Origin of the sequence: Novipirellula galeiformis, from assembly GCF_007860095.1 — a bacterium.
GTDB lineage: Bacteria > Planctomycetota > Planctomycetia > Pirellulales > Pirellulaceae > Novipirellula > Novipirellula galeiformis.
Window position 1 is genome coordinate 1,065,281 of the sequence record NZ_SJPT01000001.1, and the last position, 57,671, is coordinate 1,122,951.

The 57,671-nt window shown below is 56.2% G+C and carries 42 protein-coding genes (2 of these 42 running past the window's edge); 21 read left to right on the forward strand and 21 right to left on the reverse strand.

Going from position 1 to position 57,671, the window contains the following annotated elements:
* The 5 genes from Pla52o_RS03835 to Pla52o_RS03855 form a co-directional block, all read right to left on the reverse strand.
* Positions 1–459 carry the beginning of a GMC family oxidoreductase N-terminal domain-containing protein gene (locus tag Pla52o_RS03835; RefSeq protein WP_146593220.1) on the reverse strand. The gene continues 1,872 nt to the left of window position 1, outside the view, so only the first 459 of its 2,331 coding nucleotides appear in the window; the start codon lies at positions 457–459; the stop codon falls past the left edge of the window.
* Between the two features lie 173 nt (positions 460–632).
* Entirely contained in the window at positions 633–4,262 is a 3,630-nt protein-coding gene (locus Pla52o_RS03840) for a YhaN family protein (protein WP_146593221.1), read from the reverse strand.
* Entirely contained in the window at positions 4,262–5,539 is a 1,278-nt protein-coding gene (locus Pla52o_RS03845) for a metallophosphoesterase family protein (protein WP_146593222.1), read from the reverse strand. Before Pla52o_RS03845 ends, Pla52o_RS03840 begins: the two co-directional genes overlap by 1 nt.
* A complete protein-coding gene (locus tag Pla52o_RS03850) occupies positions 5,536–8,190 on the reverse strand; it encodes a UvrD-helicase domain-containing protein (protein ID WP_146593223.1) in 2,655 nt (884 codons plus the stop codon). Before Pla52o_RS03850 ends, Pla52o_RS03845 begins: the two co-directional genes overlap by 4 nt.
* 43 nt (positions 8,191–8,233) lie before the next feature.
* Positions 8,234–11,128, reverse strand: a complete 2,895-nt coding sequence (locus Pla52o_RS03855; protein ID WP_197168978.1) for a PD-(D/E)XK nuclease family protein — start codon at positions 11,126–11,128, stop codon at positions 8,234–8,236.
* A 296-nt stretch (positions 11,129–11,424) separates the two neighbouring features.
* Between Pla52o_RS03855 and Pla52o_RS03860 the strand changes: the two genes are divergently transcribed.
* Complete coding sequence (locus Pla52o_RS03860; protein ID WP_146593225.1) at positions 11,425–12,282, forward strand: TIGR03546 family protein; 858 nt, start codon at positions 11,425–11,427, stop codon at positions 12,280–12,282.
* Positions 12,279–14,039 carry a TIGR03545 family protein gene (locus tag Pla52o_RS03865; RefSeq protein ID WP_146593226.1) on the forward strand — a complete coding sequence of 587 codons (1,761 nt, stop codon included), beginning with the start codon at positions 12,279–12,281 and terminating at the stop codon, positions 14,037–14,039. Before Pla52o_RS03860 ends, Pla52o_RS03865 begins: the two co-directional genes overlap by 4 nt.
* A gap of 269 nt (positions 14,040–14,308) precedes the next feature.
* Here the strand turns inward: Pla52o_RS03865 and trpE are convergent, their stop codons facing one another.
* Positions 14,309–15,811: an anthranilate synthase component I gene (gene trpE / locus Pla52o_RS03870; RefSeq protein ID WP_146593227.1), complete on the reverse strand. Its 1,503-nt coding sequence runs from the start codon at positions 15,809–15,811 to the stop codon at positions 14,309–14,311.
* 195 nt (positions 15,812–16,006) lie between these two features.
* Between trpE and Pla52o_RS03875 the strand changes: the two genes are divergently transcribed.
* The 5 genes from Pla52o_RS03875 to Pla52o_RS03900 all read left to right on the forward strand — a co-directional run bounded on the left by Pla52o_RS03875 (position 16,007) and on the right by Pla52o_RS03900 (position 21,159).
* Positions 16,007–16,579 carry a UvrB/UvrC motif-containing protein gene (locus Pla52o_RS03875; protein ID WP_146593228.1) on the forward strand — a complete coding sequence of 191 codons (573 nt, stop codon included), beginning with the start codon at positions 16,007–16,009 and terminating at the stop codon, positions 16,577–16,579.
* Complete coding sequence (locus Pla52o_RS03880; protein ID WP_146593229.1) at positions 16,576–17,664, forward strand: protein arginine kinase; 1,089 nt, start codon at positions 16,576–16,578, stop codon at positions 17,662–17,664. Before Pla52o_RS03875 ends, Pla52o_RS03880 begins: the two co-directional genes overlap by 4 nt.
* A 608-nt stretch (positions 17,665–18,272) precedes the next feature.
* A complete protein-coding gene (locus Pla52o_RS03885) occupies positions 18,273–18,845 on the forward strand; it encodes an RNA polymerase sigma factor (RefSeq protein WP_146593230.1) in 573 nt (190 codons plus the stop codon).
* Positions 18,846–19,652: 807 nt separating this feature from the next.
* The gene (locus Pla52o_RS03895; RefSeq protein WP_146593548.1) at positions 19,653–20,180 is read left to right on the forward strand and encodes a hypothetical protein; all 528 of its coding nucleotides are present in this window, start codon (positions 19,653–19,655) and stop codon (positions 20,178–20,180) included.
* A gap of 22 nt (positions 20,181–20,202) precedes the next feature.
* Complete coding sequence (locus Pla52o_RS03900) at positions 20,203–21,159, forward strand: hypothetical protein (protein WP_146593232.1); 957 nt, start codon at positions 20,203–20,205, stop codon at positions 21,157–21,159.
* A gap of 7 nt (positions 21,160–21,166) precedes the next feature.
* Here the strand turns inward: Pla52o_RS03900 and Pla52o_RS03905 are convergent, their stop codons facing one another.
* The 8 genes from Pla52o_RS03905 to Pla52o_RS03940 form a co-directional block, all read right to left on the reverse strand.
* Entirely contained in the window at positions 21,167–22,108 is a 942-nt protein-coding gene (locus Pla52o_RS03905) for a GHMP family kinase ATP-binding protein (RefSeq protein ID WP_197168979.1), read from the reverse strand.
* A gap of 79 nt (positions 22,109–22,187) precedes the next feature.
* On the reverse strand, positions 22,188–22,808 hold the full coding sequence (locus tag Pla52o_RS03910; protein WP_146593234.1) for a DUF447 domain-containing protein: 621 nt from the start codon (positions 22,806–22,808) through the stop codon (positions 22,188–22,190).
* Entirely contained in the window at positions 22,805–23,395 is a 591-nt protein-coding gene (locus Pla52o_RS03915) for an anthranilate synthase component II (protein WP_146593235.1), read from the reverse strand. Before Pla52o_RS03915 ends, Pla52o_RS03910 begins: the two co-directional genes overlap by 4 nt.
* A 148-nt stretch (positions 23,396–23,543) precedes the next feature.
* Positions 23,544–24,017, reverse strand: a complete 474-nt coding sequence (locus tag Pla52o_RS03920) for an ExbD/TolR family protein (RefSeq protein ID WP_146593236.1) — start codon at positions 24,015–24,017, stop codon at positions 23,544–23,546.
* Positions 24,014–24,451 carry an ExbD/TolR family protein gene (locus tag Pla52o_RS03925; RefSeq protein WP_146593237.1) on the reverse strand — a complete coding sequence of 146 codons (438 nt, stop codon included), beginning with the start codon at positions 24,449–24,451 and terminating at the stop codon, positions 24,014–24,016. Before Pla52o_RS03925 ends, Pla52o_RS03920 begins: the two co-directional genes overlap by 4 nt.
* On the reverse strand, positions 24,452–25,303 hold the full coding sequence (locus Pla52o_RS03930) for a MotA/TolQ/ExbB proton channel family protein (protein ID WP_231612062.1): 852 nt from the start codon (positions 25,301–25,303) through the stop codon (positions 24,452–24,454).
* Positions 25,304–25,844: 541 nt separating this feature from the next.
* Complete coding sequence (locus Pla52o_RS03935; protein WP_146593238.1) at positions 25,845–26,876, reverse strand: tetratricopeptide repeat protein; 1,032 nt, start codon at positions 26,874–26,876, stop codon at positions 25,845–25,847.
* A gap of 193 nt (positions 26,877–27,069) precedes the next feature.
* Positions 27,070–30,153, reverse strand: coding sequence for a hypothetical protein (locus Pla52o_RS03940; RefSeq protein WP_146593239.1), 3,084 nt, complete (start codon positions 30,151–30,153; stop codon positions 27,070–27,072).
* A gap of 197 nt (positions 30,154–30,350) precedes the next feature.
* Between Pla52o_RS03940 and Pla52o_RS03945 the strand changes: the two genes are divergently transcribed.
* From Pla52o_RS03945 to Pla52o_RS03990, 10 genes are all read left to right on the forward strand, one after another.
* Complete coding sequence (locus Pla52o_RS03945; protein WP_146593240.1) at positions 30,351–31,826, forward strand: hypothetical protein; 1,476 nt, start codon at positions 30,351–30,353, stop codon at positions 31,824–31,826.
* Positions 31,827–31,855: 29 nt separating this feature from the next.
* The gene (locus tag Pla52o_RS03950; protein WP_146593241.1) at positions 31,856–33,223 is read left to right on the forward strand and encodes a hypothetical protein; all 1,368 of its coding nucleotides are present in this window, start codon (positions 31,856–31,858) and stop codon (positions 33,221–33,223) included.
* 207 nt (positions 33,224–33,430) lie between these two features.
* On the forward strand, positions 33,431–34,378 hold the full coding sequence (gene mdh, locus Pla52o_RS03955) for a malate dehydrogenase (protein ID WP_146593242.1): 948 nt from the start codon (positions 33,431–33,433) through the stop codon (positions 34,376–34,378).
* 216 nt (positions 34,379–34,594) lie between these two features.
* Entirely contained in the window at positions 34,595–35,530 is a 936-nt protein-coding gene (locus tag Pla52o_RS03960; RefSeq protein WP_146593243.1) for an alpha/beta hydrolase, read from the forward strand.
* 276 nt (positions 35,531–35,806) lie between these two features.
* Complete coding sequence (locus Pla52o_RS03965; protein WP_146593244.1) at positions 35,807–36,262, forward strand: response regulator transcription factor; 456 nt, start codon at positions 35,807–35,809, stop codon at positions 36,260–36,262.
* On the forward strand, positions 36,259–36,681 hold the full coding sequence (locus tag Pla52o_RS03970; protein ID WP_146593245.1) for a DUF423 domain-containing protein: 423 nt from the start codon (positions 36,259–36,261) through the stop codon (positions 36,679–36,681). Before Pla52o_RS03965 ends, Pla52o_RS03970 begins: the two co-directional genes overlap by 4 nt.
* A gap of 183 nt (positions 36,682–36,864) precedes the next feature.
* Positions 36,865–37,866: an aspartate carbamoyltransferase catalytic subunit gene (locus Pla52o_RS03975; RefSeq protein ID WP_146593550.1), complete on the forward strand. Its 1,002-nt coding sequence runs from the start codon at positions 36,865–36,867 to the stop codon at positions 37,864–37,866.
* Entirely contained in the window at positions 37,859–39,142 is a 1,284-nt protein-coding gene (locus tag Pla52o_RS03980) for a dihydroorotase (protein WP_146593246.1), read from the forward strand. The genes Pla52o_RS03975 and Pla52o_RS03980 overlap by 8 nt, the downstream gene beginning before the upstream one ends.
* Before the next feature lie 99 nt (positions 39,143–39,241).
* Positions 39,242–40,099 carry a fumarylacetoacetate hydrolase family protein gene (locus tag Pla52o_RS03985; RefSeq protein WP_146593247.1) on the forward strand — a complete coding sequence of 286 codons (858 nt, stop codon included), beginning with the start codon at positions 39,242–39,244 and terminating at the stop codon, positions 40,097–40,099.
* 149 nt (positions 40,100–40,248) lie between these two features.
* Positions 40,249–41,841, forward strand: coding sequence for an aldehyde dehydrogenase (NADP(+)) (locus Pla52o_RS03990; RefSeq protein ID WP_146593248.1), 1,593 nt, complete (start codon positions 40,249–40,251; stop codon positions 41,839–41,841).
* A 157-nt stretch (positions 41,842–41,998) separates the two neighbouring features.
* Here the strand turns inward: Pla52o_RS03990 and Pla52o_RS03995 are convergent, their stop codons facing one another.
* The 3 genes from Pla52o_RS03995 to Pla52o_RS04005 all read right to left on the reverse strand — a co-directional run bounded on the left by Pla52o_RS03995 (position 41,999) and on the right by Pla52o_RS04005 (position 47,179).
* A complete protein-coding gene (locus tag Pla52o_RS03995; RefSeq protein WP_146593249.1) occupies positions 41,999–42,961 on the reverse strand; it encodes an RluA family pseudouridine synthase in 963 nt (320 codons plus the stop codon).
* A gap of 7 nt (positions 42,962–42,968) precedes the next feature.
* Positions 42,969–44,327: a transcription termination factor Rho gene (rho, locus tag Pla52o_RS04000; RefSeq protein WP_146593250.1), complete on the reverse strand. Its 1,359-nt coding sequence runs from the start codon at positions 44,325–44,327 to the stop codon at positions 42,969–42,971.
* 1,025 nt (positions 44,328–45,352) lie between these two features.
* Complete coding sequence (locus Pla52o_RS04005) at positions 45,353–47,179, reverse strand: GGDEF domain-containing protein (RefSeq protein WP_197168980.1); 1,827 nt, start codon at positions 47,177–47,179, stop codon at positions 45,353–45,355.
* A gap of 614 nt (positions 47,180–47,793) precedes the next feature.
* Here Pla52o_RS04005 and Pla52o_RS04010 point away from each other — a divergent pair.
* Positions 47,794–48,018: a BON domain-containing protein gene (locus tag Pla52o_RS04010; protein WP_146593252.1), complete on the forward strand. Its 225-nt coding sequence runs from the start codon at positions 47,794–47,796 to the stop codon at positions 48,016–48,018.
* A 312-nt stretch (positions 48,019–48,330) separates the two neighbouring features.
* Here the strand turns inward: Pla52o_RS04010 and Pla52o_RS04015 are convergent, their stop codons facing one another.
* From Pla52o_RS04015 to Pla52o_RS04025, 3 genes are all read right to left on the reverse strand, one after another.
* Positions 48,331–49,593, reverse strand: a complete 1,263-nt coding sequence (locus tag Pla52o_RS04015) for a DEAD/DEAH box helicase (protein WP_146593253.1) — start codon at positions 49,591–49,593, stop codon at positions 48,331–48,333.
* 43 nt (positions 49,594–49,636) lie between these two features.
* Positions 49,637–50,965, reverse strand: a complete 1,329-nt coding sequence (locus Pla52o_RS04020) for an ABC transporter permease (RefSeq protein ID WP_146593254.1) — start codon at positions 50,963–50,965, stop codon at positions 49,637–49,639.
* Positions 50,966–51,117: 152 nt separating this feature from the next.
* The gene (locus Pla52o_RS04025; RefSeq protein ID WP_146593255.1) at positions 51,118–52,704 is read right to left on the reverse strand and encodes a sugar ABC transporter ATP-binding protein; all 1,587 of its coding nucleotides are present in this window, start codon (positions 52,702–52,704) and stop codon (positions 51,118–51,120) included.
* Between the two features lie 352 nt (positions 52,705–53,056).
* Here Pla52o_RS04025 and Pla52o_RS04030 point away from each other — a divergent pair, with 352 nt between their 5' ends.
* Complete coding sequence (locus Pla52o_RS04030) at positions 53,057–54,547, forward strand: sensor histidine kinase (RefSeq protein WP_146593256.1); 1,491 nt, start codon at positions 53,057–53,059, stop codon at positions 54,545–54,547.
* A 236-nt stretch (positions 54,548–54,783) separates the two neighbouring features.
* Here the strand turns inward: Pla52o_RS04030 and Pla52o_RS04035 are convergent, their stop codons facing one another.
* Positions 54,784–56,259 (reverse strand): hypothetical protein, encoded by a 1,476-nt coding sequence (locus Pla52o_RS04035; RefSeq protein ID WP_146593257.1) that lies wholly within the window; start codon positions 56,257–56,259, stop codon positions 54,784–54,786.
* A 362-nt stretch (positions 56,260–56,621) separates the two neighbouring features.
* On the opposite strand from Pla52o_RS04035, the gene Pla52o_RS04040 reads away from it, so the two are divergent.
* Together Pla52o_RS04040 and Pla52o_RS04045 are read left to right on the forward strand one after the other, a co-directional pair.
* Positions 56,622–57,092 carry a type II secretion system protein GspG gene (locus Pla52o_RS04040; protein ID WP_146593258.1) on the forward strand — a complete coding sequence of 157 codons (471 nt, stop codon included), beginning with the start codon at positions 56,622–56,624 and terminating at the stop codon, positions 57,090–57,092.
* A 16-nt stretch (positions 57,093–57,108) separates the two neighbouring features.
* A protein-coding gene (locus Pla52o_RS04045) for a prepilin-type cleavage/methylation domain-containing protein (protein WP_146593259.1) crosses the window boundary here: on the forward strand, positions 57,109–57,671 show its 5' portion. It continues 73 nt past the right edge of the window; the window shows 563 of its 636 coding nt (coding positions 1–563); it begins with the start codon at positions 57,109–57,111; the stop codon falls past the right edge of the window.

Genomic DNA, 57,671 nt, shown 5'->3' on the forward strand with positions numbered 1-57,671 from the left:
GCCGCCGATAGCGGTATGCAGCAGATGGTCGTCGGTCCACTCGATGCGAGGTGGGCCGTGTTTATCGCACGGGGTTTCCCCTTGATTGAGCAATCGGCGAAGTTGGTGAGGGCAAAGTTTGTGCAGTTGACGGCCGGTGTGCTTGACGCTGTATAGGTTCAACCACAAAAGGGCAACGTTCAGTCCGAGTTGCAAACGCGGGGGCAGATGTTCGGCATAGATCAACACTTCACGAGCGACTTGACAGGCGTCATCGCCTTGATGTCCGCACCACAGCGAATCAATTTGCGCATGGATGATCGCAACGAGCGCAGGAAAACGTTTCTCGCGAATCGTTTGGATTGGACAATCGGGATGATTATTATTCCCGCCCAGGCCAAACGGTAGAAAACCCGCAGCCAAAGAACCCTTGAGAATATCTCGGCGCGAAAACGCGTCCAATGAAGAAAAATCTAGCATCCTTGCCAGTCTCGTCAGCGATCAAGAGGAGTAGTGAATTGTTCAACCGGAACAACCCAATCCTTGGCATCGGCAAGATGCAAGTCTCATTGATCGTGAAAAGCATGGCGAATGTGTGAGGATTCACAAATTCGATTTCTCGTGTCGAATATGACGGTAAATCGGACCCACGATCAGGCTAAACATTCCGCATCCAAGCGGTGAACATGAAACTCGCCCGTCTTGAGCGTTTTTTCGGCCAAGTCCACCAAATGCTCGTGATGGGTAAACATGATCACTTGCGTGCGTGCGGATAATTCGGACAAGGCCGTGATTGCGGCGCACGCTCGGTCATCATCAAGTTGCACCAAGCAGTCGTCGACTACCAACGGCAACGCGGTACCGCGAGTCAATTGATGATCGATCGAAGCCAATCGCAGAGCCAAGTACAACGCGTCGGCTGTCCCCGTACTCATGGCGTTGGCTGGCACATCGGGTTCGCCGCTACGCGTGCGAGTTCCGAACAACATCACCTTTCCGCGTGAGTCAAAGTCGACTTTTAACGAGTCATATTCGTCTCGTGTCAGTTGTTGAAAGATCGTCGAAGCAAGTTGCAGTACCGGCCCTTGGTTCTCTTGTCGGTAATGCTCGATTGCTTGTCGCAGCATCATCGCGGCAACCTTCACGCGAGCGAACTCTTCGATTGCGTTCTCCATTTTCCCCGTCAGGAATTGAATCGATTGCGAAAGTTCCGAAGCTCGATCGCTGCCATCGATTTGTTTCAGCCGCAGTCGCAACGCACCGACCGTTTGCTGGGCTTCAGAGAGCGAGTCTTGATTATCGGCAAGATCTGCTTCGACCTTTTCAATTTCAATTTGTACCAATTCAGGCTGGTGCTCGGCGACCTCTTCGGCGAACGCTTCGAGCTCGACAGTACCCGAAAGCATCCGCAATTGTTCTTCGATCGCTTGCTTGGATTGCTCGAACTGTTGTCGCTGTTTGGAACGCTGCTCGACTTCGACTAAGTGTTCCGCCGCGTCGCAGCCAGCTTCTTCGCACAGCTTTTGAATCGCGACTTCGGCCTCGGTCACCTGTTGCTCGGCAGTTTCAAGTTGCTTTTCTGTGGAAGCAAGTTGCGTGGCCAAAACACCGCGTTGTTGTGACGCGGCACGCTCGTTTTGTAATCGATTGTATAGCTGCTTGACGGTGCTGAAGGCGTCGCTGACGTCCCCTTCCTTTTCCTCGATCTTGACGCCCAATTCGGCGGCCAGGCGTGCGACGTCTTTTTGGTAGGTCTTGTCGTCTTCGAGCATCGATCGAATGCGGTGGGCCAAAATATCGCGTTCGCGTTTCTGAGCACACAAAGCGTCGATTTGCGTGATCTTTTCCAAAACCACCGCCGGCGTGCGGTCCACCGACTCGGCCAGTGCCGACGTGGCGGTGGTCCAATCGGTATGCCATGTGTCGTAGTCGCGTTGACGCGATTCGAGTTGCGTTTGCAATCTCGGCAACTCTTCGCGCATCATGTCATGTTGTTTCAATTGTTCGTCGTAACGTTTTCGAGCATGATGCAGCGTCGTGCGAAGATTCACCGCGTCATCGTACAGCGACGAAAAATCATTCGCATCGATCTGATCAAACAGGCTCGGTTCGTCATGGCCGACCAACACAGGTTTGTCGACGACGGCCGATTCGATCGCGTGATTGAGTCGTTTGCACGAGGCGGCAATGCGTTCCTCGAGTTGCCCCACACGTTCTTGGGCTTCGTCAAGCCGGACGGTGGTTTCAACCAATTGGGCATGCTCGGTGATCCAGCGATACATCCGGTCAGGCGTGGTGGGGGTGACGCCCGAGGCTTCCCACAATGATTGCCATTGTTGCTGGGCCTCTTGGAACGCGGCTTTCGCTGCCTCGCCGTTTGTTTGGCAAAGCGTTTTTTGGTCGGCAACCTTTTTTAGCTCTTCTTCGATCGAGCTCTGCAGATGCAGTTGTTCGTGATGAGATCGCATCGCATCGACCAACGTATCTGCTTTGCGGATTTCCGCTTGCAGCTGCGTCAGCGTTTTGGTGTCGAGGGTCCCCGCTTGGTTCGCGGCGATCACGTCGCAGAAAATCGCATCGCGACGTTCACGAGCCTCGCCCAATTGTTCCTCGCTCGGCAGCATCGTGACAGACTGGACTGCGTCGAGTCGTTGTTGCGATTCTCGCTCGGTCGTGTCGAGTTGCTTCCACTGCTGTGTTACGGCGGCAAGTTGCTTTTCTCGTTTTTCAAGATTTTGGACGGCCGATTCGATTGCCGATTCGACTGGCAATCGCAACTTTGCGGTGTCATGCAACGAATCTGCAAACGAAGCCGCAGTGGTGTCGCCGGACGACACGATCGGGCTGCAGAACGTGTCCAATTTTCGAGCGAGTTGTTCACAGCGATTGTGAAGTTGTTTGACGTCCGATTTCTGCTGAGCCAAATTCGACAGCACCGAATCGGGAGAACCCACCGACTCGATCAATTGGCTGATCGAGTAGGGATCGTCCGGAACGATCGTCTCTTTTTCTTGTTCATCGGCTTCAGCAAGCCGTTTGGTAAGCGAACGGAGGCTTTCATCGGCGTCGTCCCGCTGTTTGGCAATCACCGCGTATTGCTGTGCCAGATCGTTGAGCTTGGTTCGCACCGAATCGACAAACCGCAGTTTCTTTAGCGACGAATCGATTTCATCGGTAACCGCCTGCTCTTCTTGCGAGACGATTTCGACCGAAAGCTCTTGTAACGCTTCGACCATGCGGCGATCGAGGTTTTTGCGAGTGCGTTGCAGATTCGTACGCTGAGTCCGTGCCTCTTCACGTGCACCGAGACGCTGAAACAGCGAATCGATTTGGGCTTCGTGAACCAAAATCGCCGAGTCGTCTCCGAGGCTTTTCAGCTGCTTGCTCAATTCATCCACGCGGGTGCTGAGCGAACGCGTTTGCCGCAGCGAGATTTCGTGATGAGTGTCGACGGTGCGGCGTCGTTCGCTAAAGGCATCGTCAAGCCGCGGCGCATCGGCAAGTTCGTCCAGCTTCTGAAGCAACGAATGCCACTGTGGGATCAACGGCAATGCGCTTTTGACGGCTCGCAGTTTCGACAATGCGACCGCCGCTTCTTTGACACCGTTCTGCAACTCGTCAACGCGTTGGCACTCTCGATCCAATTCGTCTTTGAGATCGTTGAAGTCGCTCGGAGGGATTTTCGCTAGCTCTAACTCTTTTCGTTTTTCAGCGATTTCGCGAGACAATTGATTGATCGCCCCTCGCGTGCCGCCCGCGACAAACAGCTTGCCCGCCAAGTCATCGAGTTGAGATTGCACGGTTTTTAGTTGGCTCACCCCTGCTCCGGCGGCGAACAGAATTTCACCTAGGTCTCCTTCGCCCTCGAGGATGGCTTGTCCGCCGCGAACGAGTTCCTCGTGCGACAAACCAAAGCGATGTTCAAACGCCTCGCGATCGACGCCACCGAGCATCGCGTCGAGAACCGCATCGTCGATCGTTTCATTGTCGTCGGCATCGCGCAGCGTCGCCTTGTTGCCGCGTCGTCGCAGGCACTCCAGCACGTTGCCGTTACCATCGGACAACTTGCCACCGACACGGATTTTGCCTGTCGGATGGATGTAATTGTCCTCGGCACGTTTGGACATGCCATACAACAGTGATGTGATCGCCCGCAGACTCGTCGATTTTCCCGACTCGTTGGGGCCGTAGATGATGTGCAACCGCCGCGGACCGTCGGGCAATTGGATCGAGGTATCGGTGAAACGTCCAAACGCTTTTAAATCGAGTCGTTCAATGATCATCAGTTCGCGTCCTCGCTTCCTTGCAAACGGCCGAGCAATTCCGCGGCAGCGGATTCAATCAGTTCGTCGACCCATTGGGCGTTGTCGGCGGAAAAGTTTTCTTCTTGTTCGGGCACTTTCTTGATCAATGCCGCGAATTCATTGGCAATCAATTTGCCACGCTCGGGTGAGTTGCGTAGGTCGTCAAAAATTTTGGAAACACTCGCCAGTGGTCCTTCCAAATCGCCCATGTCCAATTCGTGATTTGGCGTCGACGTTCGCAAGCGAAACTTTTCCATCCACGCTTGTCCAGCACCGTGCGTGATCGCGGTGGCGCGAAGCGACGCTTCTAAACGACGACGACTTTGATGCAGGGCATTGTGGATCGGTGTTTCTCCGACAATCGAAACGCGAGAAACCAGCAGCCGATCCTCGATCGTTTTGACCGTCTGTTGCAGCCACTGTTCGTATTCTTCGATGATGTCATCGACATGCTCGATCTTCGCGGCATTGATTTCGAACGATTCCCAGCGAACGACATCCAGCGGATGAAACGTTCGTGTGCATTTGCCGCGGGAATTGATGTCGATGATCACGCAGCCCTTTTCGCCAGATTCGCGAATATGGCGGCCTTGGATATTGCCGCTGAACACGATCGGAGCTCCATCCTCGGTTCCGTGCTCGCCGCGGATGTGGATGTGCCCGAGCGCCCAATAGTCGTATTCCTTGGCGGTCAATTCAGCCGGTTTACACGGTGAATAATTATCGTGCCCCTCGGCCCCCGTCAAACTGGTGTGCAGCAGTCCGAGGTTGAACATTCCTGAGAGCGGTTTGGGGTACGTTTTCGACAGATCGTCGGTTTCCGCTTTCTTGCGAAACGAGCGACCGTGCACGGCCACGCCGATCGATTCGAAGATGCGGCAATCGACTTTTTCGGCAGCCAACATGATCTCGCTGCCGTCGGGATTCTTGGGCAGCGGTAACGACGAGGTCATGATGTTTTGTGCATCATGGTTGCCGCGGATGACCACCAACGGAATGCCCGCACGCGTCAATTTGGCCGCCTGAGCGACAAAGAACAGCCCCGTATTTTGATCTCGCCAATCGCCATCGTAGAGATCGCCCGCGATCACGACCAAGTCGACTTCTTCGTCGATCGCCAACCGCACCAAATTCTCCAGCGCGCGACGCGAGGCGCCACGGATTTGGTCGACCGGAGCATCTTCGTACGATTCCAAGTTTTGCAGCGGGCTGTCCAGATGGATGTCCGCGGCATGTAAGATTCTTCGTTTACTCAATGCTGTCTCAATGAAGGTTGGCGGTTTGCACTTTGACGCGACGACGACGACGCGTGGGCAAAGCGGATCTCGACGTGCTTGACGGGCTCGCTTTCAGCGACGATCCGTTTTGCAGGCCCCTTGTCATTTTTGTACCAATCAGGGTTTCCCGAACAATACAGCGATTCATTGTCGGCTGTAGGGTCCGCGTCACAACCCAGCGCGTGATAGATCAGCGACGCGGCGGTTTTGACTTGAAAGTCCTTTTTCTTGCTCGGCTGAACGATGATGTACAGCGACTGCTTGGCTCGCGTAATGGCAACATACAACAAACAGAGCGCCTCGGTCATCGAGCTTGCTCCTTGCCCCCCAAACGCGAGTTGCCAGCGGCGATCCAGGAAATGCCAATGCGTTTGTCCAATATAACGCGTGATTCCGCTGGGCGGTTCGCTCAGCGATTTCATATCCGCAACGCAATTGCCGCTGCTGCGTGTGAGCGGCCCGTCCAACTGCGGCAACACCACAACATCGAACTCGAGTCCCTTGGATTGATGCACCGTCATCACTCGCACCGGAGCACGCTGAGGCCGTTCGACCCGCTTCTCGCGGACCAAACGCACGAAGTCTCGCAGTCGCGGGCCAGGATTGTTCTCGTAGGCGATGGCCAGCCGCGTTAATTGTTTCAGCCGCAGCGTGTCGCGGGCGTTGCAGTTCGCAGCAAGTTTGCCAGCGAGATACTCGACCGTTTGGGCAATCCCATCGCGTTCGACTCGCATCCGAATCGTGTTTTCATTGAGCGACGGATCGACCACCATCAACGTTTGTTCGACGTGGAATCGCCAACGCCCATCGCCGGGATGCTCGGCCATCATCAGGGCCGACAACACCGTTTCGACGGCGGCGGAATCGGTCAGCGGATTGCCCCCTTCTTGGCTGACTTCGATATCGAGTGCCTCCAACCGCATGATCAATTGAGCCACCGCGCCGTTGGTTCGCGTCAGCACCCCGATTGATTTGTGCGGCGATTGCTTGTGGATTTCGGCGATTCGTTTTGCGGCGTCATTGAAACTGGCGTCATCGTTAGCCGCTTTGTCGCCGTCTTTGACCGTGTGGCTGGTTTCGATTTGCACGTAACCAGCAAGCGACTTGTTATTGGCTGCATGCGGTGGGAACTGTTTCGCAAACTTGCGAATCGACTCGGCCTCGTGAGCCGATTTGTCCGCCGGGTTTTTCACGTCGCCTTCGGTTGCCATCGGATGACGAACGAGGTTGGAGAACAACGTGTTGACGAACTCGATGATGTCGGGACTGCTACGAAAGCTGACGTTTTGTTCGGATTCGGTGATGCCCGCGATCTCGTCGGTCACGGCATCAAAGATTTCGGCCACGCCGCCGCGCCATCCGTAGATCGCTTGTTTGGTATCACCGACACAGAAAAACGATCGGGCGGTCTGCCATGACGATCCATCACGCTCCGCGGCGGCGGTGTCGCAAGCGTGCATCGCCAACGGACGCAGTACTTGCCACTGGGCAGGCGAAGTGTCTTGGAATTCGTCGAGCAAAACATGATCGATCGCGCCGTCCATGCGGTTGGTCAACGAGGCATGGTCGACCTTGGCAAACAGGTTGGCCAACCGGACCGCGACGTCTTCGAACCCCAGCACGCGAGTGGCTTGTTTGAGTTGATTGACGTGGAAATCGTAGGCCGCCAACACCTTGCCCGTGGCCTCGTTCTGGGCGCTCAGCAAACTGAGTACCTCGGTTCGCACGGCTGCGTAAACGACGTCCAGTGCCTCGTCGAGTCCATCGGGTAACACGCTGCGTCCGAACTTGACATCCTCGCCGGTCCGGCGTGCCTTGGCGATATTCACGATCAACGTTTCATCGGTCAACGTCTTGAAGTCGCCCGTTTCAGTGACGTCCGCCAACTTTTGCAGCTTGGCTTTCACTGTCTTTTGTTTCGCTTCGGCCTGGCGAAGCTCGCCAGCGACGCGCGTTAAATCTTTTTGCTCGGGACGTTTCGGAACGACAAGCTTGTGCCATACCTCTTGTTCGCTGCGACGCTGGATACTGTACGCGGTATCGATGACTTGCATCAATTCACGCTGAATCGAACGCTTGATTTCGCCCTTGCCAAGCATCGTCAGGATTGTGGTCATTTCGCTCGGATTCAGCATCGAAACCACGTTGCTGATCGCTTGTTCTTGGATCCACATCTCTTGGATCTCGTCGGTCAATTGCCACGCGGGAGGCAGGTTCAGTTCAAACGGGAACGAACGGGCCAATTGCGTGAACAGACTGTCGAGCGTGCAGATCCGCAGGCGATGGATGTTACGCAGGATCTTGTGCAGCAATTGACGGCACGTTTGGTGGTTCAGCGTCGGCACACCGACTTGATCTCGCAATTGCTGTAGTGCATCGTCATCGTTGTCATCGCCCGCTTTGGAAAGGACCAACAGCACACGGTCCAGGATTTCACCGGCCGCTTTACGAGTAAACGTCGTCGCCAGGATCGTCTCGGGCGGCGAGTCTTGCAGCAGAATTCGCAACAACCGAGCGGTCAATTGGTACGTTTTTCCCGTCCCTGCCGACGCGCGGACGAGCGTCGGGCGAAGTGCGTTGGTTTGTGTCGAGGCGTTCAAGGTGATTTCGTGGGGGTTGGGGAGAGACATCAACAATCAGTAGCACGGCAACATCGAAGCAGAACGACGCCGCCTATTCGGAATCATCCATTCCGCCGGCGACGGACATCACGCCGGTTTGCATGATCATGTCGTAGTCGTCGTATTGGATCGGATCGGTGCTCGGCGCAAAGTCTTCGTCACGGATGCGGCGAACGCAGTCGAGGATCAATTGACGAGCTTGATCCATCAGCGGTTCGTCAAATTCGGCGATGTTGATCTTCGTTTCCTCGTCCTTGTCGCTGATGTTGAAGTAACCGAGTTGCACTTCGGTTGGATTGGCTTCGATGCCGAGATACGGAATCATCATGCGGTAGAGCGGCAATTGCAGGTCAATCCACTTGAATCCCTCGTCGGTCTTTTTGAGGTGCTTTTTCTCAGGTTTGTGCCCGTGCGTTTTGTAATCCAAAATCGCCCAGCGTCCTGAATCGGGATGGTAGTCGATGCGATCGAGTCGGCCGCGAAGTCCCATTTTAAAGCCGTCGACTTCAATACAGGCTCCGTCCCGTTTGTCATCCACGGACGCTTCGGATTCTTTGATCACCCAGCCTTCGCTGATGCGTTTTGCTTGTTCGATCGCCACTTTGCGAAGACGTCTTTCCGCTTGCCGGATTTGCAAAGCCACCGCGGTGGAGGCGGAATCGCCGTATCGCAAGCTCGCGTAGCGGTGCAAATGATGAAGCAGGATTTTTTCGATCTTGTCCGCGTCGGCTTCATCGCGATCGTCGGAATCGCCAAACGTTTCTAACGCACCGTGAATCAAATCGCCAAATTGGTTCGCCGCTAATTCCGCGGACATGTCGTCCAGCGGTTTCAGTTTCAGCACATGACGCAGATAGAAGCGATACGGACATGCCAAGTAATCGTGAAACGCGGTCACGCTCATGGCCTTGACTGGACAGGTGCCGGTCGAAGGGGGCAGCTTGGGGATCGGCAGCGATGATTCGACGTTCGCAGTGTCCCAGCCGTGCTGGACCACGACTCGCGGTCGGCTTTTTTCGAGTAACAAGCGGATTCGACGAGCCACGTCCTCGTCCGATGCCGCCGCCAACAATCGGCTGGGCGGTGTCGGAGTTCCATCGGCCGAATTGCGGCCGACGATAAAACGAACCGATTGGCGAGTCGACAGCAATAGTTGCATGTTGTAAACGTCGCGGGCAAAGCGGCGATCGTTGTCGGCCATCCGCAATTGGGTTCGCAGCGTGCCTGGCAAAAACGCGTCGTTGGTGACTGCGGTGGGGACAAACGGATGGTTCAGCCCCAGCACCACCAACGCCTGAGCATCATCCAAGGCAAGGTCCAGCCAACCGAGGATTTCAATGTCGTCGGGTTTCATCGCATCGACCACACGCAGGTCACCGACGCGATTGGCGATCATTTGCATCGCACTCGCCCCGTCAATTTCGAGATCCAATTCCGCGTTGACCTCGGCAAACCGCGTTAGCAACCCGCGAACCGAATGCAACGCCATCGCCGTTCGGTCTTGCGGCCCGCTGTCTTCAAGAGCATGGTCTTTCGAAACGCTGCTCGCTTCGAAAGCGAACAGCGGCAGAGACTCGTCGGCAAGTTCTTCGGGATCAACCTCTTCGGAATCGAGTTGCTCTGAATAGAGCGTCGTTAACCACTGCGAGATCGCGCCGCACCATTGCCCCAACGTGCGGTTCGCTCCTTGCAGCGGCGCCATCCATTTTTCAATTCGTTTGGCGACCTGGATCGCCGTGGGATAGTTTTTCTTTGCCTCCTCGGGCAACGGGTTCGCCAGTTGGATAGGAAAGTGGTTGGCGAGTAGTTGGTCCAACTGCGTTAACCAGGACTTGGCCGCGTCGGGATCCTGTTTACAGATCCAATCGTGAACATCCGCGTGCCGAACCAGGGTCGCGAGCGATTGCCACGAGCGGGTTTTTAAATAGGACGCGGTTAAATTCAGCAGCCGCCCGATCGCCGTCCGGTCGATGCTCCAGCCCAGGTTTCGGAACGTATCGACACCGCAGCTTCGCATTTCAAACTCGATCGGGCCGACTTGGGATTCGTCGGTGACGCCGATCGTGACTTCGTCGACCGGATATTGTTGTGCGAACTCCGCAATCACTTCGGCAACGGTGGTCGCTTGGTCGGCGATATCGCCGGCCGGAATCAATTGGTCATCTTCGATCGGCAAGCGGTAATCGGCCCACCTGTTCGTTTCGATACAGCCGAGATCGTCAAATCGCGACGCTTCGTTTTCAGGGGCGGCGACCATCGCGATGATTTCGCCCTGCATCGCTCGCAGCATCGCAATCTGCAGATGACTCAAGTCGCTCGTCCCAATCATCACGATCGTCGAGTCGGTTTTACAGGCGTTGTTGGCCAGCGCATATCGACGTTCGTGGTGCGGGTCGGCCAATCCCGCAGAGGCGAGTCGTTTTAAATACGATTCAAACAACGTCGCAAGCAGTGTCCATCGTCGCTGGTCGTTTTCGGCTTCGGTTGCGGCAGCCACATCGGCAAACGAAAGTTGGTTCGAGGCCAAATCTTCGTGCAGTCCCCGAATCGTCGCCGCCAACTCCATCCAAGTATCCGCTTCATCGGACGTCGGTAAGGTGGGGACAAGCGGTTTCAGCGTCTCGGGATTGGTCGCTGCAAGGACTTGGGACCAAGCAAGCGTCTGCTCAAAGTCGATCGCCAGTTTGGCGCGGGGCGAATAAAGTTGTTCGGGAAGCCGACCGAGCGTCAGGATTCGGGGCAGACTCAAACGCAGATCTGCATTGGCGGCCGCTTCCTTCAATAGCGTCTCGAAACGATAGGAACTTTGCGACGTGGGCAGAACGCAGATCAGTCCCGACAGATCAAATTGATTCGCCGACGCAAATTTCGTTTTCAGCGATTCCACAGCACGCGGCAGCAGCGGGGCATCCCAGCCAAGAAATTGGGTCGTGATTTGTGGATTCATAGATTCGGTGACAAAAAAGGTCATGCGACCGGAGGCGGAAATACAGTAGTGTCGCGATCGGAGTGACACGTCTGGTCAAAACCGAGTGGTTTTTAGGGAAATCGGTTTATTTACTCGGGTAGAGACGGTCACTAAACCTCCCTGTTTACCTATCTGCTCGAGTTCCGTTCAGAAAGAATAAAAGGACTTGGGGAAATTTACCGTCTGTAGTGAATGTTCGGGTGCTTGGTTGCCGATACTTCTAAACAAATGGAGTCCCAGGGAAGCCACTACCGTGCGCATGGAGGCGCACCGCGATGATCATCTGGTCCATCAAAATATTGAGCAACATTCGTCATGCCATTGCAGGACGCAAATATCCGCACCAGCTTGCTGGGGCGGTTGCGATCGGTGCATTGTTAGGGATCATTCCGCACGGAAACGTGTTAGCGCTGTTGGTGCTGATCGTTTTGTTGTCGCTGAAGATCAACCACTCGATGGCGGCATTGACCACGATCGGGACGACCTTCGCGGCGACCAAGCTCGATCCGTATTCGCATGATGTTGGCAGCTATATTCTGACGCATCCGACGCTCGGTCCCAAGATGGCCAGTTTCTGGAAGTTGCCTTTGGCGCCGTGGACTGACCTGAACAACACCGTGGTGATGGGAAGTTTTGTGATCGGAGTTGCGGCCTTGCTGCCGATTTTTCTGATCACTTACCCCGTCTTTCGATTCTTCAAGCCCCAGGAAGACGAGTTGGCCGAGGGGCATCGACGTGACTTGGTTTCCGACGAAGCTCTCAATGCCGAAGAGGACGCCGTGGTGCTTGTCGACCCCCTTCATCCTGCGGTCACAAAACCACGTCGCGCCGAGCAGTTATCACCAGGGGAGACATCGGTTGCCGATGCGGCGTTGTCGACGGCCCTTCGGATCGATGAGTCGCATCACGACTCGGAGATGTCGGAATCCCGTGAAGCGACGTCACCCAATGTCACGGTCGAGACGCGAATCGATGTGATTCGAATGAAAGACCATGTCGAGTCGGGTGATCCAATATCAACAATGTCCTCGGCTGACTTAGACGAGGAATCGACCGATCAGCAGCCGATGGACGAGGCGCTCCGTTACTTGCTTCGTCAATTGCGCACCTCTCAGCAAAAGGATGCAGCATGATTCGCTGGAGTTTTGTACTGACCCGCATGGTCATCGTGGTTGCCATCATCATGTTGCTGCGTTGGGGACTCGGTCCCGTCGCTAGCTACGTAACGAGCAAAGGGATCCAAACCGCCACCGGCGCCAAGGTTGAAATCGGCAGCGCCCAAGTGGGGTTGTTCCCGCCCCGGGTCACGTATACCGATTTTCACGTTGCGGATCCTCGTAGCGGCAAGGACATGAAAGATGCGTTTAGTGCCGAAACGATCGAGTTGGTGCTCGATGGAGACGCCTTCTTGCATCGTCGTTGGGTTGCCCGCGATGGCAGGATTACCGGTTTGCAGATTGGTGGCGAGCGCGAAACGTCGGGGCATTTGCCGGAAGAGCAAGAGGATGCCGCACCCTCGCCCTCGGATGAGCCTTCGTTTTTGACACGGATGATTGCCGCGACCACCGATTCGCTGGGCGACGAGGCTACAATGTTGGCCGAGAATCTGGAAACCGTCCGCCGCAGTCGGCAAATCCGTGAGCGATGGGAGACCGAGTACGAAACGTTAGTCGTGCGAGCTCGCGACTTAGAGAAACAAATTCGCACCATTCGTGACGAAGCGCGTGGGATCGATAATCCGCTGCGAGATTGGCCGCAATTGCAACGCACGCTGGAACAGGCTCGGCAAGCGCGAAACGAGTTGATGGCGGTGCGGCAAGCAATCGATTCGTTGCCAGAACAAGTGCAGACGGATTTGGCATCGCTTGATGAAGCCAAACAGATCGATATGCAAAAGGTCGCAAAGTTCATTCCGGGTGACTTGCAGAACGGAGATGACTTTGGCATCGACATGTTGAAGTTTGCAGTGCAAAAGCAGATCGACCAAATTCGCGGTTACCTCGATGGGGGACGCACGATTGCCAACTACACTGTGGTGGCGCCCGAGGGCGAGCGGATTCGCGGTGAAGACTTTGATCTCTGGGGATCGGACCGCTTAGCACAAGTTTTGGTTCGTCGCTGCGAACTCAGCGGCGTGATGCGTGCCAACGGCGAAGTCTATTCGCTCAAAGGCATCGTCGAAAACTTGACGCCAACGCCGGAAATGTTGCAAGAGCCGACTCTGGCGAAGTTCCAATTGGATGGGCCTGAAGTGGTGCGTGTTGAGTACGCTCGGGATCGCCGTCGTGGAGCCGATGTGGATCTGTTGACACTCCATTGGCCTCAGATGGAAGCCAAAACACTCCGCTTGGGCAGCCCCCGTGAAGCGGGGATCAAGATTAGCGGCGGTCAACACGAGTTGTGGGTGCAACTTCGCAGCGAAGGCGACACCGTCGAAGGTCGTTTTGTCAGTAAGCAAACCGGGTTGCAGATGACGTTGGCCGTCGACTCAAAGTATGCCAACTCGGCGGGCGTTCAATCGCTTCAATCGAGTTTAGATGCAGTCGATCGGATCGAGATTGATGCCAACTTCAAAGGCCAATGGGAGGACCTCGCGTTGCAGATGCATACCAATCTTGGCCAAGTGTTTCGGCGTGCGACCCAAGACGCGGTCAATGATCAATTGGTGGCATCCAAGCAAAAGCTGCAAGAGAAAGTGGACCAAGCCCATTTAGAGCAAACCTTGGCACTTCGCGAATGGCTGACGTCACAGCAAAGCGAAGCGCGTTCACTGCTTGCCAGTGCAGATAAGTCGATCGAAGAGATGAGTCAGAAAGTGATGAGCGAAGTCGGCGAAGCGGATGTCTATCTCGGCAAACTGCGAGGAGCATTCGAGAAGAAGTTGCGTTAGAGGTGGGGCCGTTTCGAGCTTTTCCTCGGGCGACCATCCTGGATAACTTCTCAGGCAGGGCCGCCCCAGAGAGGGCTCGCTTCGGGCTCGCTTCGCTTGTCAATAAGCTCCCCAACGTTGGAGACTGCTGGCTTAGCTGCATTGCGTCCACCCAGAGCGAGGGTGGGCTGGTTTTGCGATTTATCTAGGCAGTGCATTGCGACTAAGTCAGTAGTCTCCGGTGTGAGGGCGAGGTAATCGATCCGCGGGGGAAGCGTGTCGCGGCCAGCTTAGGAACCGACGCGGGCCACCGTGATTTCGATTGCCGAGATTAACGCTCGCGCCTTGTTCATGGTTTCCTCGTATTCCGCGTTCGGGTCGCTGTCGGCCACGACGCCGCAGCCGGCTTGGACGTAGACGACTCCGTCTTTGGCGACCATCGTTCGCAATGCGATACAGGTATCCATGTTGCCGCGGTAATCAATGTAGCCCACCGCGCCGCCGTAAGGGCCTCGGCGATGCGGTTCGATCGAATCGATGACTTCCATTGCGCGAACTTTCGGTGCACCGGAAACGGTGCCCGCGGGCAAGACCGCCTTCAATGCGTCAAAGGCATCGAGTCCTTCGCGAAGTTTGCCTTGCACTTCGCTGCTGATGTGCATCACGTGCGAATAACGTTCGACGACCATCACTTCGGTCAATTCCACCGTACCAAATTGGGCCACGCGGCCGACATCGTTGCGTCCCAGGTCGACCAGCATCACATGCTCGGCAATTTCTTTGGGATCGGCGAGCAATTCTTTTTCGAGAGCCTTGTCCTCTTTTTCTGTTTTGCCGCGAGGTCGAGTTCCCGCTAATGGGCGGACGGTGACGACATTGTCAGCGACTCGGCACATGATTTCGGGCGAACACCCAACCAGGATGCAATCGGATGTACGGACATAGAACATGAACGGGCTGGGATTGACCACTCGCAGTGAGCGATAAATCTCGAACGGATCGACGTCCGTTTTGACGCTCAACCGTTGGCTGGGGACGACCTGGAAAATATCGCCAGCTCGAATGTATTCCACACAATCGAGTACCGCTTGCCCAAATGATTCACGCGTGAAATTGGATTCGATGTTCAAGGGTGGCGACGGTTTGTCGGTCGTCAATTCGTCTGGCGTATGCGCGGTCGGCTGAGAGAGCTTCGCGATCGTTTGGTCAATCTGCTCTGCCGCTTGTGCGAACGCGGCCTGGGATTGCGCTTGGTCACCGACGTCGCGGCAATCAGCTAGCGAGACGACCGTGATTGTTTTGTCGACGTGATCAAAGACACATAGGGTGTGATAGAAGGCGAAATCTAGATCGGGTAGATCGCGATCATCGAGCGGCGCATTGGGCAGCTTTTCGACATAGCGAACCACGTCGTAGCCGGCGTAGCCGATCGCACCGCCAACGAACGGCGGTAAACCGGGGACATCCGCAACACGGTACTTGACGTGCGAGCGGAATGTTTCGAGCGGGTCGGCGGACTGTAACTGTTCGGTTTTACCGCTGAGTTGATCGGAAATCGTGACGGTGTTGCCGTGGGCTGCGAATCGTTTGATCGGCCCGGAGGCGAGGAAACTGTAGCGGCCAACTTTCTCGCCACCAATCACGCTTTCAAACAGACAAGCGGGGCTGCCATCGTCTAAAAGTCGAAACGCAGTAACGGGAGTTAACGAGTCGCTCAATAAACGCCGATACACCGGAACAAAGTCATGTTGGATCGAGAGCGCATCGAAGTCGGCTGATTGAGGGGTTAACATCGCGATCGACAATTTCTCTAGGGGGGGCGTTGGTGGGTTCAGGCTTCCGTAGGGATGCAAATACGCTCGCCAGCACACCCGACGGGTGAGGTCGTTACGTTGACACCGAAGGGGGCGGCGATAGAATCCCTTTGACGTCCGATCCATTGGAAAACACACACTTTAGCGGCAGTCGCGGCAGCTAGGAATGACACGATGAAATGCCAGTATTGTGAAAAACCCGCGACGTTCCATATCACCGAGCTGACGGAACCTGCGGGTCCCAAAATTATGCATCTTTGTGAGGAACACGCACGCGGCTTTTTACAAAAAGAGTCCGATAGCCCGGTGGCATCGGTCACCAATGCGCTCGCCAAGCAGCTACAGCTGGGACAATCCAAGAAAGAATTAGCCGAACTGGACCAAAAAGAGTGTCCGGTGTGTGGAATTAGTTTTTTCGAGTTTCGCAACACCGGGCGACTTGGTTGCCCTTACGATTACAGCTTTTTTGAGACCGATTTGATCCCCCTGCTGACCAATATTCACGATGCGATTGAGCATGTCGGCAAACGGCCTCGGCGGTTAGCCGCATCGGCAGATTCTCAAGCGGAAATGATCCAGCTGCGGCGTGAGATGGAAGAGGCGGTGGAGCTCGAGAATTACGAGCGCGCATCGGAAATCCGTGATGAACTAAAACGAATGGAACGTGAGTTGAGCCGACCCGCAGCAGACGACCCGGCGTCCGCTGACGAGGACCTCAGTTCACGTGAAGGTGAGAATCAGTCGTGAATCAAGAGACGGACTTTACAAGCTTGGCGAAAAGTTCAGGAGAGTGGCTTCGTGGCACGGGGCCTGAATCCGATATCGTCATTAGCAGCCGCATTCGCTTGGCGCGGAACCTTGCCGATTTTCCCTTCATCCGTCGTTGTACGGATGAGGACCGCGACAACATCGAACGCTCCGTTCGCGCTCGCATGGAAGCGATGGAAGATTGGAAAGAGATTCGTTACATCGATATCGAAGAACTTGCCGAAGTCGATCGCCAATTCCTGGTCGAACGGCAATTGATCAGCCGCGAGATTGCCGAGGCCGATGGCTCGCGCGCCGTCGCAATCGATCCCGGCGAACAGTACAGCGTGATGATCAACGAAGAGGATCATTTGCGTATCCAAGTCATGCAAAGCGGCCTCGATTTGCAAACGGCGTGGGCCCGAATCGATGCGTTGGACGACAAACTCGAAGGTTCGATTCTATATGCGTTTCATGAAAAGTATGGGTACTTAACCGCCTGTCCCACCAATGTCGGAACGGGATTGCGGGTCAGTGTGATGTTGCATCTGCCTGCACTTGTGATCACCCGCCAGATCGAAAAAGTGTTTCGCAGCATGCAGCGAATCAACGTCACCGTACGCGGCCTCTACGGCGAAGGCTCACAGTACTCTGGTGACTTCTATCAGGTCAGCAACCAAGTCACGCTGGGGCATAGCGAACAATCCTTGTTGGCTTTGGTCGGTGACGAAGTGGTGCCACAGATCATTCAATACGAGCGGAAGGCCCGCGCGTTTTTGATCGAACAAAATCAGCAAGACCTGCACGATGATGTCAGCCGAGCGATGGGGATCTTAAGCACCGCGAAAAAGATCAGCAGTGAAGAAACGATGCATTATCTGTCGAAGGTGCGGATGGGCGTGAATCTCGGCTTGATCGGGGACGTCGCTCTCGCCACGATCAACAAGTTGTTCATTCACACGCAACCGGCCCATCTTCAAAAACTGCACGGTCGCGTGCTCGGATCCTCCGATCGCAACGTCCAACGGGCGACCTACCTGCAGCGGCATTTGCTGGGCGGCCACGGCCAAGGCGAGTTGAATTAAACGCCGTCGGGTTCCACCGGATCGTGGGGCTAAAACGTATGGGGTTTGAGTAAACCAGCTTTGCGCAGGATGGGGTTTTTGCGCCAACGGCGTTGAACATCATAGCCTAGGGGGCGCAGCGTGAAATCGCCGCTGCGAATTGATGCTGCAATCCTCGGGCACCGAACCGAAATCGGGCGGGGCAACGGTGCTTGGGGAGATCCTTGGTCGGGAGAGCCTGTTCAAACCGGCCGATGACGCCCCGAGCGTGTTTGTATTTGGCCCCTCTAGAACGGTTGCGCGGGGGCGCGGTGGTGAGTTTGGGGCGAATTCGCTCGGTTTGTCGTGGTTTTTTCGTTCGGGATGATAAACTGGGGGGCTAAGCCCTATGCAGGAATGATGCGGTATCGTCCCCCTAAGCCGATGGGGGGAGCCCCGATGGTAGCGAGATCCGCGGCTAATGAACCGCGGCAAATTAACGGTGGCTAATGCCATGCGGCTTATTTTGCGGCCCGACTCCTGCCCGGGTGCTTTGAACGGTCGTTGCGATTTGGATGCGATTTTGCAGCCCAAGTGACCGCAGCTAAGACAATGCACTGCACTACACGATTTTCACGAAAGTTGGCGGCGTGGGCGAAGAGCCTGAACTGATTGACCGAGCACTCCAGGGCGATCGTGCTGCGTTTTCCCGGTTGGTGGAAGTCAACCAGGACCGTTTGTTCGCGTCGATGATGCAGGTCACCGGTTCGCCTGATGAAGCGGAAGAAGTCGTCCAAGAAGCCTTTATCCGGGCCTTTGTGAAGCTCGATACGTTTCAGCGAAACAGCCAATTCTTTACTTGGCTATACCGGATCGCCTTTAACAGCGCATTGTCCCGTCGGCGCAAAAAGCGTGCCCGTATCTCGTTGGACCAATTTCGAGAGCAAAACGGGCTAGAGGTGGTCGACCACTCGCTCGCGGTAGACGAGCCAATGCTTCAACAAGAGCGGATTGCGATGGTGCGGACTGCGATGCAGCGGTTGACCGACGAGCATCGTTCGATTCTGGTCTTGCGAGAGATGGAGGAGCGATCCTATGAAGCGATTGCCGAGATCCTTGAGATCTCGATCGGGACGGTGCGCAGCCGCTTGAGCCGGGCGAGGCAGCAATTGAAACTCGCCCTCGAAGCGATCCACCGTGCGGAAGAGTCGAGTTCTGAGTGATTTCTATCCTTCGCGGTTTTGCAATTTGATGTCGACACCCCAGTTTGACGCCTCAAGCGACCCTGATCCGGCAAGAAACGAAGGCGAGTCCTCTTTCGCTCGGGCTGGGCAGAGACGGAAGCGTCCTTTTCTGGGGATCACCTTTCTGTGCTGTCAAATCTACGGCCGGATCTATCAAAATGCCGAGCGTTCCGCCTATGTCGGGCATTGTCCTCGTTGTGCAAAGCGGGTGCGGATATTGATCGGTCCCGGCGGGGGCACCTCGCGATTCTTTAGCGCCGGGTAAACCCGGTCGCAGCAATGTTCTAGGCCGGACCGCAGCGATAGCGAAGTTCGATTCGCGTACGTCACGTTGCCGAGAACGGGACCACCGTTCGTCACGCGTCTAAGTCGTTGCAATGCTGGGCCTGGACTGCTGCCTGCTCCGACGACGGTCGCAACGTTGACGCCCGGCAAATCAAACTCGCTCGTCCAACGCTCGATTGACGTTCAACGCGAGCTAACGGCCTTCTTTGTAAACCCTGAGGATCGTAAACCCCAAGGAACTTGATTGTCGTTGACGTTTGCGAGGATGACTCAGTCGAAGCGGCATTAAGAATGCGGAGTGAATTTGTCCCCCCCCCTTGTCGATGGCGGTCAACTAAAACTCCAAGCTAGCAAACCATGGACGCAGGCAATTGCCTTGCGGGTTGCGAGTTCTGCTGTCGAATTGGGCTCGACATTCTGTCTTTCAAGTTAGGATGGAATTGTGTTACGGTTCGAATGCACGAACCGATTTACTCGAATTTCTTACGTTTTTTGGCAGCTATGTTAGGCGAATACCACGTCAGCCGATGTACGCGGAATTGTCATGCGCTGCATCGTCCTTTGCGCGAAGGCGAGTGGTACTATTCCGTGGTGATGGAATCGGGGGATGATTACGTCCGTCGAGATTTTTCTGCGGAAAGTTGGAAAGGTCCGCCCGAGGAAGCCATTGGGTGGTGGAAATGCCGCATGCCTAGCGCTTCGGAAAAGAAGCTGGTGCTTGCTCCGCCGGAAGTCTTGATCGATCTGTTGCGCCAAATGAGTAGTTTTCCGGACAAGGCCAAGACGCGTTATCTACTGGCGATCATGTTGATGCGAAAGCGTCTCGTGCGTCCCTGGGAAGGCACGCCCGACGACTCGCTCTCCGAGGGCATGATGCGATTGGAAGTGCTCGCCGATTCTTCGACGATCGATGTGATGCCGTGTGAAATTACGCGTGCCGAAGCCGATCCGTTGCGGGACGAGTTAAATGATTTGCTGTATTGCGAAGCGGATGTGGTAAGCGCCGACGACGAACCTTCAACCGTTTAACGATCCCAGGAGAAAAGCACGGATGCGAACATGGCTGTGGATCGGAACGTTGATGATTTGTTTCGTCTCAGGCGGCGCGTCGTGCGCGCGCCGTGAGCCCCCGATGCCCTTTCCGCCTCCGCCGGTCGCGTTGAACGAAACCCCCAGCGTCGAGGAGCTGGCGACGGTCATGAACCGGACCTCTTCGATTCAGCAATTGTCGACCAACACCGCTACGGTCGAGGTGTTGACGATGCCCAACATTCCAAAGCTGAGTGCGACCTTGAGTCTGCAGCGAGAACGCCGTTTTCGGTTGCGCGCTAGTTTGCCAATCGTGCTGGGGGCGGGCATGGATTTAGGCAGCAACGAGGACGTGTTTTGGTTCGAAGTCCCCGAAGGGATGTCCAAGACGCTCTACTACGCGGAGCACGAAAAGTATCGTCAGCAATTACAGCGAGCCATTTTGCCCGTTGATCCGACCTGGATCATGGACGCGCTTGGCTTGGTGCAGCTCGATCCCTCCACGGTGGTCGCAGGTCCGCTGAAACGCGCCGATGGTAAGTTAGAGATTCGTAGTGTGGTGCAGATGCCCGATGGGTTGTATCAACGCGTCTATTTTCTCGAAGCCGCTGCGGGATACGTAACGAACCAGTTTTTGTATTCCCCCGATGGTCGTTTGATCGCGCAGAGCACGGCGACGAATCATCGCTACTATCCCGAGCACCAATCGGCACTGCCGCATCAAGTGGAATTGCATTTGACGCCCACGATGGGGCCGCCGCTGGGGATGAAGATCAGTATTGGGACGTATGCCGTGAACCAATTGCTAAGCGGAGATCCTCAGCTGTTCACGATGCCGCAAAACGCGTCTCAAGCGGTTGATTTGACGACGTTGTCTGGGACCGCCAACGCGGTTCAAGCGACGCCTGCGACGGAGTACACCGCTGATCTTAGGATGGCGATGCCGTTGCGTGGAACGATGCAGTCATCCCTTCGCTGACGTACGTTCAACGCAACTCGATTTGTCGAGGAGTGTTTTGGGCGTGCGTGAACAGGGCATGCACCTCCGCCGGATCGAAGGTGTTGGCAACAAACGCTTGTGCTTGACCACGGGTCGCGAACCAGGCGAAAACCGAGGGCCCCCAACTGCTCTGCCCTACCCCTTTGACGCCATTGCGGCGTAGCGTATCGACGAGCGATGTCACGGCGTGGCCATTGTAGGGGCCTTGTTGGACCGATTCGAATAACCGCCCGCTGTCGCGATTGTATTGGTGCACGACGTCGCTAAACGCATCAAAGTCACCGCGTTGGATCGCGGGAAACATGTCCTCGGTGATCTGCTTGCGAAACCTCGCGCGTTGCTCGGCGGTGGTCGGCCGCAGCTTGGCGAATTGGTTGACTTCCACCTCGCCGCTGATCGTTGAGGTTTCACCGACCGGTCGCAGGATGGCGACGCACCATGGTTTGGGGATTTCTAAACGTTGTTGGATGGGATTGAGTTCAGAGGTGTGGTCGGTGTCTTCGTAGATGAGTCCCCCACGCAGATAACCATGGATTCCGACCGCAGACCGGCGACCGCGATTGGCGATGCGAAAGGCGATCGTTTCATCAGAAAGGGGCGGATTCAAGAGCCGACAGATCGCCTCGGCCACCGCCATCGCAAGCTGGGTCCCCGTGCCCAGGCCGGTGTGGGCGGCGGGGCGACGCGTGATTTCGATCTGGCAAGCCGGCAACGCGGAGAGTTTGAATTGATGGCGATAACGTTGGGCAATCGCAAGCACGCGGTCGGCGGCAATCTGCGAGCCTGAGAATCGGTCCGCGCGGCGTACAATCACTTCTGTGATGGGATCATCGATCATCACGCCGACTCCCCCAAAGGGCTTCGCCGTATCCAATAAACCGAAATGAAGTCGTGATCCCGTGGTCACGCGCACCTGCTGGATTGTCATGTGCTCACAATACCAGCATGAAGGCATCCCTTCCACGGCGGGCAAAACGAGAGCGTTGACCTACCGCTCGGATTCGTCGCTACACCGAACCGCCGGGGTGAGGGCTTGCGTATTGCTCCGCAATCGCCTGCGTTAAAAATTGGAATGCGGCTTCCTCCGCTGCGCCCCCGGTTTTGTCGACCAGGGTTTGCAGATGACGTAGCTCCGATTCGACTTCTTGACGAGGTAAAAGGTGTGTTCGAGTCGCCAGAATCGCGGCCTCAATCACGGCATACTTGGCACGATTGAATCCGAAAAAGGGACGCACGATACCCGACTTGATTACTCGGCAGGTCATGTCCGCACGTGGGGGATGATCGTCGATCGATTCCACGTCGACGGCGAACCAGCGGTGGCAATCGTGTAGTACCCAATAGCGTTCGTTCTCGATCGGTTGAACCCATTGCCGCAGCGTGTCCTGGTCGCCGAGTTGGCCCACCGCTGCGCGTGCGAACAAATCCACGTCGTCGGTCACATGCACGACCGCGCGCCGGGTTTGCATGAGGTTCTGAAACGTCCGCGAGGAATGGAAGGGACGCAGTACCATTGTCTCGTCTTCCGGGTTGGAATGAGCGAGAGTTTCCGAGACAAGAGGCCCCATCGGCGCGATGTTGACTCGCCCCTCTTGATTCATCGTGGTCACGATCGATTCCAAGATCACAGAACAAGTTCCTGGCGTCGTTTGGATGCGATCGTGAAAAAATTCTCAATCAAGCGATTGCCTTGGTCGGTTAAGATGGATTCAGGATGAAATTGGACACCGAACAGGGGCAAGGTGCGGTGTTGAATCCCCATGATCACCCCGTCGTCGGTTTGGGCGGTGATCTCCAATTCGCTGGGGAACGTAGCTCGATCAATCGCCAGTGAATGATAACGTCCGACCTTCATCGGCAACGCACAATTTTCGAAGATCCCGTGGCCATGATGCGTGATTGGCGATTGGATGCCGTGCTCCGGGCTGCAACGTACCACGAGGCCGCCGAAGGCGACGCCGATCGATTGATGGCCAAGGCAAACGCCGAGCATCGGTATTTGCGCTGACAATTCTCGAATCACCTGCACCGAGCATCCTGCCTCGCCGGGATGCTTCGGTCCGGGGGAGATCACAATGGCTTCGGGATCGAGGGCCCGACATCCGGGGGCGTCGATTTCATCACTACGGATCACGCGAGTTTCGCGTCCGAGTCGACGAAAGTAGCGAGCGAGGTTGTGGACAAAGGAGTCGTAGTTGTCCAGCAGTAAGATCATTCGATACCGCTTTTAATGGATCGGGTCTAGCAGGCTGTTGATTTCGTCGATGGATTGACGCACCTCGGTAAGCCGTGGGCCATCAGGCACCGGTCAAGGTGCCAAGTCCGGTCGCTCACGCACCGCGGCGGACTCCATCGACATGCCGCTATCGCCGTGGTTTGGCAAACTTAATCTTTTCGATCAGTTTGACAACTTCGTTGCCGTCTTTGTAGCCGCTCACCGCGGTGATGGACTTGATCACGTTTTCGTAGCGTAAGTTGTAATCGGTATCAATTTCCAGCTCGGGCCCTTCGTCCTCTTCGCCGGGAGTGGTCGAGCCGATTTGCGAAATAATTCTCGCTCGCAATTCGTCATAATCGGTACCCAAGTCCGAGTCATTGAGCGCCATCGATGCCAGTCGTCCTTCGGAATCGGCTCGCAAACGCAGTTTCAATCCGAGGTCGGTAGGATCCGCCACACCTTGGCTGTCACCCAGCGGCATCCGGACGCTGAAGTCACCTTCCATTTCCACCACTTTGAAAGTCATCACGAAGAACACCAACAGCAGAAAGACGATGTCAATCATGCTCGTCATGTTGAGTTCGTTCTTCTCGTTTTCACCTTGGTTGCGGATTTTCATCGGTTGTCCTCCTTCACTCGCAGCGCAAAGTTGACGAGCTTTTGTTCCTGGGCGACGCGGATGACTTCTTGGACATCACCGGCTGCGGTGTCCTTGTGAGCGCGGATGACCACATTGGCATCCTCTGCCGTTTTGCCTTCCGATTCGATCACGGTCAATTCGCGAAGCAAACCGACTCGTAGCGTTTCCACCGTGTAGTCGTCTCCACCGAGCACGATTTCACCATCCATTGCCACGTGCAAGATGATGGGGAACTCGAGCGGGACTTCGGGGGGCTTCACTAATTGGCTATTAGGCAACACGACGCGATCGTTCGCTTCGGTTTGGGCAAAGTTGATCAATACCATAAAGAACGCGATCAACTGGAACGTCATGTCGATCATCGGCGTCAGGTCGCCTTCGGCCAAGTCGGGTTTTTTCGATTTGACACGCATTTAATTCTTGGTCCCTTGAGGTTGAACGTCCTCAAAACGGCTCATCAAGTTTTCACTTGTCACGCCGATTTCAAGCAGCATGCGTGAGACGCGGTTACGCAAAATGTTGTAGGCTGCGATGGCGGGAATCGCGATCGCCAAACCGATCAAGGTGGTGAAGAGTGCCGTCGAAATACCGGCTGCCAAATCAGCGGGTTTCGGTGAGGCACCGCCGAGTGCGATGACTTGGAACGATTCGATCATCCCATGAACCGTACCAAACAAACCGATCATCGGGCTGAGGTTACCGATCAATGCCATGTAACTGAGCCGGTGCTCGAGCTTCATGCTTTCCTCTTCGCCGACTTCCTGCATCCCCTCGAGCGCCTTGTTGTAACCACGCGACAGGCGAGCCAGTCCAGCGGACAGGACTTGGCCAAGAACCGACTCGTCGGCTTTGGCCATGTCATAGGCTTCTTGGAATTGTTTCTCGTTTAATTTCTCTTCAAAGCCTTCGACTAATTCATGCGGACAGAGTGTGTCACGACGAGCTGCCAAGACATTCATCACAAAGAGCGAGACGAGGGTGATCGAAAGGACCAGGAATACAAACGAGTAGCTAAGTCCGAGTGATTCAATCGTCCACGCCAACAAGTTCTGGTCGCTCGATTTTTTTGCAGCACCCTGGGTGGCATCCTCGGCGGCACCATCATCCGCTGCAGCAGCGGGGCCGTCCGCTGGAGCGTCCGCCGGGGCGGCAGCGGCCGGGGCGGGGTCGCCGAATTCCGCCGCAGCGTCATCTTGTGCCGTTGCGTTTGCAACAAGAAAAAACGATCCCAGGATCGCGAGACACAGGCAACGAAACGTGGGCATGCCAAACGTTTGGAAACGGGCTGGAAGTAGACGGGAACCGCAGGCAGGGAACATCAACGAGACTCTCTATGATAAGAAACGAAAGCGTTTAGTTTAGATTTCGAAGGTTTCACTCTCTCGCTTCGGTTCGCAATTCGACGTCCGAGAGGGAGTTCTAGCATTTGAATAGAATAGTCGACCAAAAGTACCCTCGCACCCTCCCTAGGGACTGAAACGTTTTAGAAAGGGGGGATTGTGTTCCGCTTGCAACGACTCCGAAAAGGTCGGTGGGACACGTTGCGAAGCGTTTTGAGGGATCAAGTTTGTGGTCTTTTTACTGGAGCCGCGTTGCGATTTCGGCCGACGTTGCACCCACGCTGCGATCACGAATGTGGGGCCGCCGGGCGGAGATTCTAAAGTGGCGTCTTTTCATAACCCGAAGCGTCAGCGAGGGAATGTCACTCTTGCCCCGGTCCCTCGCTAACGCTTCGGGTTATGGTTTGCTGGGAAAAACGGGAATGGTGCCCCTTCAATAAACGGAGCCCCCGATTACTTCCCAATTCTACTTCCCGAATCCAGGATAACGTTGTTGCAGTTCTTGGCGGGCTTCGGCTCCTCGTTCGGGTTTGCCGACTTTCGGCCAAAGCTCGATTAGTTTTGACAAGGCAACAGCGTGGGCGTCGCTTTGACCCGAAAACAACAGGTGCGTGTGAAGGTAAGCCATGATGGCCCCTTCGTTGTCCCCTTTGGCTTCATAGATGGCCCCTTGAGCGTTGTAGATTCGAGCGGCCATCTCCACATCCGTAGGATTCATCTCGCTGATCAACGTGGAAACCAAGGTCAACCCATCGTCGGCCTTGTTTTGGATTGCCAGCGCGGACGCCTTGCCTGCTTTGGAGAGTGATTGCAATCGGGCCGCTTCGACGGAGTCCACTTTCAACCCGATCACCTTGTCGAACTCGGTGCTGGCGGCCTCGGCATCGCCTCCGTGCAAGTGAACCATCCCGGTCAAATAGACCTGCTCGATCTTGGCCGTTGTGGTGGGAGCTTGGCGGAGGGAGCCATAGAACTTCAGCGCGCCCTCTTTGTCATCCAGCGCGAGGGCAAGGTCGCCGAGCACTTTGGCGGCTTCAAAAAAGTGCCACGAGTCACGGTGCTTCGATGCAAAGCCGAGCATGGTTTGTTTGGCCGCTTGTTTGTTTCCCTTGCCCGCGATCGCCAATTGGCTCATCGAATACGCCGTGTAGAACAACGCGTCGGCTTTGATCACGTCGCGTGGCAGATCGTCAACGTTGACGGTTTTGAGCTCTTGCAGCGCTTGGTCGTATTGGCCATCAAGGGCGAACTCGCGTCCTTTGGTCAATGCCGGCGGATCTCCGGCGAACAGGACTTTGACGATCTCGCCAGCAACAAAATTCTGGGGATTGCCGCCAACCTTTGCCTGGATCCCTTGCGGACTGGTTTGCGATACCGAACCAATCACAGGAGACCCGGTCGCGGGGTAGATCCGATCGTTTTGTGCCTGAGCCGTATTGGTTACCAGGGTCAGTCCCGCCATCATGGCCAGCGGTAGCACGACGTTGAAGTATTTCATGTTCACTCAGTGAGTTTGATGCTGAAAAGGATTCGCTGTTTTGGGGATTAGCGAGTGCGGTTTGGGTAGCGGTGAGGTGCGAAGCCTCGCGAGTTTTTTTTTCGATGTGGGCTAACGCAGTGAATGTTTTTTAATGCGGCGAGTGGGCGGTTCACGCTACGAACGGTCGTGATCACACCCTCGCCGACGCGACTTAGCTGGCCGGTGCCAAGGGGCTTAGCCCGGTCACCGTGACGCCAATCTCTTTTTGGATTTGACGCAGCAGCGAATCGAACTTCGCTCGTTGTTCTTTGCCACCGAGTTCGGGGTAAATGCCTTCGACTTGGGTAATGTCGGTTTCGGCTCGCTTCATGATCGAGTTGTCTTTCGCACGACGCCCCCAGAGGAATCGAGACAAGGCAATGTGATAGCGAGCGTCATAGAAAATTTCGCTGAATTGCTCTTTGCCATTGGTCAGCTTGCTGATCTTGCCCCAACCCCAAATCGTGTTTTGTTTGTTCGGGCCTGGACGGCCTCCGTTGAGCGCGGTTTGGTAAGCACGCGGTGCAAATTTATCAGGAAGGTCCCCTGCCCATTTTTCATAGGCGGTGGCCGCTTCGACTTGAGCGTCCAGCATGGTTGGTTTTTCCAGCAAGATTTTTTCGAGCACGTCGAGTGAATCTTTGTATTGGCCGAGCAACCGATGGGCGCGGGCGAGTTGGAACTGAACCGCCAGCGAGACATCGGGATTTTGGGCGACGAGTTGCTGGTAGGTTGTTACCGACGTTTCGAGTAATTCCTTGGCGCGGCCGCTGGCTTTCCCATCCGTCGGAGACATCGCGGCCTCACCGAGTTGAACCAGCGTTTGTACGATCCACTGCAAGGTTGCCGGATCTTTGCTTGTTTCGGCAATCTGGCTTAAGAAGATACGGAACGCATCGATCAACTTTTCTTTCTTCGCATCGGGAGCTGTCTTTAGTTCCTCTTTCAGACTTTGTGCCATGGAGATGTAGATGGACGTCAGTCGTTTTTGTCCCTCTTCGCCGCTATAGCTTTTGCGAAGTTTGTCCATGGCACCGGTAGCTCGTTTGAGCAGCGCATCGGGGTCGCTGCCATCGCTTGTCATGCGTTGCACGATCGTGGTCAACTCGGTCGCGAAGATGTCGCCACGAAACGCTTCGTCTTTTTCGTCAACCTTGGCGATCAGTTTGACCGGGCCATACGTTTCGTGGTCGAGCGTGGCGAGGGCTTTGGCATCGTCCCCTTGTCGCAAATAGACTTTCGCCAACACTAACGCGGCGTGCAAACCCTCGGCTTCGATCAAACCGGCGGTGATTCCGGCTAAGCCTTTGGTCAATTCGGCTTGAGAATCCCCTAGCAATTGATTGGCCAAATCGTCGTTCTTGGCCTGTCGAGCGAGAATGGATTGGTTCCAAAGCAATTGTCCCATCAGCCGCTCGAAACTCGCTCGCTCGGGGCCGGCGGGCATCTTAGCGACCAGCGTTTTGGCTTGATCCCATTCATCTTTTTGCAGCGCCAAGCGAATCAGGATGCCCTGCGCGGCGGCGGCTTGAGGATCATCCGGCCATGTCTTGGTTAAGAAATCGCCAACCGCAGTCAGCTGGGAAACTAGATTCACATTCTGATCTTGGGGGACCTCCGCGAGCAATTTTTGCAGTGAGCTCAACGCGACCAGCCCGCCTTTGAGTCCGACATCGGTGCCCGGCGCCGTGCGTGCCAAGGAGCCCCCAACCACCGCGGCATCGCGATAGTGGCCCACTTGGTAGAGCAACACCGCATAAAAGTGTTTTGCTTGGTTGAGTGTTTCGTGGTCTGCCCCGCGTCCGATCATCGTGACCCCGCGACGCAGCGTTTCGATGGCGAGATAGCGAGTGTCGTTTAATTGTTTTTCCAGATCCTCGAGTTGTTTTTTGCGGTCGGGATCGTCGCTTTTTTGTTCCGCGAGCAAGGTGAACGCTTGGCGAAGTTCCTCACCGAGCTGAAACAATTCACGAGCCGACGCGAAGGCTTCTTCGAGATTTTCAGGGTCCTCGGCTTTGGGCAACTCGGCCGGCGACGACGTGTCGATGCCTAGCTCGGCAAGCAGTTTGGCCGATTCTTCGGCGTGCTCGCCAGGGAATTTTTCGATTTCGATCAACAGTTGACGCCCGGACGTCTCGGCTCGTTTGAGGTCCGGTTTCTTCTGATCCTTGGTGTCTTTCGTTTTGGCAAGGTAGGCTTTGGCAAGGTCCAATTTGAGCTGCAGTGCCGCAGGCGTGCGGCGCTCGTTGGGCCGCAGGGAATCAACCAACCCTTGGCCTCGTTCGATTGCCGGAGCGTATTCGGGCGGCGATTTTTCCAGCCAGATTTGGGTCAGACCACTGGTCGCGATAAAGCGACTTTCACGTAGCGGGTCGGCATCGGGTTGTTCGAGCATCCGCAGGAAACTATCCAGTGCCGCCTCGGTTTGGCCGAGCATTTTTTGAGTTTGCCCCAGGTGCAGGATCGCGATCGCCCCGGTCACGTAGCCGTCATAATTGTCCGCGAGATCCTTGAAGTGGACGATCGCTTCCTCGAGCAGCGTTTTGCCTTCTTTGCCGGGGTCGGCATAGGTGGTTGCAGCGAGTCGGCGTGCATCTCCGGCGTTCAGTTTGGCTTCCAGGAAATCCGCACGGTATTGAGAACGCTGTTCGGCGAGCTTGGGGTTCTCGTCTGCATTGATCTTTTCGCCCTGCATCTCCTTCAGCTTGCCACGCAGATTTTCGATGATCGCGTCGAACGTTTTCGCAGCACTGATGTACGATTCACGCGCCGCTGTTTTTTTGGCGTCATCGGGGTTCAGCATCATCAAGGTGTTGGCACGCACCAATTGCAGTTTGCCGAGTTGCAGTCGCGCTTCGGGAACTCGAGGGTGTGAATCGTTCTTTAGAAATTCAGCGATCGCGGATTCCGCGTCCACGAAAAACTGGTCCCGATCGGTCGCACTGCGGGCATTCACGCCAGCTTCGATATAGGTTTGCGCTTTTTCCAACGCGACCGCATCCTTGAGCGACGGGTCCACGCCGGGGTATTGGTCGAGACGATCCAGGTAAGCCAATGCGGTATCAAAGTACCCGGCTGCGCGTAAACGTTTCAGAAAGTCTTCGGCGGGCTCTCCCTGGGCGAACGCCTGCGAGGAAAACAGGCTCGATAGCCCCAGGGATAACAACATCGCCACGATCGTTAGACGACCGCCTCCACGGCGAAGTGAATTCAGGAATAAGCGATTCCGCGAATAGAAAACGAGCATGGCGACCATGAGCTGGTGGAATTAGAGGTTTGCTGCCGCTGCGAGAAGTCGAGGCGAAGGAAATTGCGCGATCCGCGGCTAAAAACGCTATTCTATCTAATGGTTACCGGCGACATCTGCGATTGTACGCCAAAGTTCCCCCAACCCTAGATTAAGGTCCCCGAGTCGCGCCTTCAAGCACGACCTGCGATTCCCGGACAGATCCGATGAAAATCCCATCTCAATTTAACGAAGATAGCCTTTATAATCGCCCCAAACCTCGCGGTGAAACGGTGCAAGATTACCGCCGTTTGATCCGCCTCGGCATGGGGTTAGCCTTGGTCTTGGTGGTCATGCGTCAAGCGGCGAGCCCACGTCTGTATGAGCCCTTCTTTGGTGCGGTGCCGAACCAGGGGCGGGTTGTTCAGGATCAGGTTCCGGTGGATGCCACACGCCCAGACCGCCGCACGGCCGCAAACCGTTCGGGCGATGGGGGGCCGGGCGATGAGAGGCCGGGCGAGGCGAAGATGGCGGTGCCGGCGTCGGCCATTTCAGCAGCGGATGTTTCGGCAGCAACGGACGAGGTCGCTCCGGAAATGTTGTCCGATGCGAGCGTGATTGCGGCGATCATCCCTGAGAGCGAGCAACAACTCTGGCTGGCTTCTCTATTGCGGATACGACGCCAACAAGCGATTCCTCAATTCACGGTGCTTGAAACCGGTTGGACGGTTCCGTTAGCGGATCTTAGGCTGCCGGAGACGGAGGGATCGGAGCAAGGGGCTGAGGGCAATCGGTCTTCGCAGCGTCTGCAGGCATGGCGTGCTTTAATCGAGCAAATCGCTTCGGATCCAGCGAGTTTCGATTCCCGAGGCTTCGATTCCCGAGGTGAGGTTCAGCAGCAAGATTGGGAGCGGATGGATGCGTTGATTGCGGCGTTGGATGTCGCAGCGGCCCAACGCGTTGCGAAATCGGCGGTTTGGCAATCCAAGGATCGCGACGCGTTGTACCGCTACTTGGATCAGGCTCGCGATGCGGGCGTGGAGCAACGCTCGGCCGCTGCGCCACCGAGCGTACCTCAAGTCGGCGTACTGCCGTTACTTCAACAGCCCGAAGTTTATTTGGATAAAATGGTCGCGTTTTCGGGCAAGGTTGCCCGCGTCGAAAAGCATGCAGCCACCTCCAACGAGTTCGAAATTGTTGATTATTGGCATTTGTGGCTGCGTCCCCTTGATGGCGCCGATCGTCCGTTACTGGCGGTCGTCGGTGAGGTCCCTGCCTCAATCGCAAGTTTAATCTCCGCAACGAATTTGATTGACAATGGGCCCCCGTTATTGATCCAAGGGCGATTTCTAAAGCGGCTTGCGTATCGATCCGGCAAGGGAGCGGATTTAGCACCGGTCATTGTCGGTCGCGTTGTGATGGCGCCTGCGGCGATCGATTCCGGTTCGACTCCGGGAACGACCGATCTCGTTGCCCCCGAGGGCGTCTCGAGCCAGGTTTGGACCATGGTTGTGATCGCCGTGCTGATCGGAGTGGGGTTGGCTGGCGCGGTGATGTGGAGAACGACGGTGTCGGCAAAACGGAGTCGCCAGATTCGCAATACCAAGCGGAAGGATCCGAGCGATTTTTTGGAGCAGATCGGGCAATCAAACGGCGAGCATGACGCTCAATCCGTGCGTGATGAATCAAGAGAAAACAGATGACACAAGACGGTTTTCAGGTGAGGGAATTGATGACATTGGCAGTTCGCCGGTGGTTGGGGTGCGTCGTGATGATGTGTTCCGCAGCGCCGTTGAACGCGGAGGTGGATCTGTTGCAATTAGCTGGATTTGATGCGCCGCGTATCGAGAAACTCTACCCCGCGAACGAGGAGGAATCGATTGGTGAGTTGGCAAAGTTGGTCTACCGATTGAATCGATTGAGCCGGGAATCTTTGCAGGGTTCAATCCCAGGCGATGGCGCTGGCGGTCTCCACGGATCCGATATCCGTTTAGGTCGCGTCGTGCTCGTCGAAGGGCGTGTGGGCAAGGTCCAATCGCTTGCCGTTCCGGATCGATTGATCGAGTTTTTAGGATTGCGCACGCTGGAACGTGTCACCCTTGATGTTGCCGATTCGACGGAGGTTCGCAGTGTCGAAGTCGTCACTTCGGGGCTACCGCCGGACACCGCGATCGGAGACCGTGTGAGCGGACTGGGAGTCGTCATCGAAACAAGGGAATCCAGTGGTGATCAAGGCAACGCCGTGGTGGCGATCGCCGCATTGCCGCTGCAGTGGTTTCCGGAGAATCCGCAGCGGGTGGGCTGGAAATTGCTGACGGAATTGGGCGTGGGTCTGGGGCAGCTTCCTGGAGTGGCGTCCCGCAATCGTCAACCGCTTTCGAGTGACGATACCGAACTGTTTTATCAGATGCTCTCGGCCGCGGAGCGGATCTCGCAAACGCCGTCGGCGGATCGCGTGGCCCCCGCAGCGGTCGAGCCGATCGAATTGTTAAAGAACCCCACGCAATTCACGGGCGAATGGATCCGCATGGATGTTGAGGTGGTTCAGATCACGCGGATTTCGGTGACTGAGCCGTCACGCGTGAACCAGCTCGGTGCGGACCATTATTACCAAATCGATGCGATGGGAGATCTCGGCGACGTCAAGGTCAAGATTGATTCAAGTGGGGATGCCGCCGACGGCGGTCCTGTTTTTCAAAACCGCTTTCCGATTTCGCTTGTGTTCAAGACGCTTCCGGGATTTTTACAGGCGAAGCTTGACGCGTTGGGAAAGGCGGACTCGATTGTCGTAGACATCACCGTGCCGGTTTCGGTGGATGCATTTTTCTTTCGCCTGTGGAGTTATCCGACTGCCTACATGGAGCGATTCGGTGGCGGCGATCAATTCGGGCCGTTGTTGATCGGTGCCGATATGATCAATCGCGAGCCGACCAGTGCCGACCCGGCCGGTGTGAAAATCTTCGGCAAGATTGCCGCGGTCGCAGTCGGGATGGGGATGTTGGCGATGTTGGTTTGGAGCCATCGCATCCGTCGTGGCGATCGCGTGGTGCAGCAGCAGCGAAAACAACGCGAGGCCGAAGAGCTCCGGTTGCCCGAGTAGGCAACGGAATCGACATTCGACTAAAATTTTCGCCCTCAGGAAGGGGCAGCCCGGTGGGCCAGAAACCGAGGCTCAGAAATCTAGGGATCCTCTACTTGACCCGCAGCCCGCTTGCGAGAGGATAACGCCTTACAAAATCATCGGGGTGGGAAACATGACCCACCTCTTCTGAGCCCCCTTCCCTTTCTTCCCAGCGAGCGAAAACAAATGCGCCGAGCCAAAATTACCGTCATTGGAGCCGGAAACGTCGGAGCCACCTGTGCTCATTGGTGTGCTGCGGCCGAGTTGGGAGATATCGTGTTGTTGGATATTCCTCAGACCGAGGACATGCCACGCGGAAAAGCGCTTGACTTGATGCAAGCGTCCCCCATCATGGGCTTCGATTCGAATATCGTCGGAACGACCAGCTATGATGACGCAGCGGATAGCGACGTGATCGTCGTCACCGCCGGAATCCCGCGGAAACCGGGCATGAGCCGCGACGATTTGCTCGGTACCAACGCAAAGATCATCACCTCGGTTGGCGAGCAGATTAAGGCGACCAGCCCCAACGCCGTGGTGATCGTCGTGAGCAATCCGTTGGACGCGATGGTTCAACAAATGTGGAAAGTCACCGGGTTCGATTCCGCAAAAGTTTGTGGTCAAGCCGGAGTCTTGGATACCGCTCGCTACCGAACCTTTTTGGCCATGGAATTGGGCGTCAGCGTGGAAGACATCAGCGCCCTGTTGATGGGCGGCCACGGCGACACCATGGTGCCAATCCCAAGTTGCACCAGCGTCGGTGGGATTCCTGTGACCCAGTTGATCGACCGTGCTCGACTCGACGAAATTGTCGAGCGAACACGCAAAGGCGGAGCCGAAATTGTCTCGTTGTTGAAGACCGGCAGCGCCTACTACGCCCCCGCAGCAGCTTGTACCCAAATGGTCGAAGCGGTCGTTCGCGACAAGAAACGCGTGATTCCTGTAGCGGCCATGTGCGATGCTCAGTACGGAGTGGGCGGATACTACGTCGGTGTTCCCGTCGTGATGGGAAGTGGCGGAGTCGAGCGAATTATCGAGCTCGATTTGACCGATTCGGAAAAAGCCGATTTCCAGAATAGCGTCGATGCCGTGAAGGGTTTGGTTTCGACGATGGATCAATTGCTAGCGTCGTAACAGAGCTTGCTAGCGTTGCGACGGAACTTGAAGGTTCTTTGGCTCAGGGATGTGCTTCAGCGTTGACACCTACGAGCGATTGCGCGTAGGTTTATGGCATCCATCTGACGCCGTAGCCTTGTCCGTGAAGTTGATGTTTGGCACGCATTTTTAGTGCGTGTCGCGAGATCACAGGATGACGTGGGGCGTGGGCCTTCCTCTTACATTCGGTTGGTTATGAGTCGTTTTCATTCTTCGGCAATTTGGGGATCTTCCCAAGCAAAAGAAACCTCCCACGACACACCTCCAACGCCAGATTCAGGCGACCCTCCGCAACACGATTCGGTCGCACCTTCGGGAAACGCACCTTCGGGAAACGACACCGGTGGACTCTTTCACCCGTCATCGTGGCACGAAGCGTTGACCGAGTCGGATCAATTCAGTGGGGTTGAGAATCCGTTCGCTCCCTCCAAGGGGGTTGGTGCACAAACCGCGTTCTTTTTGCCACTGCATTATGAAGCCAATTACGAGTATCCCCTCGTGATTTGGTTGCACAGTGACGGCTTCAATGAGAACCAAGTCACCCAAGTGATGCCTCACATCAGCCTGCGGAATTATCTTGCTGTGGGAGTGCGAGCGAGTTGTGCAACCGATTCATCAGGGCACTGTTACGAGTGGCGGACACGTCCGGGGGCGATCCAAACCGCTTATGAGAATGTCTTGCATGCGGTCGACCAGGCGGTGGAGCGTTTTTCGGTCAACCCGTCACGCATCGTGCTGGCGGGATACCAGAGCGGTGGCGCGATGGCGATGCGGATTGCGCTGCGTGATCCGGCGCGATTTGCGGGAGTGGTTTCGCTCGGCGCGCGGATGCCCCGCGGATGTCGATCGTTGGCGAATTTGTCCGAGGTGCGCTCGCGGCGGTTACCGATGCTGTGGCAATGGGCGACCGAAAGCTCCGATTTTGACGCTGCGGAGCTTGACCAAGATATGCGTAGCGCGATGATGATTCACGCTCAATTAGAAATCCGTCAATATCGTGATGATGACGAGATGAATACGGTCGCACTCGCGGACGTCAACGAATGGATCATGAATAATGTAGTGTCACGCTCCAATGGCCGTTCCAAAGATTCTTGGGCAACCTCGCCCACTCAGTTTTCTTCGAATTAAAATAGTCGGATCAGCCTTGTTTGAGCTCGAGAATGAGCCACTTTCGGGTGGTTTTTGATGCTCGATTTAGGGAAGGCTTCGATTGCGATTGAAGTCTCTGCTTTGGATTGAAGGCATTGCTAACGCACTGCCGCCCCGCCGACAAAATTGATTTTGCCCACCCTTTCAGCGACCCGACGTGTTTCTTCGTCCTCAGGTACGCTATGCTGATGCGTCCCCGCTCTCCCTTTAGCGACCGATTTTTCGCTTGATTACGCTTTGCCTGAACGAGAAACGATGACCCGCGAAGACAGCCGCAGCGACGACGATATCCCGCAAGAAGCCGTGCCCGCAACGGAGGCTCAATCGTCCACCAAGGCGCCGGCCGGAGGGAAGCGAATTTTGATTGTGGATGACGACCATGAAATCGTCGAATCGGTTCGCTATGCGCTTGAGGGAGAGGGCCACGAGGTCGTGGTCGCTCGCGATGGTAACCAGGGGCTTGCCTTGGCCGAGCGGGAGAACCCGGATTTGATGATCTTGGACATGATGATGCCAAAGCGGAGTGGCTTTCTCGTGCTGGAAAAGTTGCGGCGAATTCGCGACGTGCCTTTGCCCGTGATCATGATTACCGGCAATGAGGGAAGTCGACACAAGGCGTACGCGGAATTGCTCGGCGTGAGCGACTACATCCGCAAGCCGTTTCCGATGGACCGCTTGATCAAAGCGGTGAACAAGTTGCTCGAGTCGTGAACAAAAACTCGCTTCAAAAACGGATTCTTGTGGCGGCTGCTATTTGTGGCGCGCTGGGAGTATTGATCGGGGCCTTCGGGGCTCATGGGCTTGCCGGTTTCTTGGAGTCGCGTGGCTTAGACGCCGAAACGATCGCGAAACGAAGCGACCAATTCGATGTGGGCGCGCGATACCATCTCGTGCATGCGGTCGTCCTGCTGTCGCTCGCGGCGGTCCCGTTTGGGGCGGATCGCATTCGCCGCGTGGCGTCATGGCTGTTCTTGCTAGGGATCGTTTTCTTCAGCGGCAGCCTTTATTTGCTGGTGGTGTTCAACGTGCCCAAGTTCGGGGCGGTCACGCCGATTGGCGGTCTGCTTTGGATCTTTGGTTGGATCACGCTGCTCGGCTTAGTGAAGAATCGTGACGTTTCGGACCGCTAGGGCGTGCACTCTCGGTTGCGGTGTTTAGCGGTGTGGGCGTTTCGGAGCGTTTCTCTACCGTCTTCAAAAACTTAAGCTCGATTCAAAAACTTAAGCCAGGGTGCTCGCGGAAACGCAATAAATCTCGTACCCTCGACGCCACGATCATTTCCGAATTTCCTTCACTGTATGAAGATCGAAAAGATGTCCGAGGCGGATGTAATCGACATAGCGTTTCCAGAAAACTGGCATCGACGTCATTTGCTGGATCTGGAGAGTCTCTCAGCCGGCGAAATCCAAATTCTGTTGGATACGGCACAGAAGTTGAAAGAGTTGACCGGCGGTTGCCGCAACAAACTTTCCTTGCTAGCGGGGAAAACTCTCGCCAATCTGTTCTTCGAGAACAGCACGCGAACTCGCAATAGTTTTTCGTTGGCCGCCAAGCGGCTCGGTGCCGACACCGTCGAATTTAGTAGCGGGGGCAGTAGTGTCGCGAAGGGAGAGACCTTCGTGGACACCGCGAAAACCATCGAAGCGATGGGGGTGGATTGGGTTTGTACTCGGCACCTCACGCCGGGGACGCCTCATTTGTTGGCGCGTGAACTTCGTTGCAGTGTGATCAACGCTGGCGATGGGCCGCACGAGCATCCCACTCAAGGCTTGCTCGATATGTTGACGATCCGCCAACATCGCGGACGACTCGATGGATTGACCGTGGCCTTGGTTGGCGATATCTCCCATAGCCGAACCGCACGAAGCAATATTTGGGGACTCAGCAAACTCGGAGCCCACGTGATTATCTGTGGGCCGCCGACGTTGGTCAGTCCTCGATGGCAGGAGTTGGGGTTCGAGGTTGCCCACAATTTGGACGCGATTTTGCATCGTTGTGATGTGTTGAACTTGTTACGCATCCAATTCGAGCGTCAGCGTGCTCGTCCCTTTCCGAGTGTTCATGAATACGCGGCGTTGTATGCGATGACAGGAGCTCGGATGCGTCGTGCCAAAGACGACATCTTGATTATGGCTCCCGGCCCCATTAACCGTGGCGTCGAGATTACTCCGGAAGTCGCCGACGGGCCGCACTCGGTCATTCTTGAGCAGGTCACTAACGGGATTGCCGTTCGAATGGCTGCATTGTGGTTGCTCTCCGGGGCGCAAGACGCATTAAACTCAACGACGCAGGTCGAACCTTTGCACTATGTCTGATTTACTGATTGAAAATGGACGTTTGGTTGACCCCAGCCAAGGGATTGACCGTCCAGCACGCTTGTTGATTGTGGGCGGAGTTGTCGCGGCGATTGATCCCAGTGATGCGGACATCCCCGAGGGGTGTCAACGCATTGACGCAACCGGTTGTATTGTGGCACCGGGCTTAGTGGATTTGGGAGTCGAGCTGCGCGAGCCAGGCAGCGAAGAGGACGAAACGATTCAATCGGGTAGCGATGCCGCACTCGCAGGTGGCTTCACTTCGATTTTGTGTACGGCGAATACCGAGCCGGTCATCGATTCGCCCGGAGCGGTAGAGTTTGTGCGTCAAAAAGCGGCTCGTGCCAATGGCGTTCGCGTGCATGTGATCGGTTGCCTTAGCCGACAGCGTGAAGGCGAGCAGATGGCTGAACTTGGCTTGTTGGCTGAGGCCGGGGCGGTCGCGTTTAGTGACGCACCGCGACCGATCGCTAACGATGCACTCCTGAAGCGATCGTTGGATTATTGCCGGATGCTCAATCGGGTCATTTTTGATATCCCCGAGATCCCCGAGCTCGCCGAAAATGGGGTGATGCACGAAGGCCAAGTTTCGTTGACGCTTGGATTGCGAGGGTTGCCAACCGAGGCAGAGGACTTGGCGGTGGCGCGGGATGTGCGTTTAGCCGAAGCGACGGCAGGTCGATTGCACGTCGGTCCGGTCAGCACGATGGGGGCGGTGGACATGATTCGCCGCGTCAAGTCGCGTGAAATTGCCGTGACGGCTTCAGTGTGCCCGCACAACCTGTGTTTGCTCGACACGGAACTGCGTTCGTATGATTCGCGATTCAAAGTCCACCCGCCACTGCGCAGTGTGCGTCACGTGGAAATGTTGCGTGAGGCGGTTGCCGACGGAACCATCGACGCGATTCAAAGCGGCCACCGGCCACGAAGTCGCGAAAAGAAAATGAATGACCTTGATCTCGCTCCGTTTGGTGCCGCGACGCTGGAAACGACGCTTTCGACCGTTTCCAAGTTCATGATCGATAACGGCATCCTCACCTGGTCCGCAGCGATCGATCGGCTTTCAACCGCGCCAGCGCGAATCGCATCGATCCCCGGCGGAACGTTGGCGGTCGGTTCGTTGGGAGACGTGGTGGTGATCGACCCCAATGCGACCTGGCGAGTGGATGCCGCTGAATTCCGTTCGAATTGCATTAGCAGTCCGTTGGATGGGCACGAGCTCTCGTCGCGAGTGACCCATACGATCGTCGGCGGCGTGGTTCGCTTTCAGGCTTAAGCTCGGCTTTCGAGCCCTAGGCTAGCCGCCGCCATCGGCAACAGGATCTTTGGGTGGGATGGCTCCCGCAGGGGATTGGTTTTCGTTATCCTTTGGGGTATGAAAATCGCAAAGTACATCGATGCCTCGGGCTCGCCGCGTATCGCTTGGGTGAATGATACGGAATTGGTTCCGCTTCAAACTAACGAGCAAATCAAGTCTCTTGCCGACATCATTGCCGCTGAGAATCCAATTCTAGCGGCGCGGTCATTGGTGACCGATGCTCCGATTGCGATCGACGATTCGATTGATTGGTTGCCGCCGATCGATCATCAAGAAGTGTGGGCAGCCGGCGTGACGTACAAGCGAAGCCAAGCCGCGCGGATGGAAGAGTCCGAAGCGGCGGCGTCCTGCTATGACCGCGTTTACGTTGCGGAACGCCCCGAGTTGTTTTTCAAGGCAACTCCGCATCGTGTTAGTGGCCACAATCAACCGCTGCGGATTCGCCGGGATGCGAAATGGAATGTTCCTGAACCCGAGGTCACCTTGGTGCTCAGTGCGAAGATGAAGATCGTCGGTTTGACCGTCGGCAACGACATGAGTTCCCGGGACATCGAAGGCGAGAATCCGCTCTATTTGCCACAAGCGAAATGCTACAACCAATGTGCTGGACTCGGCCCCTGGGTGGCGCTGTTCGATACGCTTCCGCCGCCCTCGGCGATCGGAATCGATTTAAAGATTCATCGCGAGAGCCAAGTCGTGTTTGATCAGCAAATTACCGCAGCGGAGATGGCGCGCAGTTTCGAGGATCTGGTTCAGTGGCTTTCGCGTGATAACGATTTTCCCAATGGTGCTTTCCTGATGACGGGAACCGGTATCATTCCGGCAAGCGACTTTACGCTTCATGTTGGCGATCGAGTCGAGATCACCATCGATGGAATTGGGACCTTGTCTAATTCCATTGTCCAGTCGTCGTGAGCTTCCTGTGGCGATGAGATGTCGCCGTCCGTTGAGTTGAATAAATCTCGCTGCGTTTGGCAGCGCAGTACGTCGCTTTCGCGAGGCAAATCGCGATCCTTGTGTTTCCGTTGCACCATTCGTTTTCTTTTCGATTAGGTTTCGATTCAATGTCCCAAACCCCTTCCACCGTTCGTCCCGTTTTGATCAACGGCATTTGGCGTGACGCTGACTTTAGCAGCACGTTTCAGGCAACGGATCCGAATACAAATGAAGTGTTGGCAGCAACGTTTCCCGTCAGTGCTTGGAGCGATTGCGATGCCGCGCTCGACGCGGCGGTCGAGGCCGCCACGGCGCTGCGCCGAGTCAGCAAGGCCAAGATCGCTGAGTTCTTAGAAGCCTATGCCGATGGGATCGAGGCAGCGAAAGAGGCTCTTGTGGATGCTGCCTTTGCCGAGACGGGGCTCGCGCGAAGTCCTCGTTTGGGCGACGTCGAGTTGCCGCGGACCAGCAATCAATTGCGTGCCGCCGCCGCTGCGTGCCGTAGTGGGAATTGGGCTGCGGCGACGATCGATACCAAGGCGGGGATCCGTTCCTGCTTCGAAGCGATTGGACCCGTGTGTGTGTTCGGTCCAAATAACTTCCCCTTCGCTTTCGGCAGTGTGTCGGGAGGCGATTTTGCCGCCGCGATCGCTGCGGGGAATCCCGTCATTGGCAAAGCCAATAGTTCGCATCCCGAAACAACCCGCTTGTTCGCAGAGATTGCCCTGCGGGCGCTCAAGCAAGCCGGGTTACCCGAAGCAACGGTTCAGTTGATTTATCGAACGAGCCATGCGGATGGGGAGCGTTTGGTTTCGGACCCTCGTGTTGGCGCTACCGGATACACCGGCAGCCGCACTGCAGGGTTGAAGCTCAAGGCTGCCGCGGATGCGGTGGGCAAGCCGATTTATCTCGAGCTCTCGAGTGTCAATCCCGTTGTGATGACCTCCACGGCGCTCCAGCAGCGTGGCGACGAAATCGCAAACGACTTTGTTACCAGCGTTTTGATGGGCACGGGGCAATTTTGTACCAACCCCGGGATGGTGCTGCTGCAATCAGGCGAGCCGAGCGAGAGGTTTATCGCGACCGTGAAAGAGCGTTTTGCTTCGGCGCCGGCCGGGACGCTATTGTCGCCTGCGGTGTCCACGAGCTTGTCTCAGAGCGTCAAGACGCTGTGTGGGTTTGGGGCGGAGTTGCTGACCGGTGGGGGCGAGCCTGAGTCGGGGCGTTGTGCTTACGCAAACACGTTGCTGCGAGTCAGTGGCAGCGATTTCTTGAGCCATCCCGAAGGCTTCCAAACCGAAGCGTTCGGCAACGCCGCGTTGATGGTGGTGGCGGACAATCTCGACGAGTTAACCGAGTCGATCTCGCGTTTGGAGGGCAATTTAACAGGGTGTATCTATTCGGCGGCGGACGGCAGTGATGAAGCGGCCTATGAGAAGATTGCCTTCGAGTTGATTCCCAAGGTCGGCCGTATTTTGAATGATAAGATGCCAACCGGCGTGGCGGTTAGCGCCGCGATGAACCACGGCGGCCCCTACCCCGCGACCGGACATCCCGGGTTCACTGCGGTTGGTGTTCCAGCAGCGTTGGTCCGGTTTGCCAAGTTAACGTCGTACGACAATGTGCGCGAGTCGCGGTTGCCGGAACTGTTGAGAAATGAGCCGCCGACTGAGGACACTTGGCGAAATGTTGATGGCCAGTGGACCCAGGCGAGCGTCTAGTTTGTGGCGTCAAAGCCGGTCCAAGTGGCTCGTTGGGCTCACTCCCTCGGCTTGCTCCCTCGGCTTACTGAGTGACCGCCGTTTTCCGGAATATGCTGTGCAGCCTGCTTCGTTTTCGGGTAGGGCTTCTAACCGATTCCGACGTTGCGGTCGAGTGTCAGCGGGGGGCTTCGCGTGGCGCTTGCCACCACTTCGGTGGCGAGCTTTCGTAGCTGACCCAGGTTTGGCTCTCGGGATGACAAAAGCTGAGTTGGTGAGCATGGAGACACATCGGCGGATCGGTCATCGTGTGAGTTTGTTGCTCGCCGATGGTTTTGTTTGGCAAGTACAGCAGGTCGCCTAGGATGGGAAAGCCGAGCGACCAGCAGTGGACGCGAATTTGATTCGTACGTCCTGTTAGCGGAATCGCCTCAAGCAAGGTGGTGTTGTCGGGCAAGCGTTGGATGACTTTAAAGTCGGTGCGCGCCGTTTGCCCACTTTCGCAAGTCACGCGAGCGCCGACCGAGAGTCGCCGCTTCATTACGTCCGAGGCGTGAGCGATCGAAAGGTCACAGCGATGTTCTTCCCACGGGACCTCGCCCTGCACGCGAGCAAGGTAGCGTTTTTTGACTTCGCGTCGTTCAAATTGAGGTTGGACGAAGCCAGCCGCCGCTGCGGTGCGGCACAACACAGCAACTCCTGTTGTGTTGGCGTCGAGTCGATGGGCAACGCGGAGTTTTTCACCTTCGTAAAAGTCTTCGAGCATCCACGAAAGTGTGTTGCGGTGAAACCGGCCGCTGGGGTGGATTGGCAGCGGAGCGGGTTTGTCGACGACGAGGATCGACGCGTCTCGATGCAGGATCGTGATCGCCGCATTCACGTCCGGTTCGACCACGTCTTTCATGATCTGGACAAAGCAGTCCCCGGCGCGCACGACGCGTTCGGCGCGAGCGGGGAAAAGGTCGATTGAGATTTCACCGGCTTGGATCCAGCCCAGCCACGATTCACGCGGCGTGGGAGGGTGGTACATGCCCAGGAAGTCAATCAGCTTCATTCCCGCAAACTTCGCTTTGACACGGATCGTGCGGCGGTTCTCGTAGGGAGCACTGCCGGGAAGCGGGTCGACAACGAAGCTTTTCATGGGGGATTTACAGGGACGTCTTGGCGCCGCTGATCAACTTGATGAATTCGTCATTGCTGTCGAATCGCCCCAGTTGCTTAGTGAGCTGTTCCATGGCATCCACCGGATGCATGCTGCTAAGCGTGCGGCGTAGCATCGTCACGGCTTCATAGGTTTCTTCGTCATGAAGCAGTTCTTCACGGCGAGTTCCGCTCTGGCTGATGTCGATCGATGGCCATACGCGGCGATCCGCTAGGCGGCGATCGAGCACCAATTCCATGTTGCCGGTGCCTTTGAACTCTTGGAAGATCGCCTCGTCCATGCGGCTGTTGGTGTCGACCAAGGCGGTGCCGATGATCGTCAACGAGCCACCTTCTTGGAATGCACGTGCCGTCGCAAATAGCTTCTTGGGGATGTCCATCGCTTTGATGTCCAATCCACCTGACATCGTGGCCCCACCGCGTCCGCCGCGTCCAACCCATTTGTTGAACGCGCGGGCAAGTCGAGTGATCGAATCGAGCATCAGGAAGACGTCTTGCCCCATTTCGGCAAGTCGTTTCGCCCGATCAATCACGAGTTGGCTGAGTCGCACGTGGCTTTCCACGTCCATATCCAAACTGCTGGCAACGACTTCGCCGCCCAACACGTTGCGGCGCATGTCGGTGACTTCCTCGGGGCGTTCATCCACCAACAGTACGATCAATTTGACTTCGGGATGGTTTTGCGTGATTCCTGTTGCGATATCTTGCAACATCACCGTCTTCCCGCTGCGTGGCGGTGCAACGATTAGCGCTCGTTGTCCTTTCCCCATCGGGGCAAGTAGGTCGACGACGCGATTGGTCAGTGGTTTTCGGCCGCATTCCAATCGGAGCCATTGTTCGGGGTTGATGGCGGTCAGGGAGTCGAAGTTTTTGACTTCGAGATACGCCTCGGGTGCCATGCCATCAATATCGACAATTTCACGTACACGGGGGCCTTGCTGGCGGCGTGCTTGTTGGACCATCGCTTTGAGATAGACGCCTTGGCGAAGTCCAAATTTCTCGATCATCGTGCCGGGAACAAAGGGATCGCTGCGTTCGCGGGCATAGTTGTTTTCGATGCTGCGCAGGAAGCCGTATCCATTGGGGTGCAATTCAAGGATACCGAGGCTTTCCTCGAGCGGCGCATCGCTGGGGATGTCCGCTGGTTCGCCTTCGTTGTGTTGTCCGCCACCTTGGCCGCCCCGGTCACCGCCACCGCCACCACCGCCGCCACCACGGCGGCGCCGTCGCACGCGAGGTTTTCCGTTGCCGCCGCCGTTGTTATTGTTGCCGCCGTTGCCGTGAGGGCCTGAGGGCCCGTTACCGGAACCGCTGCGGCCACGACTGGTCCGTTTCTTTTTAGCCATTTTTGATCCAGATGCGCTTGAAGCGTCGTCCAACAGGTCGCGAGTTGCGTGCTTGCAAGGATCAACCTTCGCGGAGTTTAGGGGCATTGCGGTTGTTTGAATGCCAGTCTCGCGTGAAGGCGACCACACAAAAGGTCGTTGGAACGCTCCGCTTGAAAGCGGGAAATCGAAGAACACCGCACGAATTCAAAGGAAAAAAGCCTACCAGGAGTACGGCGGTGACATGCCCTGGGAAGGCGAAACAATAAGTGGGGGGGGGTGGATGGGCGATCGCCGGATCGCTACAGAAAGGGAACTAGACGAATGATCCGAAGATCCGTGCCTGAGAAGCAGGCGTCGCTGCGGTTTCCATGGGACCTAGTCTCGTAGACAAGCCCAGTGGAATCACAGAGTGTCGAGTGCGACTTAAAATCCATTCAGTATTAAGTTAGGAGACGTGCGATTGAGAGGCCAATCGTGAATTGAAAACGAAGTGTTGGGGATGAGGCGACCATCGCAATGCGAAAGCGGCAAGCAACCTCGGTAACTTGTGTTTGATCGATCGCCCTCGTAATCTCAAGCCAGTAGCCGTTTGGCGAGCGTAACTGCTTTTTCCTCAAGCAAGCCACTGAGAGGGACGTGATCAAGCGTCCATTGGGAGAGGTGGGCAGCTAAACTTGTATTGAGCTAATCAATTCAATTTAGCGCCGACCTTCATAACGCTCACAAATATAACTCCGGATTTCGGGAAGTCAATAGCTGCTGTGAGTTGGCGGCCGGTTGGGAAAACCCGGGGGGAATGGGAGGCCTTGGTCGGATGGCTGCCGATTGTGGAGTTCGTGGGAAATGATCGCGGGGAATCACGCGGTAGCCGGCCCCGAAGTTTTTATGTGACGGTGCTCCAAGTTTGTCCCCACTTGGGGCGATTTCGTGTTTCAGAAGGCGAGGAATTCGGGCGGCACGCCTTCCAGCCGTTGACGCGGCGTAATGTCAGACGGCGGAGAGACTGTGTCAGACGGCGGAGAGACCGCTCCTTAGGCAGCCGGTCAACTTCCCGATGCGACGACCTGAGGAGGCGAACTCGGCTCCGCTTTGAGCGGCAAACCGGACGGGGGCGGTGCCGCGGAGTTCGGGGCCGCTGCGATCGCGGGTGATTTCGTTTTCGCTGCGCTGGTCGCTTGGTCGGGGACGTTGGACGCGGGGACAGCGGACTCGGGGACAGCGGACTCGGGGACAGCGGACTCGGGGACAGCGGACTCGGGGACAGCGGACTCGGGGACAGCGGACTCGGTAGTCTGCTTCAGATCCGACTCGGGGGAGGTCGCATTGTCGCGGTTGGCAGGTGCGGGCGAGACAGGTGCGGGCGAGACAGGTGCGGGCGAGACAGGTGCGGGCGAGACAGGTGCGGGCGAGACAGGTGCGGGCGAGACAGGTGCGGGCGTTCGCGCAATCGCCTCGTCGAGTGTTTCGTCTGGTTCGACCGCGATCACGGAAATATCGAGCTTCGATGACTCGTGGGTGCTTGGCTCTCCGAATTGCAGCGATTCCGCCGAGGAGCGGATTTGTTTGACTTTTTCCTGCGCCGTGTCGTCATTGATTCCAGGCATGCAAACCAGCAGGGTCGAGTCGTCCTCGGCTCCGATGCGATCGACGCTTCGCATCGTTGCGCGGACAATTTGAAGCAGCGTGCGCATGGAGCCGGCTGCGGGAGCCCCGCTGACGTGTAGCTGCATGACCTGGGTCGGCAAGCCAATCGATTTGGATCGTTCCTGAAGTTCGGCAAACGAGCCGGTCAATGCCGCACGGTCCGGCAAGCTTGAGAACGCCCCGTGGTTAGGGCGGGCGGCTGGCACCCGCGGTTGCGGTTTGGGGGCGGCCGTTTGGTTGGCGGGAGGGATGGCTACGGTGGGCAAGGCTTCATCGATATCGGGAATCGATGATGGTTCATCGCCAAGGGTGATCAATTCGGGTGTGTTCACGTCCATCCAATGCCCGCAATTTCGTCCTTGATTCTTAGAGTGGTACATCGCCGAGTCTGCTCTCTCGATCCACTGTTCAATCGATTCGGCCTCGAGTGGTTCGGCCAGTCCAATGCTGGCGGTGACGGCAAGTTGTTTACCCTCGAATTCAACGAGGTGTTGTCCGATTGCGGCACGCGCCGATTCGACAATCTGTTTGGATTCCTCGACCGTGTATCCATCGATAATCGCGGCGAATTCTTCGCCACCAAAACGGGCGACGATACCGTAGGACTTCAAGCGTGCGTGCAGCATGTTGGCGACCACTTTGAGCACTTCGTCACCGGCGCGATGGCCGTGTTCGTCGTTGAATTTCTTAAAGTGGTCGACGTCAAGCAGCATCAGCGTGCCCGCGCGCCCAGGGCCGAGTGCATGGCGTCGCGCCAAGTGCTCGTCAAACGCTCCGCGGTTGGAAACGCGGGTCAAGGCGTCGGTCTGGGCCCTTCGTTCGGCAGATTCAAGTTGGTCGGCTTGTTCCGAGATGCGGCTTTGTGCCGTCTGCAGCTTGCTTTGCATGGTTTGATTTGCGTCGATCAAGCGATTGACGACCTCACCCAGTTCGTCGGCCGAAAAGGAGGTTTCCGACGATAACGCATCGCTGACCGCCTGGACGCTGCTTTGATGTAAGTCCACATCCATTGCCATCGTGATGGCATATTCACGGAGTCGGTCCGCTGCAGCGGCAAGCCGCTCGTATTCCCCTTTGACATGGTCGAGTTCCGACCGGTCAATCATCGATCTGTCGTCGTTTAGGTCGGCGGGGTCCACGCCCCAGCCAATCGCATGCATGATCCATCCGCAAACGAGTCCGACGCCGGCGCAGCTAAGTGCGATCGCTAAATCGAGAAACATCATCAGGGCCATTCGTAACGCGGATGCAAGTCATTGGACCGCTTCGTCCAATTGGTGGGGCCGAGGCGGAGTCGAATTTTCCGGTCCGAACACGCGGTCCCCCATGGGGTATAGGTCGTGTTGCCGCTGCGCTGCGTTTTCATGCCGCAACGCGAACGCCTTTTTCAACCACCTTCGAGCGTCGTGATGCGGTTGCAATGGTTGTGAGGGCTGGCGGGGGAATGCACTTGAGTTTCGTCGCCGAGACTTGCGGCATCGGGCAACGGCATCGGGCAATGCAGCTTCGCAACTTGACTCCTTTTTTCGGATTTCCGATTGTGATAGCAAACCACGTTAATCTTGGGTTGTCGGCAAACCTTTAGAGAATCCGTCTCGATTCACATAGGCAAAAATCTGGAAATGTGTGATATTTGAGTGAACTCCCATCGCTCATCAAAAATTCGCTTGCTGAACTCACTTGAAGTGTTTGTCAGTTAGTAAATGCGGGCATGACGCATGCTTGCACGAATTGGCGCTGATGTCGCAATCGATTGCGATGGTACGGGTTCAGATCCATCGGCTGATATCACTCGACATTGGATGTTTGCCGTCTTCGCGACATCTTCAGGGAGAAGACTATGATTCAGAGACCTTGTCATCAGAACATTGCCACCGCTGCGAATGCGATTCTTGCGAAAAGCTCAGTTGCAGAGTTGCGTCGGTTGCGCGTCGATGAGAGCGCCAGCGAATTGAAGCTAAGCGGACGGGTGCGCAGTTTCTATCACAAGCAACTCGCACAAGAGACCGTGCGCATCGTGGCCGGTGCGTTACGTGTGAACAACACGGTTCATGTTAGCGGTTGATTCCGCTGGGAAGGGGGCCGAGAAACGCCCTGGCCTTCCCTTGCTCGCGGTGCGTCACCCAGGTGATCTTTTCTAGCACGCGGCCCTTTCGAGCATGCCTTTCTTTAAACCACTCAGCAAATCGCTGGGATCAACCAGCCGCTTGGCGAGCGCCGCGGCTTCCTGGGGCGAGCTCCACGATGTCTCTCGTTGAGCTTCGCGTCTCTCGTTGAGCTTCGCGTCTCTCGTTGAGCTTCGCGATGTTCTGGGTTGAGCTCCGCAGGCGATTGCCACGCGGAGCATGAACGCGTTTCGATCGGTTTTACCCGCGAATTAGCGTCGTCGACGGGTGACTTTCCGATGCATCGGATTTAGCTTCTGAGCCGGCTTCTTTACCGCCTCTTGGGCTGCGGGGGCCGCGACCACCGTCGCCGGTGGATCGAGACCTTCAAAGTGGTCCCGTTTTAATTGCTTGTTGATCCGTTGTTCGATGCTCGTCAGGTTGTCGCCTTCGCCTGGGACGACGAAGGTGAAGGCAATCCCGTCACGCCCCATTCGCCCGGTGCGTCCCACCCGATGGACATAATCGTCGCAGTCTTGTGGCATGTCGTAGTTGATGATGTGCGAAATCGTGCTGATGTCGATTCCGCGACCGACCACATCGGTGGCGACTAAGATTTGCAGTTTGTCGTCACGCAATTGCTGTAAAACGCGATCGCGTTCACGTTGGGCCAAGTCACCATGCATGCTGCCGCAGGCAGGGTACGTACGGCTCAATTGGCGATGAAGCCGATCGGTTCCCCGTTTGGTGCGACAGAAAATGATTGCTTGTTTCGGATTCTCGCGTTCGAGCAATCGCTCCAGCAGTTCGAGTTTCTTGTCGTGAGAAACGGTGAAATAGCGTTGTTCGATCGTGTCGACGGCGATGTCTTTGTCGCAGCAGTCAATGACGGCGGGTTCGTGCATGTAGGATTCCGCCAATTTGCGAACGGTCGGCGGAAGCGTCGCCGAGAGGAGTAGCGTTTGCCGGTCCTTGGAGCACTTTCGCAGAATGCGTTCGATTTGAGGGCGGAATCCGATGTCGAGCATGCGGTCGGCTTCATCCAAAACGACGCACCAAACATTATTGGTGCGAAGGGATCGTCGCTGCAGGTGATCGTGCAGTCGGCCTGGGGTGCCGACCACAATCTGGACACCGTTTTCAAGTTGCCGCAATTGCCGCTTGATATCTTTGCCCCCAGCCAGGACGGCGACTTCGGTGGGAACGCCATGAGCGAGCCGTTGCGTTTCCCGCCCGACCTGGTCGGCTAATTCTCGCGTTGGCACGATGATGATCGCTTGCGGATCTCGGCATTCTTCGAGCGGATCGAGCTGCTCAAGGATTGGGATCGCAAACGCGGCGGTTTTACCCGTGCCGGTGCGTGCCTGACCGATAACATCCTCGCCTTCCAAAGCCAGCGGGATTAATTGAGCCTGGATCGGACTTGGAGTTTCAAATCCAGCGTGTTTCAGGGCACGCCGCATCACAGGCGATAGATCGAGATCGTCAAATCGAGGGATCCCGGCAGTTTCTGACTCTTGTACCACGTAATTCATGGCGTAAGTGTATCGTGCGGGTTCGATTTGCACTACGCGGCTTTTATGCGGGTTTTTTTGCAGAAATGGAGGCTGCGGCAGTGGGGGTGTGTCTACGCAGCCGTCGCGAGGCTTGAAAACGGCGAATGATTTCATCGACCAAAACGCTTGTCAAAAGCGCGATGCCGATGATGACCATTTCCCATTCTTGAGGGATTTCCAGCACGACAATGGCTTTGTAGAGACAGCGCATCACGGCCGCCCCTGCAATCACGCCCAGAATGGCTCCGCGGCCCCCCCGCAGCGAACAACCGCCCAGCACTGCCGCCGCAATCGCGTAAAGTTCATAAAAAGAGCCGCTGGATCCCGGTTGAATCGAGTTCCATTCCAGCAGGAACAGGATTCCAGCGAGTCCCGCCAACACCGCGCTGACGACGTACGACAAGATGATCAGCCGGTCGCTCGCGACGCCGCTGTAAATTGCTGCCTGTTTGTTCTCGCCAGTAGCAAGCAAATGTCGCCCCCAGACGGTGCGATTGAGGAATATCCAAGCTACCAACGCGACGATCGCCAACAACACGCCGGTCACGGGAAAGTCGATCCAGACCAGTTCCGCCAACGAGTCGCGTTCCCCCGAGATCTTTCCAATCAGAGGCACCGGGATCTGGAATGCCTTGCCGGTGACGGTGGCCTTGAAATCCGACAATGCACTCAACAGCCCGACTTGGTCGTCGCCCGTCCAGACTCGAGCCATCCCGCGATAAATCAACAAACCGCACAGTGTCACCACAAACGGTTGCAAGTTCGCCCGCGTGATTAGGATTCCGTGGATGTATCCCAACAAGGCTGCGAATAAAAGCACGATGGCACAGGCGAGCAGAGGCGGTGTGTAGCGGATCTTGTCGATTTTTACCGCAAGCCCTGCTTGGATCGAGCGCAATGAGTCGTGCGTTTGGATCCAAACTTGATCCTCGACCTGGATGCTGCGATAGACATTGAGCGTGGATTCGCCTCGGTAGCTTTCATAAACCAAGCGATCACCGTCGCGCAACTCAGGCGGCGGGTCAACGAGTCGCAGCGAGGGTTTGTCCGAGGCCTCGGTAGGATCGTTTTGCACCGCAGCGATCGTGCTGGCAAAGTCGGTGCGTTCGTAACGAATGTGAATGACTTGAACCAACATCACGCCGCATAACGCGATCATCGAACCGATCGAGAGGTCGATGCCGCCAGTGATGATCACCATCGCCACGCCGATCGAGATCAACCCATAGAGGCTGGTGTCACGCACCAAGGTTTTCAGGTTCGCAGGCGCAACGAAGACACCATTGATACAGGAGGTGATGACAATGATTGCGATCAATAACGCAAAAATGCCAATGTTTTTAAAGTGCACGTTTCTGTTTCAACCTCGGACGGAAGCGTAAACTAAATCGGGGCATTGCCCTGGGGACTCCGCCCCTGCGACTTGCCGCGGCGACGCAGGAGAGGATCGGACGCTGTGAAATTGCGGACGCTGTGAAATTACGGACATCGAAATTGCGGACATCATCCCTGGGTGAGGCACTCTTCGGGACGGATCCCCACCGCCAAACGCATGATGGCTTCTTCGCTCATCTGTGGCCGCAATAGAGAGCCGCTGATCTTACCTTCGTGCATCACGATGACACGATCGGCTAATGCCAGCACTTCTTCCATTTCACTACTGACAAACAGGATTGCCATGCCCTGGTTGGCCAACGTTTCTAGCAGCCGATAGATTTCTTCCTTCGCCCCAACGTCGACGCCTCGGGTGGGTTCGTCGAGCAATAAAACTTTGGGGTGTTCGATCAACCATTTTCCCAACGCAATCTTTTGTTGGTTCCCGCCCGACAAATCGGCAATGGTGGTTGTTTGCGATGCGGTTTTGACTTGCAAACGATCGATCAGATCCGCAGTGACTTGTGTTTGCCAGCGGTTGCTTACCCAGGGGGCGCAATGGCAATCGGAGATCCCCACGATCGTCGCGTTTTCTCGAATCGAGGATTGGAGGAGTAGCCCCGTCCGCTTACGGTCTTCGGGCACGAACGCGAGTCCCGCCTTGATCGCCTCGCGAACATTGCCATTGGTAATGGAGACGCCCGCGACTTCGATTTGACCCTGTAGCGGAGGCAAGACACCGAAGATCGATTCCAGTAGTTCGCTTCGACCGGAGCCCATCAAGCCTGCGATGCCAACGATTTCACCGGCGCAAAGCGAAATGTCAACCGCTCCGCTGGCCGGAAATCGGCTTTCGAGCCCGCTGACCTTCAAGACGCTTGGGCCTGGCGTGACCGGAGAGCCTAGCGTGACCGGCGTTCGCTCGAACCTTTGGTCCAGCTCGCGGCCCACCATCCGCGAGACCATGGCGTCGTGATGGATTTGGTCGTTTTTAAGCGGGGCGTCTCGATCAAGCGTTCCTGCGTTCCGGCCATCGCGTAGGACTTCGACGCGATCGGCCAAGCGGGTGACTTCGCTGAGCCGATGCGAGATATAAATCACGCTTACGTTGGCGGCGCGAAGCGATTCAACGACTTCGAATAATCGTTCCGCTTCACGCGGGCTTAGGCTACTGGTCGGCTCATCCATGATCACGACCGAGGCATCGCTGGAAATGGCTTTAGCGACTTCGACCAATTGTCGCGACGCGGTCGACAAGGTCGCGACAGAGGTGCGTGGCGAAAGATCGAATCCGACACGGCGGAGCGCGAGTTCGGCCAGGGATTCCATTTTTTTTCGGTCCACGAAACCGAACCGGTTGGGTTCGCGGCCGAGAAAAATGTTTTCCGCGACAGACAAGTTTTCGTGCAGGTTCAATTCTTGGTGGATCAGCGACACGCCCGCCGAGATCGCTGCGGCCGTCGAGGAGAAGTGAACCGCTACGCCATCGAGCAGGATTTGCCCACGATCGGGCGCCTCGATCCCGGTGAAAATTTTCATCAACGTGCTTTTGCCAGCGCCGTTTTCGCCGATGACCGCAAGCGTTTCGCCCCCCATCACGTGCAACGATACCTCGTCCAACGCTAGTACGCCGGGAAACCGCTTAGAGACGTTGCGGACCGCCAGTCTCGGCGACGTTAAAGCCGTGCGTGAATTTGTAGCGGTTGGCTGGGGCATGATGCTTAGGTTGACAAGGGGATGGCTTAGTTTAGCCGTTGCCGAGAACCCAGGGGGGAGCCTTCGCGAGCTGAACCTAATTCTTTTCCCCCGCAGGATCGGCACAGCAGGCACGATAGGCGGTGCGATCGCAAGAGAAGGAAGGGTTTGCAGACAAAACGTGTGTTCGTCGTCAATGCGATGACGATCACGTGACGAGAGTGCAGTTGATATTGCCCAATTCACTGTACCGAGTTTGCCCCACCCCTTGAGACCTAGCTCGCTTTGCGAACGCGTAACGTGAGACCGTCTAACCTTGCCGCTTGCGCAGGCAGCGTCAGCGCGCTCGGACTTCCATCTGGAGAATGCACGGATGTCATCATCAGAAATTGCCCCTCATCGGCAGCAGAACCCACGTGATTTTTCCAGTCTCGTCGGTCATGCGGTTCAATCGCGTTCGCTGAACCGCGATTCACATCCCAATTTGGATGCTGGTTTTGAGAGCACGGTCAATGCGATCGTGCAAATGATGAGCGAAACGGCAAGCGATTTACGAACTCCGCTTGCTGCAGTGCGTCAAGCGATGCGAGGCATTGCCGATGGAGAGGGAGGGGCGATCAATGCCCGCCAATCGCAATCGCTGCGTGACGCAATGGATCAATGTGATTGCATGGACCAGATCGTGGGTGAAATGATGCAACTACAGCGATTGCGTGCTGGGTTGCCGAGGGTTCGCCGCAGTTGGGTTGCGGTCACCGAGATTCGTGATGCGGTGAATGAATCACTTCGTCCATGGTCGCTTCAAGGCCATGTCGATGTTTTATGGGACGGCGCCGACAATCCCCAGCTGTTAGTGTTTGCCGATCCCGACATGCTTCGTCGCTTGTTGGTGAATCTTGTCGCCAGCGCGATTCGGACGTCGCGAGAACAGGAAGCCATTCTGGTTCGTTTACAAGTGGCACCCTGTGGTGGTGCGGTCACGTGGTCGGTTGTCGATCGTGGTCAGGGCATTTCACAGCAGGAAATGAAGCAGATTGAATTTCACCCCAAAGCGTCGGCGGATGGCAATGGGCTGGGGCTAACGATCAGTCGTCAGTTGGCGACGCTGCATTTTTCAACGCTTCGCCTGCGGTCTCGACTCGGTTTCGGAACCGAGGTCAGCTTCCAGACTCCCGTCTCTGGACCAAAGTCGGTTGCGGAGTCTTGGGTTCGATGGCGTCAGCGTGGTGCGGTGATTCGACAACCGCTTCACGATCGATCGTCATCGGAATCGGTCTCAAGTCGAATCCAACGCCAAGTTCGCTTGGACCCGCCGATGTTGTCGGTGGAACTTGGGCACGATAACGCCCGGCCACGCATCGAGAATCTGGCCACCGTGAGGACGGTCTCGCTGGGCGCTGCGATGTCGCGGTCGACCGCCGACGAGTTCGACACAATGCTGCAAAACGAAGCCTGGTTGTTTGATCTCGTTTACCGCGTTGATACGCGTCGTTGGATCTGGTTGTTAGACTCCGATTCGGACGAGGCCATGCGTCGCTGCGAAGCGATTGCCGACGTGGCCCGTTTACGATTTGGCTCGGTGCGATTGGATTGGGGACAGCCCCATTTCATTGATCTTGCACACCGCGGTGCTGCGGTAAAGCTCAGTGACCTATTGGTCCGTGAGACGCTCCAGGCGTCGTCGCCCAGTACCGTTGCCGACGCAAATCAAGTTCGTTTGGGCACCGCACCGATCGAAAGTTCTCCGGTCGCAACGGAGCGACTCGATGAAGAACTCCGCCGTTTAAGTCAGCGTATTCGCCGGCAAAGTGAGGCGTTTCACCGTCAAGCCGAGAATTTGCGTCCGCAGCAACCGCCTCAGTAGCAAGCGGGTGTCCCGTTTAGGGTGCTGCTTGATCACCCGATTCGAACGCGAGCATCGATGCCAGTCGCGTGTTCGCAAACTCGCGTTCTTGATCCTTCACGCTGGAATGGCGTTGAGATTCGGAATGGCGGTGGGATTCGGATTTACCTTCTCTCGCTCGACCTTCTCTCGCTCGACCGTCGCTCAGGAAGGCCTGAGCTACCGAAGCCCTCCTGGGGGCGATCCCAACCGCTCGATCACGGAGGCAGGATGCGGTTTCCTTGTTGCATGCCTTCGGTTTGACGGCGGAAGATCTCGGGGAGATTGCTCGGATACCGTTGGGTTGCTCCGACCCCCGATTCCGGTGGAAAATCAGATCCGCGAGCCGCCGATCCCAAGGGGGTCGTCAACGTATCGTCGATCGTTTTCAGGTAGGATTGTAGCTTCCAAGCGGGAATGACCGAGACGCCTAACTCGCGTGCGAGTTGCTTGATCTTGCCGATCGCGACCACTTGTTCTTGGTTGACTTCCTCTCCGCCGATATTGTCATTCTCGTCGACCACCAGGAATCGAACGCTCGCGTCCAAGGTGCCTTCGACCACGCCGGTTGAGGAAATCTCGGCAACCACGGTCGCGCCGGCCGTGGTGATCATGCCCTTGATGGCTTCGTTATCGGGCCGTTGGTCCCCATCGATATCAATTTCACCTGCCAAGGCAATCTTCACTTTGCGGCCTGGAGCCCAGAACGGCGAGTAGATCAAATCGTTGGGAATGATCGGGTGGCGGATATCGGGGCGGGCAACCACACGTGCCTCGGCCAAGTGATCCGCCAAGATGCGAGTGACTTGAATGGTCGCTTTGACCTTCGCATCACTGAGACGTGTTTCATTGCCTCCGATGACGCCAAACGTCACCCCGGGGCGTAGGTCGTCGGCCGAGCCAAGATTAATGGTGACCGTTTCACCACGCACAAAACGAATATTGCCTTGCACGGTCTCGAATTGATCGCTGCGCAGTTTCACCAACTCGATCTTTTGAGTTCCGATCGTGTTTTGATGCTGACTGAGTTTACGTTCGAGCTTCGTTTTTTCTTCGTTCGTGGTCTGCCGATAACGCGTGAACTCCTGGACGGTTTTGGTCAAACTGTCGCGGGTGTCCTCTTTTTCTTTGTTGATTCGATCGCGGTCTTGGGCGAAGAGTTGACGCTCCTGGTCAAGTTTCTTTTGCACATCGTCGGCTCGTTGTTCGGCAACCTGTTGAGCTTTTTGAGCGATTTGGATGTCGCTTTCGGCTTGCGCCTTGATCTGTTCGACTTCTTTTAACAGTGTGTCGTACTGCTCGTTACGCGAACGAATCGTGTTCATCAGGAACTGTGGCACCTTGGGGTAACTCGGGCTTTCCGCATCGTCCCCGGAAAGCAGTGCCATGTCACGCACAAATTGCTGTTCGATCAGCTGCATTTCGGGATCGCCGCTGGCACTTTGCTTGAGCAGTTCGAGTTCCGCCTCGCTCATGCTGCCGACACCGAGCATCGATTTCATCAATCGCGCTTGGTCATCCTTTTGCTTCAATTCAGTGGTTCTCGACTGCAATTGGTCTTTCGCTTTGTCAGCTTCGATCGATTGCACGTTCGCCGATTGCCAAAAAAAGAAATTGAGCGCAGCGGAGAGAACCAAAAAGATGAGACAGGCAATTAAGCTGCCACGAATGACAGAATCGTCGCGTGCGGCCATGTTTTTCTTGTTTGGAGCAAGGGGAATGAAAAGGAGAAGCGAGCGGCAAGAGATCGCAACAACGGCTTGATGCAGCACGTCTGCACCCTAACAGCATATTTGCGCATTTACCGCATTCTACTATCGCGGGGCACAATTACGTATGAAAGACGTCGGTTTCGGGTACTTTTTCCAATTCTACGCATGTTGCGGGCAAATCGCTCTGAAAAAAATTCGAGAATAGAACGCCGCGGGACTCTCGCTTGCCTGCAAACACCGAATTTGCGCGGAACCTTTGCGGTTGGTCACGGTTAGTATATTGTTGACGATCCCATTGGAGTTCCCCCCCCCATTCCTTTCCCATTGAAGACACTGCAGTCCTGATGAATTGCCATTTGCAAACCTCGTTCGCTTGTATTCGTGGCCCCCGTCGTGGGGGTTCTGGCGTCCGCCTCTCTGGCCGCAGAAGGAAGGGCTTTACCCTGCTTGAGCTGTTGCTCGTGTTGTCGATCCTGGTCGTGATCGGCGGGATCGCGATCATGAATCTCGGTGGTGCCCAAGAAGATGCTTACCGCGACTCCACCACCACTCAGCTCAATTCGCTCAAGCAAGCGATCGAGCGTTATCGCATCAAATTGGGCTCGCTGCCTGAAACACTCGAATCGCTGAAGGACGGTCCCAGCGACGCGGCCAAGAAAGCGAAGTGGACTCGCCCGATTTTGGACGAAATCCCGAACGACGCCTGGGGAAATCCGTTGGTCTATTCGCTTAGCAGCGGAAAGTATGAAATCCGAAGTGCCGGCCCTGATGCCCAAGTCAACACGGATGATGACATCACGGCGGAAGGCTCCTAACACGGGAGACTTGTCTGTGGATCGTCGCACCGCCTTTACCCTGCTTGAATTGCTGCTTTCGATTTCCTTGATCGCGGCGATCGCGGCGGTGGTGATTCCGAATATTACATCGATGCTGGGGGACCAGCGTCTGTCGCGTGCCGCAGAGCAATTGCAAATCGAGATGACTCGTTTGCGAATTGATGCGATGCGGCAAGGACGCGTGTTGATGCTCGAGGCTACCGTCGATGCCAATACGTTGACGACGCGGCCCTTCTTTTCGATCAGCGATGCGGTGGAAACGGCCGATAGGGCCGGCGGGGTATCCAGTTTAATGCAGGGGGCCGATCAAGCATCCGCAGTCGTCATGCCGTTGCCCACCGATGCGGAGGTGGAAACCACGATCGAGTTGCCCGAGGCGGTGGTCATTGAATCGGTCCAGGTCGTTTCGTCGGCTCGATCGTTGACGCTCGCCCAGCAGGGAGGCGATCCCAGCGTGGGATCCGCTGGTTCGCAACCAACGCAAGCGGTGTGGTTCTATCCCGATGGAACCACTAGCACCGCAGCCATCGTGTTGATTCATCCCGAAGTGGGACGCAT

What these genes read in the sequence shown, in the direction of transcription:
- Pla52o_RS03990 (WP_146593248.1), top strand. Translation starts at nt 40,249, where the DNA reads ATGTCCCAAACCCCTTCCACCGTTCGTCCCGTTTTGATCAACGGCATT.
- Pla52o_RS03900 (WP_146593232.1), top strand. Translation starts at nt 20,203, where the DNA reads ATGCGAACATGGCTGTGGATCGGAACGTTGATGATTTGTTTCGTCTCA.
- Pla52o_RS04040 (WP_146593258.1), top strand. Translation starts at nt 56,622, where the DNA reads ATGAATTGCCATTTGCAAACCTCGTTCGCTTGTATTCGTGGCCCCCGT.
- Pla52o_RS03920 (WP_146593236.1), bottom strand. Translation starts at nt 24,017, where the DNA reads ATGAAAATCCGCAACCAAGGTGAAAACGAGAAGAACGAACTCAACATG.
- Pla52o_RS03950 (WP_146593241.1), top strand. Translation starts at nt 31,856, where the DNA reads ATGACATTGGCAGTTCGCCGGTGGTTGGGGTGCGTCGTGATGATGTGT.
- trpE (WP_146593227.1), bottom strand. Translation starts at nt 15,811, where the DNA reads ATGTTAACCCCTCAATCAGCCGACTTCGATGCGCTCTCGATCCAACAT.
- mdh (WP_146593242.1), top strand. Translation starts at nt 33,431, where the DNA reads ATGCGCCGAGCCAAAATTACCGTCATTGGAGCCGGAAACGTCGGAGCC.
- Pla52o_RS03875 (WP_146593228.1), top strand. Translation starts at nt 16,007, where the DNA reads ATGAAATGCCAGTATTGTGAAAAACCCGCGACGTTCCATATCACCGAG.
- Pla52o_RS03960 (WP_146593243.1), top strand. Translation starts at nt 34,595, where the DNA reads ATGAGTCGTTTTCATTCTTCGGCAATTTGGGGATCTTCCCAAGCAAAA.
- Pla52o_RS03860 (WP_146593225.1), top strand. Translation starts at nt 11,425, where the DNA reads ATGATCATCTGGTCCATCAAAATATTGAGCAACATTCGTCATGCCATT.
- Pla52o_RS03895 (WP_146593548.1), top strand. Translation starts at nt 19,653, where the DNA reads ATGTTAGGCGAATACCACGTCAGCCGATGTACGCGGAATTGTCATGCG.
- Pla52o_RS03905 (WP_197168979.1), bottom strand. Translation starts at nt 22,108, where the DNA reads ATGACAATCCAGCAGGTGCGCGTGACCACGGGATCACGACTTCATTTC.
- Pla52o_RS03935 (WP_146593238.1), bottom strand. Translation starts at nt 26,876, where the DNA reads ATGAAATACTTCAACGTCGTGCTACCGCTGGCCATGATGGCGGGACTG.
- Pla52o_RS03940 (WP_146593239.1), bottom strand. Translation starts at nt 30,153, where the DNA reads ATGGTCGCCATGCTCGTTTTCTATTCGCGGAATCGCTTATTCCTGAAT.
- Pla52o_RS03840 (WP_146593221.1), bottom strand. Translation starts at nt 4,262, where the DNA reads ATGATCATTGAACGACTCGATTTAAAAGCGTTTGGACGTTTCACCGAT.
- Pla52o_RS03965 (WP_146593244.1), top strand. Translation starts at nt 35,807, where the DNA reads ATGACCCGCGAAGACAGCCGCAGCGACGACGATATCCCGCAAGAAGCC.
- Pla52o_RS04025 (WP_146593255.1), bottom strand. Translation starts at nt 52,704, where the DNA reads ATGCCCCAGCCAACCGCTACAAATTCACGCACGGCTTTAACGTCGCCG.
- Pla52o_RS04030 (WP_146593256.1), top strand. Translation starts at nt 53,057, where the DNA reads ATGTCATCATCAGAAATTGCCCCTCATCGGCAGCAGAACCCACGTGAT.
- Pla52o_RS03865 (WP_146593226.1), top strand. Translation starts at nt 12,279, where the DNA reads ATGATTCGCTGGAGTTTTGTACTGACCCGCATGGTCATCGTGGTTGCC.
- Pla52o_RS04005 (WP_197168980.1), bottom strand. Translation starts at nt 47,179, where the DNA reads ATGATGTTTCTCGATTTAGCGATCGCACTTAGCTGCGCCGGCGTCGGA.
- Pla52o_RS04035 (WP_146593257.1), bottom strand. Translation starts at nt 56,259, where the DNA reads ATGGCCGCACGCGACGATTCTGTCATTCGTGGCAGCTTAATTGCCTGT.
- Pla52o_RS03850 (WP_146593223.1), bottom strand. Translation starts at nt 8,190, where the DNA reads ATGTCTCTCCCCAACCCCCACGAAATCACCTTGAACGCCTCGACACAA.
- Pla52o_RS03980 (WP_146593246.1), top strand. Translation starts at nt 37,859, where the DNA reads ATGTCTGATTTACTGATTGAAAATGGACGTTTGGTTGACCCCAGCCAA.
- Pla52o_RS03985 (WP_146593247.1), top strand. Translation starts at nt 39,242, where the DNA reads ATGAAAATCGCAAAGTACATCGATGCCTCGGGCTCGCCGCGTATCGCT.
- Pla52o_RS04015 (WP_146593253.1), bottom strand. Translation starts at nt 49,593, where the DNA reads ATGAATTACGTGGTACAAGAGTCAGAAACTGCCGGGATCCCTCGATTT.
- Pla52o_RS03995 (WP_146593249.1), bottom strand. Translation starts at nt 42,961, where the DNA reads ATGAAAAGCTTCGTTGTCGACCCGCTTCCCGGCAGTGCTCCCTACGAG.
- Pla52o_RS03915 (WP_146593235.1), bottom strand. Translation starts at nt 23,395, where the DNA reads ATGATCTTACTGCTGGACAACTACGACTCCTTTGTCCACAACCTCGCT.
- Pla52o_RS03925 (WP_146593237.1), bottom strand. Translation starts at nt 24,451, where the DNA reads ATGCGTGTCAAATCGAAAAAACCCGACTTGGCCGAAGGCGACCTGACG.
- Pla52o_RS03930 (WP_231612062.1), bottom strand. Translation starts at nt 25,303, where the DNA reads ATGCCCACGTTTCGTTGCCTGTGTCTCGCGATCCTGGGATCGTTTTTT.
- Pla52o_RS03975 (WP_146593550.1), top strand. Translation starts at nt 36,865, where the DNA reads ATGTCCGAGGCGGATGTAATCGACATAGCGTTTCCAGAAAACTGGCAT.
- rho (WP_146593250.1), bottom strand. Translation starts at nt 44,327, where the DNA reads ATGGCTAAAAAGAAACGGACCAGTCGTGGCCGCAGCGGTTCCGGTAAC.
- Pla52o_RS03855 (WP_197168978.1), bottom strand. Translation starts at nt 11,128, where the DNA reads ATGAATCCACAAATCACGACCCAATTTCTTGGCTGGGATGCCCCGCTG.
- Pla52o_RS04010 (WP_146593252.1), top strand. Translation starts at nt 47,794, where the DNA reads ATGATTCAGAGACCTTGTCATCAGAACATTGCCACCGCTGCGAATGCG.
- Pla52o_RS03945 (WP_146593240.1), top strand. Translation starts at nt 30,351, where the DNA reads ATGAAAATCCCATCTCAATTTAACGAAGATAGCCTTTATAATCGCCCC.